General features: G+C 39.6%; 55 protein-coding genes and 2 tRNA genes (1 of these 57 cut by a window edge). 43 read left to right on the plus strand and 14 right to left on the minus strand.

The annotated features are described in order from the left end of the window. From BSHG_RS09065 to BSHG_RS09055, 3 genes are all read left to right on the plus strand, one after another. Positions 1–154 carry the final stretch of a hypothetical protein gene (locus BSHG_RS09065; protein WP_008659575.1) on the plus strand. The gene continues 185 nt to the left of window position 1, outside the view, so only the last 154 of its 339 coding nucleotides appear in the window; its start codon lies off the left edge, out of view; it ends in the stop codon at positions 152–154. A 204-nt stretch (positions 155–358) separates the two neighbouring features. Next, complete coding sequence (locus BSHG_RS09060) at positions 359–2,650, plus strand: TonB-dependent receptor (RefSeq protein ID WP_008768395.1); 2,292 nt, start codon at positions 359–361, stop codon at positions 2,648–2,650. A gap of 59 nt (positions 2,651–2,709) precedes the next feature. Next, positions 2,710–3,471: a creatininase family protein gene (locus BSHG_RS09055; protein ID WP_005786784.1), complete on the plus strand. Its 762-nt coding sequence runs from the start codon at positions 2,710–2,712 to the stop codon at positions 3,469–3,471. Between the two features lie 172 nt (positions 3,472–3,643). On the opposite strand, the gene BSHG_RS09050 is transcribed toward BSHG_RS09055, so the two are convergent. Beyond that, positions 3,644–4,225: a Crp/Fnr family transcriptional regulator gene (locus BSHG_RS09050; RefSeq protein WP_005786786.1), complete on the minus strand. Its 582-nt coding sequence runs from the start codon at positions 4,223–4,225 to the stop codon at positions 3,644–3,646. Positions 4,226–4,502: 277 nt separating this feature from the next. On the opposite strand from BSHG_RS09050, the gene BSHG_RS09045 reads away from it, so the two are divergent. From BSHG_RS09045 to BSHG_RS09035, 3 genes are all read left to right on the plus strand, one after another. Next, positions 4,503–4,589 (plus strand) — tRNA-Ser (locus BSHG_RS09045). Positions 4,590–4,667: 78 nt separating this feature from the next. Continuing rightward, positions 4,668–4,739: transfer RNA gene (locus tag BSHG_RS09040), tRNA-Glu, on the plus strand. A 58-nt stretch (positions 4,740–4,797) separates the two neighbouring features. Beyond that, on the plus strand, positions 4,798–6,159 hold the full coding sequence (locus BSHG_RS09035; protein WP_005786787.1) for an MATE family efflux transporter: 1,362 nt from the start codon (positions 4,798–4,800) through the stop codon (positions 6,157–6,159). Positions 6,160–6,206: 47 nt separating this feature from the next. Here BSHG_RS09035 and BSHG_RS23645 read toward each other — a convergent pair whose 3' ends face one another. After that, entirely contained in the window at positions 6,207–6,341 is a 135-nt protein-coding gene (locus tag BSHG_RS23645; protein WP_255021165.1) for a hypothetical protein, read from the minus strand. Between the two features lie 463 nt (positions 6,342–6,804). Here BSHG_RS23645 and BSHG_RS09030 point away from each other — a divergent pair, with 463 nt between their 5' ends. The 4 genes from BSHG_RS09030 to BSHG_RS09015 all read left to right on the plus strand — a co-directional run bounded on the left by BSHG_RS09030 (position 6,805) and on the right by BSHG_RS09015 (position 12,505). Then, positions 6,805–7,251, plus strand: a complete 447-nt coding sequence (locus BSHG_RS09030) for a hypothetical protein (protein ID WP_005786789.1) — start codon at positions 6,805–6,807, stop codon at positions 7,249–7,251. A gap of 111 nt (positions 7,252–7,362) precedes the next feature. Continuing rightward, positions 7,363–8,715 (plus strand): MATE family efflux transporter, encoded by a 1,353-nt coding sequence (locus tag BSHG_RS09025; RefSeq protein ID WP_005786791.1) that lies wholly within the window; start codon positions 7,363–7,365, stop codon positions 8,713–8,715. Between the two features lie 85 nt (positions 8,716–8,800). Then, complete coding sequence (locus BSHG_RS09020; protein WP_005786793.1) at positions 8,801–10,462, plus strand: putative transporter; 1,662 nt, start codon at positions 8,801–8,803, stop codon at positions 10,460–10,462. A gap of 48 nt (positions 10,463–10,510) precedes the next feature. Continuing rightward, positions 10,511–12,505, plus strand: a complete 1,995-nt coding sequence (locus BSHG_RS09015) for a fructose-1,6-bisphosphatase (RefSeq protein ID WP_005794862.1) — start codon at positions 10,511–10,513, stop codon at positions 12,503–12,505. A gap of 91 nt (positions 12,506–12,596) precedes the next feature. On the opposite strand, the gene BSHG_RS09010 is transcribed toward BSHG_RS09015, so the two are convergent. The 4 genes from BSHG_RS09010 to gmd all read right to left on the minus strand — a co-directional run bounded on the left by BSHG_RS09010 (position 12,597) and on the right by gmd (position 17,863). Beyond that, positions 12,597–13,754 carry an LA_2272 family surface repeat-containing protein gene (locus tag BSHG_RS09010; protein WP_008659586.1) on the minus strand — a complete coding sequence of 386 codons (1,158 nt, stop codon included), beginning with the start codon at positions 13,752–13,754 and terminating at the stop codon, positions 12,597–12,599. Between the two features lie 108 nt (positions 13,755–13,862). After that, positions 13,863–15,521 (minus strand): AMP-binding protein, encoded by a 1,659-nt coding sequence (locus tag BSHG_RS09005; RefSeq protein WP_008659587.1) that lies wholly within the window; start codon positions 15,519–15,521, stop codon positions 13,863–13,865. Positions 15,522–15,714: 193 nt separating this feature from the next. After that, complete coding sequence (locus tag BSHG_RS09000; protein ID WP_008659588.1) at positions 15,715–16,785, minus strand: GDP-L-fucose synthase family protein; 1,071 nt, start codon at positions 16,783–16,785, stop codon at positions 15,715–15,717. Positions 16,786–16,789: 4 nt separating this feature from the next. Further along, positions 16,790–17,863 carry a GDP-mannose 4,6-dehydratase gene (gene gmd, locus BSHG_RS08995; RefSeq protein ID WP_005786803.1) on the minus strand — a complete coding sequence of 358 codons (1,074 nt, stop codon included), beginning with the start codon at positions 17,861–17,863 and terminating at the stop codon, positions 16,790–16,792. Positions 17,864–18,076: 213 nt separating this feature from the next. Here gmd and BSHG_RS08990 point away from each other — a divergent pair, with 213 nt between their 5' ends. Next, complete coding sequence (locus BSHG_RS08990) at positions 18,077–19,348, plus strand: ATP-binding protein (RefSeq protein WP_008659589.1); 1,272 nt, start codon at positions 18,077–18,079, stop codon at positions 19,346–19,348. Between the two features lie 293 nt (positions 19,349–19,641). On the opposite strand, the gene BSHG_RS08985 is transcribed toward BSHG_RS08990, so the two are convergent. From BSHG_RS08985 to BSHG_RS08975, 3 genes are all read right to left on the minus strand, one after another. Continuing rightward, positions 19,642–20,445, minus strand: coding sequence for a DUF4373 domain-containing protein (locus BSHG_RS08985; RefSeq protein WP_005794855.1), 804 nt, complete (start codon positions 20,443–20,445; stop codon positions 19,642–19,644). A gap of 49 nt (positions 20,446–20,494) precedes the next feature. Next, positions 20,495–20,842 carry an SH3 beta-barrel fold-containing protein gene (locus BSHG_RS08980; RefSeq protein WP_005786809.1) on the minus strand — a complete coding sequence of 116 codons (348 nt, stop codon included), beginning with the start codon at positions 20,840–20,842 and terminating at the stop codon, positions 20,495–20,497. Positions 20,843–20,982: 140 nt separating this feature from the next. Further along, the gene (locus tag BSHG_RS08975; protein ID WP_005786811.1) at positions 20,983–21,321 is read right to left on the minus strand and encodes a hypothetical protein; all 339 of its coding nucleotides are present in this window, start codon (positions 21,319–21,321) and stop codon (positions 20,983–20,985) included. A 521-nt stretch (positions 21,322–21,842) separates the two neighbouring features. Between BSHG_RS08975 and upbY the strand changes: the two genes are divergently transcribed. The 18 genes from upbY to BSHG_RS08890 all read left to right on the plus strand — a co-directional run bounded on the left by upbY (position 21,843) and on the right by BSHG_RS08890 (position 39,787). Next, entirely contained in the window at positions 21,843–22,367 is a 525-nt protein-coding gene (upbY, locus tag BSHG_RS08970) for a capsular polysaccharide transcription antiterminator UpbY (RefSeq protein WP_005786813.1), read from the plus strand. A 3-nt stretch (positions 22,368–22,370) separates the two neighbouring features. Further along, a complete protein-coding gene (locus BSHG_RS08965) occupies positions 22,371–22,850 on the plus strand; it encodes a UpxZ family transcription anti-terminator antagonist (RefSeq protein WP_008659596.1) in 480 nt (159 codons plus the stop codon). 138 nt (positions 22,851–22,988) lie between these two features. Beyond that, positions 22,989–24,422 (plus strand): hypothetical protein, encoded by a 1,434-nt coding sequence (locus BSHG_RS08960; RefSeq protein ID WP_008659598.1) that lies wholly within the window; start codon positions 22,989–22,991, stop codon positions 24,420–24,422. Next, a complete protein-coding gene (locus BSHG_RS08955; protein WP_008659600.1) occupies positions 24,419–25,258 on the plus strand; it encodes an alpha-1,2-fucosyltransferase in 840 nt (279 codons plus the stop codon). Before BSHG_RS08960 ends, BSHG_RS08955 begins: the two co-directional genes overlap by 4 nt. A gap of 6 nt (positions 25,259–25,264) precedes the next feature. Next, positions 25,265–26,200 carry an NAD-dependent epimerase/dehydratase family protein gene (locus BSHG_RS08950; protein WP_008659601.1) on the plus strand — a complete coding sequence of 312 codons (936 nt, stop codon included), beginning with the start codon at positions 25,265–25,267 and terminating at the stop codon, positions 26,198–26,200. Further along, complete coding sequence (locus tag BSHG_RS08945; RefSeq protein WP_008659603.1) at positions 26,197–27,450, plus strand: HAD-IIIA family hydrolase; 1,254 nt, start codon at positions 26,197–26,199, stop codon at positions 27,448–27,450. Before BSHG_RS08950 ends, BSHG_RS08945 begins: the two co-directional genes overlap by 4 nt. A gap of 3 nt (positions 27,451–27,453) precedes the next feature. Continuing rightward, complete coding sequence (locus BSHG_RS08940) at positions 27,454–28,434, plus strand: GHMP kinase (RefSeq protein WP_008659606.1); 981 nt, start codon at positions 27,454–27,456, stop codon at positions 28,432–28,434. Position 28,435: 1 nt separating this feature from the next. After that, complete coding sequence (locus tag BSHG_RS08935) at positions 28,436–29,002, plus strand: SIS domain-containing protein (protein ID WP_008659608.1); 567 nt, start codon at positions 28,436–28,438, stop codon at positions 29,000–29,002. Between the two features lie 2 nt (positions 29,003–29,004). Beyond that, positions 29,005–29,904: a glycosyltransferase gene (locus BSHG_RS0220390; RefSeq protein WP_008659610.1), complete on the plus strand. Its 900-nt coding sequence runs from the start codon at positions 29,005–29,007 to the stop codon at positions 29,902–29,904. 296 nt (positions 29,905–30,200) lie between these two features. After that, on the plus strand, positions 30,201–30,947 hold the full coding sequence (locus BSHG_RS08930; protein ID WP_008659612.1) for a glycosyltransferase family 32 protein: 747 nt from the start codon (positions 30,201–30,203) through the stop codon (positions 30,945–30,947). A gap of 273 nt (positions 30,948–31,220) precedes the next feature. Next, positions 31,221–32,558, plus strand: a complete 1,338-nt coding sequence (locus BSHG_RS08925) for a hypothetical protein (protein ID WP_008659614.1) — start codon at positions 31,221–31,223, stop codon at positions 32,556–32,558. Beyond that, positions 32,558–33,568, plus strand: coding sequence for a glycosyltransferase (locus tag BSHG_RS08920; RefSeq protein WP_008659616.1), 1,011 nt, complete (start codon positions 32,558–32,560; stop codon positions 33,566–33,568). Before BSHG_RS08925 ends, BSHG_RS08920 begins: the two co-directional genes overlap by 1 nt. A gap of 3 nt (positions 33,569–33,571) precedes the next feature. Beyond that, the gene (locus BSHG_RS08915) at positions 33,572–34,594 is read left to right on the plus strand and encodes a polysaccharide biosynthesis protein (RefSeq protein WP_008659619.1); all 1,023 of its coding nucleotides are present in this window, start codon (positions 33,572–33,574) and stop codon (positions 34,592–34,594) included. Further along, entirely contained in the window at positions 34,582–35,712 is a 1,131-nt protein-coding gene (gene wecB, locus BSHG_RS08910; protein WP_008659621.1) for a non-hydrolyzing UDP-N-acetylglucosamine 2-epimerase, read from the plus strand. The genes BSHG_RS08915 and wecB overlap by 13 nt, the downstream gene beginning before the upstream one ends. A 19-nt stretch (positions 35,713–35,731) precedes the next feature. Further along, positions 35,732–36,595, plus strand: coding sequence for a dTDP-4-dehydrorhamnose reductase family protein (locus BSHG_RS08905; protein WP_008659623.1), 864 nt, complete (start codon positions 35,732–35,734; stop codon positions 36,593–36,595). Further along, a complete protein-coding gene (locus BSHG_RS08900; protein ID WP_008659626.1) occupies positions 36,592–37,803 on the plus strand; it encodes a glycosyltransferase family 4 protein in 1,212 nt (403 codons plus the stop codon). The genes BSHG_RS08905 and BSHG_RS08900 overlap by 4 nt, the downstream gene beginning before the upstream one ends. 22 nt (positions 37,804–37,825) lie before the next feature. Next, a complete protein-coding gene (locus BSHG_RS08895; protein ID WP_008659628.1) occupies positions 37,826–38,833 on the plus strand; it encodes an NAD-dependent epimerase/dehydratase family protein in 1,008 nt (335 codons plus the stop codon). A gap of 3 nt (positions 38,834–38,836) precedes the next feature. Next, on the plus strand, positions 38,837–39,787 hold the full coding sequence (locus BSHG_RS08890) for an MraY family glycosyltransferase (RefSeq protein WP_005786860.1): 951 nt from the start codon (positions 38,837–38,839) through the stop codon (positions 39,785–39,787). A gap of 159 nt (positions 39,788–39,946) precedes the next feature. On the opposite strand, the gene BSHG_RS08885 is transcribed toward BSHG_RS08890, so the two are convergent. Then, the gene (locus BSHG_RS08885) at positions 39,947–40,138 is read right to left on the minus strand and encodes a hypothetical protein (RefSeq protein WP_005786862.1); all 192 of its coding nucleotides are present in this window, start codon (positions 40,136–40,138) and stop codon (positions 39,947–39,949) included. After that, positions 40,122–40,364, minus strand: coding sequence for a helix-turn-helix domain-containing protein (locus tag BSHG_RS0220395; protein WP_011202614.1), 243 nt, complete (start codon positions 40,362–40,364; stop codon positions 40,122–40,124). The genes BSHG_RS08885 and BSHG_RS0220395 overlap by 17 nt, the downstream gene beginning before the upstream one ends. A gap of 410 nt (positions 40,365–40,774) precedes the next feature. On the opposite strand from BSHG_RS0220395, the gene BSHG_RS08880 reads away from it, so the two are divergent. Together BSHG_RS08880 and BSHG_RS23055 are read left to right on the plus strand one after the other, a co-directional pair. Then, a complete protein-coding gene (locus BSHG_RS08880) occupies positions 40,775–41,248 on the plus strand; it encodes an HU family DNA-binding protein (protein WP_005786864.1) in 474 nt (157 codons plus the stop codon). Between the two features lie 53 nt (positions 41,249–41,301). Next, positions 41,302–41,397 carry a smalltalk protein gene (locus tag BSHG_RS23055; RefSeq protein WP_005786866.1) on the plus strand — a complete coding sequence of 32 codons (96 nt, stop codon included), beginning with the start codon at positions 41,302–41,304 and terminating at the stop codon, positions 41,395–41,397. A 41-nt stretch (positions 41,398–41,438) separates the two neighbouring features. Here the strand turns inward: BSHG_RS23055 and BSHG_RS08875 are convergent, their stop codons facing one another. Then, positions 41,439–42,617 (minus strand): dicarboxylate/amino acid:cation symporter, encoded by a 1,179-nt coding sequence (locus BSHG_RS08875; RefSeq protein ID WP_005808836.1) that lies wholly within the window; start codon positions 42,615–42,617, stop codon positions 41,439–41,441. Between the two features lie 132 nt (positions 42,618–42,749). On the opposite strand from BSHG_RS08875, the gene gnd reads away from it, so the two are divergent. From gnd to BSHG_RS08830, 9 genes are all read left to right on the plus strand, one after another. Further along, the gene (gnd, locus tag BSHG_RS08870) at positions 42,750–44,225 is read left to right on the plus strand and encodes a decarboxylating NADP(+)-dependent phosphogluconate dehydrogenase (protein ID WP_005794816.1); all 1,476 of its coding nucleotides are present in this window, start codon (positions 42,750–42,752) and stop codon (positions 44,223–44,225) included. A 14-nt stretch (positions 44,226–44,239) separates the two neighbouring features. Then, the gene (zwf, locus tag BSHG_RS08865; protein ID WP_005800449.1) at positions 44,240–45,736 is read left to right on the plus strand and encodes a glucose-6-phosphate dehydrogenase; all 1,497 of its coding nucleotides are present in this window, start codon (positions 44,240–44,242) and stop codon (positions 45,734–45,736) included. After that, positions 45,733–46,449: a 6-phosphogluconolactonase gene (gene pgl, locus BSHG_RS08860; protein WP_005786873.1), complete on the plus strand. Its 717-nt coding sequence runs from the start codon at positions 45,733–45,735 to the stop codon at positions 46,447–46,449. The genes zwf and pgl overlap by 4 nt, the downstream gene beginning before the upstream one ends. 356 nt (positions 46,450–46,805) lie before the next feature. After that, complete coding sequence (locus tag BSHG_RS08855; protein ID WP_005786876.1) at positions 46,806–47,030, plus strand: DUF6965 family protein; 225 nt, start codon at positions 46,806–46,808, stop codon at positions 47,028–47,030. Between the two features lie 245 nt (positions 47,031–47,275). Further along, entirely contained in the window at positions 47,276–47,590 is a 315-nt protein-coding gene (locus BSHG_RS08850) for a hypothetical protein (protein ID WP_005786878.1), read from the plus strand. A gap of 282 nt (positions 47,591–47,872) precedes the next feature. Beyond that, a complete protein-coding gene (locus BSHG_RS08845; protein ID WP_008659644.1) occupies positions 47,873–49,939 on the plus strand; it encodes a sugar-binding protein in 2,067 nt (688 codons plus the stop codon). A gap of 160 nt (positions 49,940–50,099) precedes the next feature. Continuing rightward, the gene (locus BSHG_RS08840; protein ID WP_008659646.1) at positions 50,100–50,951 is read left to right on the plus strand and encodes an urea transporter; all 852 of its coding nucleotides are present in this window, start codon (positions 50,100–50,102) and stop codon (positions 50,949–50,951) included. A 371-nt stretch (positions 50,952–51,322) separates the two neighbouring features. Then, complete coding sequence (locus tag BSHG_RS08835) at positions 51,323–52,570, plus strand: hypothetical protein (protein ID WP_005786888.1); 1,248 nt, start codon at positions 51,323–51,325, stop codon at positions 52,568–52,570. Positions 52,571–52,682: 112 nt separating this feature from the next. Beyond that, positions 52,683–53,471 carry a hypothetical protein gene (locus BSHG_RS08830; protein ID WP_005786892.1) on the plus strand — a complete coding sequence of 263 codons (789 nt, stop codon included), beginning with the start codon at positions 52,683–52,685 and terminating at the stop codon, positions 53,469–53,471. A 113-nt stretch (positions 53,472–53,584) separates the two neighbouring features. Here the strand turns inward: BSHG_RS08830 and BSHG_RS08825 are convergent, their stop codons facing one another. Together BSHG_RS08825 and umuD are read right to left on the minus strand one after the other, a co-directional pair. After that, on the minus strand, positions 53,585–54,856 hold the full coding sequence (locus tag BSHG_RS08825) for a Y-family DNA polymerase (protein WP_008659649.1): 1,272 nt from the start codon (positions 54,854–54,856) through the stop codon (positions 53,585–53,587). 11 nt (positions 54,857–54,867) lie between these two features. After that, a complete protein-coding gene (gene umuD, locus BSHG_RS08820; protein WP_005800432.1) occupies positions 54,868–55,308 on the minus strand; it encodes a translesion error-prone DNA polymerase V autoproteolytic subunit in 441 nt (146 codons plus the stop codon). Positions 55,309–55,615: 307 nt separating this feature from the next. On the opposite strand from umuD, the gene BSHG_RS08815 reads away from it, so the two are divergent. The 3 genes from BSHG_RS08815 (at position 55,616) to BSHG_RS08805 (ending at position 57,374) form a co-directional block, all read left to right on the plus strand. Further along, the gene (locus tag BSHG_RS08815; protein ID WP_008659652.1) at positions 55,616–56,059 is read left to right on the plus strand and encodes a hypothetical protein; all 444 of its coding nucleotides are present in this window, start codon (positions 55,616–55,618) and stop codon (positions 56,057–56,059) included. Positions 56,060–56,076: 17 nt separating this feature from the next. Next, positions 56,077–56,763 (plus strand): hypothetical protein, encoded by a 687-nt coding sequence (locus BSHG_RS08810; protein WP_008659654.1) that lies wholly within the window; start codon positions 56,077–56,079, stop codon positions 56,761–56,763. A 68-nt stretch (positions 56,764–56,831) separates the two neighbouring features. Then, positions 56,832–57,374, plus strand: a complete 543-nt coding sequence (locus BSHG_RS08805; RefSeq protein WP_008659656.1) for a hypothetical protein — start codon at positions 56,832–56,834, stop codon at positions 57,372–57,374. The last annotated feature ends 297 nt before the right edge of the window (positions 57,375–57,671 follow it).

A 57,671-nucleotide genomic window follows, 5' to 3' on the forward strand; every position in this document is an offset into this window, starting at 1 on the left:
CGCATTCCATTCTTTGGAAGTCGATGTGCATTATGATTTTACACCCGAACGCCCGATTCTGTTCACCGTAGAGATACCGGAGAGTATACCGGTGACGGCCGGAACACATCTGCAGGTGATTTCTCTGCGGGCCCCTCCGGCAGAGTTAGCTTAAAAATGGGGATATGTCAAAATTCGCATTCACCACATAATCGGTGGTGGGCTATGCTCTCCTCTTTTCTTTTACTCATTTACATTTAAATATACAACTGCGAATCAGTATTTGGGAGTGAACGTAATGCTTCCAAAAGGTGGGTACTACGTGTAAGTGTGTTACATGTGTTACTGCTGATTCGTCTTTTATGGTTAACAAAAAAGAATGAAACATTATATAGTTATGCTTGTGCTTGCTTGTGTAAGCATGAGTTCGTATGCGGTCAATCCGATTAAAGAAGGTAATATGATTGCCGGACACGTTATTGTGAAGGGCACTGAAGAAAGTATCCCATTCGCAACAGTGATGATTCTGGGAACCAACCGCGGTGCGGTGTCCAATGAGGAAGGACAATTTGAATTCCGTAAACTGGCTGCCGGTAAATATACGCTCCGTGTACAGGTGATGGGGTATAAAACACAGGAAAAAACAATTACGGTCAGTGCAGAGGCTACGTCCGTGGTTCATTTCCAAATGGAAGAAGTAAGTTTTACGACAGATGAAGTGGTGGTTTCGGCCAACCGGAACGAGGTGAGCCGAAAGGCGGCGCCGGTGGTCGTAAACGTGATGAGCGCTAAACTGTTTGAGACGGTGAACTCTACCGATCTGGCTAAATCGTTGAACTTCCAGTCGGGTCTTCGGGTGGAGAACAATTGCCAGAATTGCGGTTTCCCACAGGTGCGTATCAATGGGTTGGAAGGTCCTTACTCGCAAATCCTGATTAACAGCCGTCCTATCATCAGCGCTCTCTCGGGAGTGTACGGACTGGAACAGATTCCGGTAAACATGATCGAACGTGTGGAAGTGGTACGCGGTGGTGGTTCGGCGCTGTTCGGTGCCAATGCCGTAGGAGGAACGATCAATATTATCACGAAAGACCCGATTAATAATTCTTTCCAGGTGGCAAGCACGATGTCTAATATGAATGGCAAGTCGTGGGAGCAATATATGGGAGGAAACGTTTCTTTGGTGGCAAAAGACAATTCGTACGGTATCGCCTTGTACGAGACCTATCGTAACCGGAATCCTTATGATGCCGACGGAGACGGTTTTTCGGAACTCGGTAAGCTAAATATGAATACATTCGGGATGCGTGCTTATTATCGTCCTAACTATTTTAGCCGTATCAATGTGGAGTATCACACGACAAACGAATTCCGGCGGGGAGGAAATAAGTTCAATTTGCAACCCCACGAGGCGGATATTACTGAACAAACGAAACATATCATCAATAGTGGAGGAGTGAGTTACGATCGTTACTGGGGCGAGAAGCATAAAATGTCCGTATACGGTTCTATCCAGCATACGGATCGCAACAGCTATTACGGAGCACAGAAAGACATGAATGCCTATGGTAAGACAAACGATCTGACTTGGGTAGTGGGAGGTATGTATGTGGGCAACATGGACCGCTGTCTTTTTGCTCCGGCTACGTTTACCGGCGGTGTAGAGTATCAGAGCAACTCACTACACGATGTGATGACGGGATATCACCGCGACATGCAGCAGGATGTGCGTATTGCCGGAGGTTTTGTACAGAACGAATGGCGGTTGAATCGCTGGACGATGCTTGTAGGGGCACGTCTGGACAAGCATAACCTGATCGATCATCCGATTTTTAGCCCGCGTGTGAATTTCTTATATAAACCGAGCGATAATTTGCAGGCACGTCTGACATACTCTACCGGATTCCGGGCACCACAAGCATACGATGAAGACTTGCATGTAACGGCTGTGGGGGGTGAAGGAGTACAGATCCGGTTGGCCGACGGACTTCGTGAAGAGCGCTCCAACAGTTTCAGCGGTTCGGTGGATTGGTCGTTCCCGATGGGGCACTGGCAGTCAAACATTCTTCTCGAAGGGTTTTATACGGATTTACATCATGTATTTGTGCTCGAAGATATCGGTGAGGACCAAAATGGAGATAAGATAAAAGAGCGCCGGAACGGCAGCGGGGCCAAAGTATATGGTGTTAATCTGGATGCAAAGGTAGCCCACGGACGCGAAGCGCAGTTGCAGTTGGGATTTACGGTGCAGCGCAGCAGATATAACCGGGCGGAAGTATGGACCAGTGAAGGAGAAGAAGAGCAGACTACGAAACGCATGCCCCGTACGCCGGACTACTACGGTTATTTCACTTTTACGTCGGCACCATTAAAGAATTTCGATTTCTCGCTTTCGGGTACTTATACCGGTAAGATGATTGTGCCGCACATGGCCGGATACATCGAGAAGTCACGTATGGAGCACACTCCGCAATTCATGGATCTCAACCTGAAACTGAATTATACTTTTGTGCTGAAAGATCATATCAAAATGCAGGTAAACGGAGGAGTACAGAATATATTTAATAGCTTCCAGAAGGATCTGGACAAGGGAGAATTCCGGGATGCAGGTTACTTCTACGGACCGACTCAGCCGAGGACTTATTTTGTGGGGATAAAGATTATGAACTAAGTTTCTGATTTTATTCATATCTTTGTGATATCACATTTGAATTCTAAAAACAGAAGACCATGAATAAAGAAGTAGATCTTTCAGTATCCTGCCTTGGTAAGGTGAAAGAGCTGAAATATGATGTTATTATTTTGCCGTGGGGAGCTACGGAACCCCATAATTTACATTTGCCGTATCTCACCGATTGCATTCTCCCCCATGATATTGCCGTGGAGGCAGCCGAACTGGCACTTAGCCGTTCGGGTGTCCGTTGCATGGTGATGCCGCCCGTACCTTTCGGAGCGCATAATCCCGGGCAGCGTGAATTGCCGTTCTGTATCCATACCCGATATGCCACCCAGCAGGCTATTCTGGAAGACATCGTATCGTCCCTTCATGTACAAGGATTTCGTAAGCTGTTGATTTTGAGTGGACACGGAGGGAATAATTTTAAAGGGATGATTCGTGACCTTGCTTTTGAATATCCCGACTTTCTGATTGCTGCCGCAAACTGGTTTGAGGTGGTGTCGCCCAAAGGCTATTTTGAAGCGGAGATTGACGACCATGCCGGAGAATCGGAAACTTCCGTGATGATGCACTATCATCCGGAACTGGTGAATCTGGCTGAGGCCGGTGATGGCGAATCGAAACCGTTTGCCATTGCTTCGCTGAACGAAAAAGTAGCTTGGGCACCTCGCCATTGGGATAAAGCAACAGTAGACAGTGGTGTAGGAAACCCGAAAAAAGCAACAGCGGAAAAAGGAGAGCGTTATGTGAAACCGATCGTAGAGAAACTCGCCGGACTTTTTGAAGAAATGGCACAGCATGATCTATATGAATGATGGAAAGTGTCTGATAAAAAACAGGCAGCGTCAAATAGTTGACGCTGCCTGTTTTTTTAATTGTTACCTAAAAACTAATCTTTATTCCTATAAAAAACAACCTATTTATTAACTGCTGCAAAAATACAGCATGTAGTTGAATTACGTTTTGATATAAATCAAAAAATGTTTTTTACAGTACTCCCGAACGAACACGACTGAGTGTTTCCGGGGTCATCAGCAGGTAGGATGCAATGTGTGATAACGGAGCTCGTTTGATGATCTCCGGATGATGGTGCAAGAGTAGGTTGTAGCGTTCGCGTGCTGTTTCGAAACGCCATGAATCGGCCTTTATTTGCGATACGATGAGTGAGTATTCCAGTACCTTACGATAGAAAGCATTGATTTCTTTGGATTGTTCCAGCAACTTTTGCAGGACGTCATAAGGGAGCATATATACTACCGCCGGTTCCAATGCTTCAGCCATCAGGTGGGTAGGTTCTTGTTTTAACAGGCTTTCGATGCACATCAGGATACATCCTTCGTATGAGAAGTGCTCGGTGACATCTTTTCCGTTTTTATAATAAAATTGCCGCAACATCCCTTTACCGACAAAAACCATGTGGCGGCTTATTTGTCCTTCGTTCAACAACATTTCACCCTTTTCCAGCTCTTTGCGTATCAAGACCTGTGCCAGTAGTTCTCGTCCCTCTCTGTTCATCTCCGGATATCTGGAGTTTACAACAATATCCACTGTCTCTTTCAGGTTTTCCATTATGTTATATATTGATAAGTTATTATAGATTGCGGGGCAAAAGTACTAAAATCGGTTGATATAAATCAATTTTTCAAAGTAAAAAGATTCGTTTTACTCCGATGTCCGGCCGGAGGAAGAAGTGTATGAAAAAAAAGTTCTCTCCTTTAACATTTGAAACTTAGCTGGTTAACTTATTTCGCATAAAATCCTTGAAAAAAATGTTGCAGAAAGATTTGCGTAGTTTAAAAGTTACCTCTATCTTTGCATCGCATTTGAGAGGAAATGCGGTTAAAAAGGAAGTTTGGGTGAGTGGCTGAAACCACCAGTTTGCTAAACTGACGTACGGGTAACCGTACCGGGGGTTCGAATCCCCCAGCTTCCGCACCAAATCTCAACTTTAAGATGACAAAGAAGAGCTGAGTTTATTGCTTAGCTCTTTTTTGAATCTAATTTTCAATCGGGTGGGTTCGTCTAACGGTTAGGACACATGCCTCTCACGCATGTAATACGAGTTCGATTCTCGTACCCACTACTATATGATAATCAGCCTTTTACGATAGCGTAAAAGGCTTTTTTATTGCATCTTGGTTATGAATGATAAATATGAAGAGAGGCTTGGTACGGACCGTATGTTGCCACTTGTGTTTAGGATGGCACTTCCTGCGGTAATTGCACAAATCGTAAATTTGCTCTATAATATTGTGGACCGCATCTATATCGGGCATATCCCGGGAATCGGTACTCAAGCACTTGCAGGTATCGGGGTGGCAGGTTCTCTGATTATTTTGATTTCAGCTTTTTCGGCTATTGTGGCCGGGGGAGGTGCGCCTCTTGCAGCCATAGCGTTAGGGCAGGGCAACCGTACCCATGCCGGAAAAATATTGGGTAATGGCTTCGTGTTATTGCTGTTTTTTACACTTCTGACGTCCGGCTTATCTTATCTGTTTATGGAACCGATTCTTTTGTTTACCGGTGCTTCGGAACAGACGCTCGGGTACGCAACGGCTTATCTTTCGATTTATCTTATCGGTACCCTTTTTGTCGAAGTCTCTGTCGGGTTGAATACTTTTATTAATACACAGGGACGTCCCGGCATCGCTATGCTGTCGATTGTTATTGGAGCGTTGCTTAATATCTTGCTCGATCCTCTGTTTATTTTTGTCTTTGATTGGGGAGTGAAAGGAGCTGCGCTTGCCACTATTATTTCACAGGCTTGCAGTGCTGGCTGGGTATTGTTCTTTCTGACATCCCGGCGTGCTTCTTTGCGGCTCGAGCCTCGTTATATGAGGCTGGACCGGAAGGTTGTTGGAGCTATATTGGCGTTGGGAGCCTCACCGTTTATTATGGCAAGTACCGAAAGCTTGGTAGGATTTGTGCTGAACGGTTCATTGAAGACATTCGGTGATATCTATGTGAGTGCATTGACAATCATGCAGAGTGCCATGCTTTTTGTCAGTGTTCCCCTTGCCGGTTTCGCATTGGGATTCGTACCCATCGTAAGTTATAATTATGGTCATGGAAACCGAGAAAGAGTGAAGGAATGCTTCAAAATAGTGATGACCTTTATGTTTCTGTTCAATCTCGTTTTGATCCTGCTGATGATTTTGTTTCCCTCTGTGATTGCTTCGGCCTTTACTTCTGACGAAAAGTTGATAGAAACCGTAGTACAGGTGATGCCTGTCTTTTTGGCGGGGATGACTATTTTCGGGTTGCAGCGTGCTTGTCAGAATATGTTTGTCGCATTGGGGCAGGCCAAGGTTTCTATCTTTATTGCATTACTTCGTAAGGTGATCCTGTTGATTCCCCTGGCCCTTATGCTTCCATACCTGATGGGAGTGATGGGGGTATATGCTGCCGAAGCAATATCGGATGCTGCGGCAGCCATTTGTTGTACGGTCATCTTTGCGGTTCAGTTCCCAAGGATCATGAATAAATTGACGGTCCGTTCCTGACGAAATCCTGTAATACAACAAGGGGAGGCGTCAAGAGTAGATTTACACTAAGTAAGCTTCCAGGCAATGGCTTCATAAGGCCGTAACCACAGCCTGTTACCATGCAATACGGCCGGATACTTTTTATCTTCATAATTATGTAAGATGACAGTCGCTTTTCCATCCATACCCGTTGTCGTCATTCGGAGAAGTATAAATGGGGATTTCTTTCTACAAGCACCTTTTAGCAGGAAGATGTTCTTAAATTCTTATGAAACAGTAGTGTACAGAAGGAGGGAGAGGGTGGTCAGGATAGTCTGAAGCTGATCCGGAGGAAAGGGCATAAAAAAAGGCTACTCTCACGAGCAACCAATCTTTGTTAACCTTAAATCTAATACTATGAAAAACACATTGCAAATATACGGATTTGGAGAATATCGGCAAATTATCCGGGTATAAATCGTAATTTTGTAACCTTATTTAGTAAATCTGTTTTTCTTGTTAACATTTGATATGTCCTTTTTAGAGCTTTCTGCCTTCTTTGTCCTGTTTCCCTCTTTTATTTAGGCGATTCCCTCTGCAGATGTAGGTTTTTTCTTTTCATGCAAATCATTTCTTTCCCTACTTTTGTTCACATCAAACTGATATAACTAAAAACTATACGATATGAAGACTTTAACTTTTAAATACTTAAAATTGTTTCTGCTGGCAGTGGCAATGATAAATCTTACTTCTTGTGAGATTGAGATAGATGACTTTTATGATGATGACAATATCGGTGGTTCGTACTATAATAAATCCCTTGATCTTTGCAGTCGTCCCTGGGCAGATACGTTTTATGATGCCGACGGGAACTATTGCTATCAGGAACTGAATTTTTATCTCGATCGTCATGGAGAAGATTATATCCGGGTGGAATATCCCAACGGACGTTATTCCGAATCGGTGTACTCCTTTACCTGGAATTGGGAGGACCGTTCGCAATACTCCCTTCGGATGGTATATGGTCCCGGTGATGTCTCTTATCTCGACGATGTCTGGATTCGGGGGAATGTGCTGAGCGGATACCTGGATGGACACGATAATTATGTTGACTTTACCGGAGTGAGATAACCTAAACTTTTATATAGATAATTGCAGGCGGATTGATATATTCTTGATATATGTCAATCCGTCTTTTCAGTGTTTTTAGATACCTTTGCAGCCCGAAACGGATAAGGTAAAATGACACACAGAATTCAACAGGAAAGCATAAAGAGACGTCTGGCAAAACTGGCTGCTCCTATTTTTATTGAGACATTACTGATTATGATGCTGGGAGCGGTGGACACCATTATGTTGAGCCGTCACTCTGACAATAGTGTAGCCGCTGTCGGAGTTGTCAACCAGATTATTATGCTGACCTTTTTGGTGTTTGAGGTGATCAACCTGGGAACATCCGTACTTTGCTCGCAGTACCTCGGCGCAAGGCTTGAAAAGAAGGTGGTGCAGGTAGTGGGGGTGTCGTTGCTTGTCAATTTGTTGGTTGGTGGAATAATCAGCCTTATTCTGTTTACAATGGCCCGCACCATTCTGCAATGGATGGGCTTGGGGCCGGAACTGATGGCCGACGGTATGGATTACATGCGTATCGTGGGTGCATTCGCTTTTTTCCAGGCTATTTCTCTCACTCTTTCCGCTTCATTGCGCAGTGCCAATAAAGCCATATATCCGATGTTGGTGACGGTAGTAGTCAATATTCTTAATATTATCGGTAATTATTCGCTGATTTTCGGTAAGTTCGGCTGTCCCGAACTCGGGGTGGAAGGGGCGGCTATTTCTACAGCCTTCAGCCGTGGAGTATCTATGGTGATTCTGTTTGTCATTCTGTTCCGCAAACACATTCATCGTTTCCCGTTGGCCTACTTCCGTCCGTTTCCTTTTATCGAATTGAAGAATTTGATGCGGGTCGGTCTGCCTTCTGCCGGAGAGCAGCTCTCGTACAGTTCATCGCAAGTGGTCATTACTTTTTTTATCAATATGCTTGGAGTCGAGGCGCTGGCTACCCGTACTTATTGTGTCAACATTATCATGTTCGTCTATTTATTCAGCATCTCCATGGCCCAGGGAGGAGCTATCTGTATCGGACATTTGATAGGGGAGAAGAAACCCCATGCAGCTTTTCTGCTCGGTAAGTACGTCATGAAGAAATCCGTAATGATTACGCTGATTCTTTCCGGTATTATTGCCGCTTCCGGGCATGCTATACTGAGTTGGCTGACTTCCAATCCGGAGATCATCCGTATGGGAGTGATTGTGTTGCTGATCGATGTGGTGCTCGAGATAGGGCGTCCCATTAATATTTTTGCGACGAATGCCCTCCGTGCGGCAGGTGATGTGAATTATCCTTTCTATGTAGGATTGGTTGTGATGTGGAGTGTGGCTGTCGGCATAGGTTATTTATTTGGAATTTATTGGGCTTGGGGCATTTGCGGCATGTGGGTTGCTTTTGCTCTCGATGAAAACATTCGCGGAATTATCTTTGTCCGTCGTTGGTATGGGATGAAGTGGGTGAATAAAAGCTTTGTGAGGTCATAAATAGTTGCTATCTTTGCCGACGCTAATGCATCCTTATGCGTTTAACGGATACATTGGCTTATGGATACATTGGTAAATTATTCACATGGAGTGGTTATATAGTCTCTTTATCGAACATTCTGCTTTGCAGGCAGTTGTCGTTCTTTCCCTGATTTCCGCCATTGGGCTCGGATTGGGCAAAATTCATGTTTGTGGCATTTCGCTTGGCGTTACCTTTGTCTTTTTTGCCGGCATTCTGGCCGGGCACTTCGGATTGTCCATTGATCCGCAGATGCTGAATTACGCCGAGAGTTTCGGGCTCATTATCTTTGTATATGCCTTGGGGTTGCAGGTTGGTCCCGGCTTTTTCAGCTCATTTCGCAAGGGAGGGGTTACGTTGAATATGCTTGCCATCGCAGTAGTGATTCTGGGTACGTTTCTTGCGGTTGTTTGCAGCTATACCACCGGGGTTTCGTTACCCAATATGGTAGGCATTCTGTGTGGTGCCACCACTAACACTCCGGCTTTGGGAGCAGCCCAGCAGACGCTGAAACAGATGGGGCTTGAAAGCAGTACACCAGCTTTGGGATGTGCCGTGGCCTATCCTCTCGGAGTGATCGGGGTGATTCTGGCAGTTCTGTTGATCCGTAAATTGCTGGTACGCCGGGAAGATCTTGAAGTACAGGAGAAAGACGATGCCAACAAAACCTATATTGCCGCTTTTCAGGTACACAACCCTGCTATTTTTAATAAAAGCATTAAGGATATCGCTCATATGAGTTATCCAAAATTCGTCATTTCCCGTTTGTGGAGAGACGGCAATGTCAGTATTCCCACTTCCGAAAAGATTATAAAAGAAGGCGACCGCTTATTGGTTGTTACATCCGAAAAAGACGCATTGGCCCTTACCGTACTGTTCGGTGAACAGGAGAATACGGATTGGAACAAGGAAGATATCGATTGGAATGCTATCGACAGCCAATTGATTTCGCAACGCATCGTCGTCACCCGTCCCGAATTGAACGGGAAGAAGTTGGGAGCTCTCCGTCTGCGCAATCATTACGGAATCAATATCAGCCGTGTCTATCGTTCCGGGGTGCAATTGTTGGCTACTCCCGAACTTACCTTGCAGTTGGGTGACCGTCTGACAGTGGTCGGCGAAGCGGCTGCCATCCAGAATGTGGAGAAGGTACTTGGAAATGCCATCAAAAGCTTGAAAGAACCCAATCTTGTGGCTGTATTTGTCGGTATCATCCTGGGATTGGCCTTGGGAGCCGTACCTTTCTCAATTCCCGGTATCAGTACTCCTGTCCGGCTCGGACTTGCAGGCGGTCCCATTATTGTAGGCATCCTGATCGGGACCTTTGGACCCCGTTTGCACATGATCACCTATACCACTCGCAGTGCCAATCTGATGCTCCGTGCCTTGGGGCTGTCCCTTTATCTTGCCTGCCTTGGGTTGGATGCAGGTGCCCATTTCTTCGATACGGTATTCCGTCCCGAAGGACTTTTATGGATCGGCCTGGGCTTTGGACTGACCCTCGTGCCTACGGTGCTTGTGGGGTTCTTTGCTTTTAAGATTATGAAGATCGATTTTGGCAGCGTTTCCGGTATGTTGTGTGGCAGTATGGCCAATCCGATGGCATTGAATTACGCCAATGATACCATCCCCGGAGATAATCCGTCGGTAGCTTATGCTACGGTCTATCCGTTGAGTATGTTCCTTCGCGTCATTATAGCCCAGGTGCTGCTCATGTTTCTTCTATAGCCATTCGGGCGAAATTTATAAATTGTAAATCGTAAAATCGTAAATCATATGACTGCTCAAAGTAATATAACCCCCGAAAGTATCGTTGCCGATCTGCGTTATCTGCAACTGCTTTCACGTAGTTTCCCTACCATTGCCGCTGCCAGTACAGAGATTATCAATCTTGAAGCCATCCTGAATCTTCCGAAAGGGACCGAACATTTTCTGACCGATATACATGGCGAGTATGAAGCTTTTCAGCATGTATTGAAAAATGCTTCGGGAGCGGTGAAGCGGAAAGTGAACGAAATATTCGGCCATACTCTCCGTGAGATCGAGAAGAAAGAACTCTGTACGCTTATTTATTATCCGGAAGAGAAACTCCAATTGATTAAGGCAACCGAAACCGATATTGACGATTGGTACCTGATCACTCTCAATCAGCTGGTAAAGGTCTGCCAGAACGTATCATCCAAATATACCCGTTCGAAGGTTCGCAAATCATTGCCGGCCGAGTTCTCCTATATCATCCAGGAGCTACTTCACGAATCGACCATCGAGCCCAATAAACATGCTTATATCAATGTGATTATCAGTACCATTATTTCCACTCGCCGCGCTGACGACTTTATCATTGCCATGTGTAATCTGATACAGCGTCTTACGATCGATTCACTCCATATCGTGGGCGATATCTACGATCGTGGTCCGGGTGCCCATATCATAATGGATACTTTGTGTGATTATCACAATTTCGATATCCAATGGGGAAATCACGATATCCTCTGGATGGGTGCAGCATCGGGTAATGAAGCTTGTATGGCCAACGTGATCCGTCTCTCGATGCGTTACGGCAATCTGGGGACATTGGAAGATGGGTATGGCATCAATCTTTTGCCTCTTGCCACTTTTGCGATGGATACTTATGCGGATGATCCCTGTACCATCTTTGCACCTAAGACCAACTTTGCCGATTCTACTTATAACGAGAAGACCTTGAGGCTGATAACCCAGATGCATAAAGCTATTACCATCATTCAGTTTAAGCTGGAGGCAAACATTATTAATCGTCGTCCGGAGTTCGGAATGGGTGGTCGCAAGTTGCTTGAGAAAATCGACTTTGAACGGGGAGTATTTGTCTATGAAGGCAAAGAATATCCGTTGCGCGATACCAACTTCCCTACGGTAGATCCTGCAGATCCTTATCGTCTGACTGATGAAGAGCAGGAATTGATAGAAAAGATACATTACTCGTTTATGAACAGCGAGAAACTCAAAAAACACATGCGTTGCCTCTTTACCTATGGAGGTATGTATCTGGTGTGCAATTCCAATTTGCTTTATCATGCCTCTGTGCCTCTCAACGAGGATGGAAGTTTCAAGCACGTGAATATCTGCGGTAAAGAGTATTGGGGGAAGAACTTGCTGGACAAGATAGACCAATTGATTCGTACGGCTTATTTTGATGAAGATGATGAAGAAGAGAAACGCTTTGCCATGGATTACATCTGGTATCTGTGGTGCGGACCGGATGCCCCTTCGTTCGACAAAGACAAGATGGCTACGTTCGAACGTTATTTCATTGCGGATAAGAGCCTGCATAAAGAGACGAAAGGATATTATTATGCTTTGCGTAACAAAGAAGAAATCTGTGACCGGATTCTTGAAGAATTCGGAGTGACAGGGCAGCATACTCATATCATCAACGGTCATGTGCCGGTAAAGACCATTAAAGGCGAGCAGCCGATGAAAGCCGGTGGAAAATTGTTGGTCATCGACGGTGGTTTTTCGAAAGCTTATCAGCCGGAGACCGGTATTGCCGGATATACGCTGGTATATCATTCACATGGTTTGCAGTTGGTGCAGCATGACCCTTTCCAGTCTACACAGAAAGCCATCGAAGAGGGACAGGACATTAAGTCGACTACCTTCGTCATCGAGTTCAATTCACAACGAATGATGGTGAAAGATACCGATAAGGGAAAAGAGCTCGTAACGCAAATTCTGGATTTAAAGAAGTTGTTGGTAGCATACCGGATCGGTTTGATAAAGGAGAAGGTCTGATCAGGTTCACCACAGAATAACACAGCGTCTCACAGAGGAATAATTTTAATATAAACTCTGTGAGACGCTGTGTCGTTTGGCTGTGAATCAATTAGAACAGAACCACTCCTGCTTCCGCAATCACGCCTTTGTCGTAGGTCCTGGCTTTGTTATAGTAACGGCTGCCACCGTATCCGCCTGTGACGAACAAACCGAATTTATTTGTAAACCGATACTCCAGGTTGAGGCGTGCCTGCAAGGCATAAAGACGTGCCGGAATGCCTTCCACCTTTTTATTCCGGAAAGTTTCGATGTGCTGATAGCCTAAATCACCGCTTACAAACAAGTTTCTGTAGAGTGGAAGTTCAAGGCCTGCCCGATAGAATAATGCCGCAGAAAATTTATCGTCAAAATCAAGATAGTGTGTGCCTCCACCGAGGATAGTGTAGAAGAGTTTATTCTTGAAACGTGCACCTACATTGATTTTGGTACTGTTTCCTCCGAATACCATTAACTGTACCTTGGTCTGCGGGTTGGCATTGACCAGTCCCAGCTGAAGTCCTTTCATATCCTCCTTATGATAGTTGAACAGTCCGATCTGCAAACCTTTTGCCTTAGAGGCAAAATTGAACAGTCCCAATTGCACTCCGTTCATTTGTCCCCCGGTTACATTGGCAAGTCCGGAAAGTTGCAGTCCGTTCATTTCTTCTCCTACCACGTTGAGCAATCCCGACATCATAGGTCCGTCATATTCCTCACCGGTTACGTTGGCAAGGCCTGCCAATTGTACACCTGCGGCTTTATCTCCTGTGATATTCATGATACCACTCATCATCAGTCCGCGCATATTGTCTCCGGCAATGTTGCTTAAACCCGTAATCAGTACACCCTTTGCTTTGTTTCCGGTGATGTTGACAAGTCCCGAAACAGACAATCCTGCCAGATTGTTGCCGTTTACGTTACTGATACCTCCAATCTGCACTCCATGCATGCTTCCTCCCGCAAGGTTGGCCAATCCGGAAATCTGCACACCGTTCATATTGTTCTGTACCATACTTCCGAAGGCATTGAAGCCTACACCGTGCAACTTATGCATTGCCGAGAAAAGCCCCAGGTTGACATATGTAGTCTGTGTACTGTCAAGTGGTTGCGTACATGCTTTTTTCCATAAAGAAAGATTGATTCCCCCACTTTTGTTTCCGCCTTTATTCTGTGCAGGCAGACAGACTGCAGCCGAAAGAAGAGCTGCTACAAGAATTATTTTCTTCATAAGCTAAATTTTTAGAACGCAAATTACGCAGATTTGCACGGATTATCCTATTAAAATCTATGCAAATCTGCGTAATCGATGTTTTTTTAAGAAAGATAGAGACTGCTTTTATCCTTTTGCCTCTTGATATAAGAAGCGTTTGATACTCTTCTTCGGAGTCTTTTCAAACTCTTCCGGATAGATTTTCATTTTCGAAATCTGGCTGTAGGCAGGAAGCATTTCGTTCAAGGTAATCCGGTTTTCTTCCATCACCCGTTCCATGTCTTCATTTTTCAGACCATGCGCAAAGGCTTCGTCAAAATCCGGATAAACCAGTCCCACCAGTTTGTCATTCTGCTGTACGATAATACTTTCGGCCACGTACGGCAGATTGTTCAGCTTATCTTCTATTTCTTCCGGATAGATATTTTGTCCGCTGGCACTCAATAACATATTCTTGCTGCGTCCCTTAATTGTGATGTTGCCTTCAGCATCTTCTAGGGCAAGGTCACCGGTATGTAACCATCCGTCTTTATCGATCACCTGGGCGGTAGCCTCTTCATTCTTATAGTAGCCTAACATTACGTTCGGACCTTTGCAGACAATTTCGCCTACTACGTTTTCCGGATCGGGTGAAAGGACTTTCACTTCCATGTTGAGTGCTGCTTTTCCACATGATCCCGGTTTGAAGCGTTTCCAGTCTTCATAACAAATGATAGGACCGCACTCGGTCATACCATAGCCCACTGTATAAGGGAAGTCGATCATTCTCAGGAATTGTTCCACCTCCTGGTTGAAGGCGGCTCCACCTACAATGACAGCTTCAAAGTTGCCGCCAAAGCCTTTTATCATCTCTTCGCGTACCGTTGCTTTAATCTTATCATTGATAATCGGCACTTTAAGCAGCAGCTTCATGGTAGGAGTCTCCAACTTCGGAAGTACGCTCTTCTTGATGATCTTTTCAATAATCAGCGGAACAGCCACGATCAGATTGGGTTTCACATCGGCAAACGCCTGGAAGATAATCTTCGGGCTCGGCATGCGGGTGAGGAAGTAAATCTGGCAACCTACCGCAAATTCATACAGGAACTCGAAAGCCAGTCCGTACATGTGTGCCATCGGCAGCATGGATACGATCTTATCACCTGCTTTCAGTGGAAGGACCTCGAAAGCGAAAGCCGTATTCGACCATAGGCTGCGATAGGGGAGCATTACACCTTTTGAATAGCTGGTGGTTCCCGAGGTATAGTTGATAACAGCCAATTCTTCAGGCTGATCCTTATGATATTCGATATGTTCCTTACGGAAATTTTTGGGGAATTTCTTGCCGAACATTTCGTTGAGGTGTTCACGTGCGTGAGTCAGTCGTTCACTACGTGATACCAGTAACGTAAAATCGTTCATCATCAGGATACCTTCAAGCAACGGCATGGCAGACTCATTGAGGTTTTCCCAGACCACGTCTCCTACAAACAGGAGTTTGGCCTCCGAGTGATTGACGATGTTGTGTACGTTATCAGCTTTGAATTCGTGTAAGATGGGGACGATAACCGCTCCATAAGTGAGAGTCGCGAGGAAAGTAACTCCCCAATGGGAACTATTTCTTCCGCAAACGGCTATTTTGTCTCCTTTGCGGATTCCGCTTTCTTCAAAGATGATGTGGAGCTTTTCTATTTTGCGGGCTACGTCTTTATACTGTAGGGTGGCACCTTTATAATCTGTCAGGGCGTCCAGATCCCAATTATTCTTAATACTATTTTCAATGTAAGCTATAAAACTTTGTTCCATTGTTTTTTGCACATTTGATGATAAATTGTGCAAATATAGCTATTTAATTGAGATTTGAAAGCTTGGAAGCTATTTAAATTTTTCTTTTGCAGGTTTCACTGTATTCACTACAGGGTACACGGAGGACATAGAAGTTCTGTTTTCTTTTCTATTTTATCACTCTGTATCCTCCTATGCCCTCTGTGGTGAATGATTATCCCAGATACCACTCGTACATTCTCTGTACCCCCTCTTCAATATCGATCTTATGATGCCATCCGAGGTTGTGCAATTTCGACGGATCGGTAAGTTTTCGCATGGTTCCGTCCGGTTTACTGCTGTCAAAAGTCAGTTTACCCTGATAGCCGACTGTATTTACAATCAGTCCGGCTAGTTCGCGGATTGTAATTTCTTTGCCGGTACCTATATTGATGTGGCAGTTGCGGATGTCTTTTGCACCGGCTTTGTAGGTATCCTTGAAGTCCACATGTTCCATTACGAAGACACTGGCATCTGCCATTTCTTCACTCCAAAGAAATTCCCTTAGAGGCATTCCTGTTCCCCAAAGTGTCACCTCCGTTTCAGTAATGCCGTATTTCCGGAGAATCCGGAGGATTTCTTCGTTGGAGTTGGCACCACTGATGCCTTCTACCGGACGCAGGTTCATATCTTTACGCACGGCCTCCCAATCTCCTTTTTTCAAGCAGTGTGCCAAGTGAATTTTACGGATCATGGCAGGCAGCACATGACTGCGTTCCAAGTCAAAGTTATCGTTCGGCCCATACAGGTTGGTCGGCATCACGGCGATGTAGTTCGTTCCATATTGCAGGTTGAAGCTTTCGCACATTTTCAGTCCGGCTATTTTGGCTATGGCATAAGGTTCATTGGTATATTCCAGTGGAGAAGTGAGCAAGACGTCCTCTTTCATCGGCTGTTCGGCATCCCGCGGATAGATGCAGGTACTGCCCAGAAAGAGTAGTTTTTTCACCTGATGGCGGAAACTTTCTCCGATCACGTTCTGCTGTATCTGTAAGTTCTTATAGATAAAGTCCGCACGGTAGATACTATTGGCCATGATCCCTCCGACAAAAGCGGCAGCCAAAAACACGTACTCCGGCATTTCCTCATCAAAAAACTGCTTTACGGCCGCACCGTCCAATAAGTCCAGTTCCTTATGTGTGCGTCCCACCAGATTCGTATACCCCTTTTCCTGCAGGTTTTTCCATATAGCCGAACCCACCAGTCCGTGGTGTCCGGCTACATAAATTTTTGCGTTTTTATCCATTCTGTCAATCATGTTTAGTCGCAATCATTCTTTTCACTTTGGCCATATCGTGGCGTACCATGATTTTTACCAGTTCCGGGAATGGTGTTTTGCATGGATTCCATCCCAATACGGTTCTGGCTTTGGTCGGGTTACCGAGCAATTGTTCCACTTCGGCAGGGCGGAAGTATTTCGGGTCGACCTCTACCAGTACTTTGCCGGTGGCTGTGTCGATTCCTTTCTCATTAACGCCTTCGCCTTCCCAACGCAGGTTGATGCCTATTTCGGCAAATGCCAGTGTACAGAATTCGCGGACGGTATGCATTTCGCCGGTAGCGATTACGAAATCTTCGGGTACGTCATGTTGCAGGATCAGCCACATACATTCTACATAATCTTTGGCATAGCCCCAGTCACGCTTGGCATCCAGGTTACCCAAATATAATTTATCCTGTTCGCCTTGTGCGATGCGTGCTGCTGCCAGCGTGATCTTACGGGTTACGAAAGTCTCGCCACGGCGTTCACTCTCGTGATTGAATAAGATACCGTTTACGGCAAACATTCCGTAACTTTCACGATAGTTCTTGGTGATCCAGAAACCGTATTGCTTGGCTACTCCATACGGAGAACGCGGATAGAACGGAGTCGTTTCGCTTTGCGGCACTTCCTGTACTTTTCCGTAGAGTTCGGAAGTGGAAGCCTGGTAGATGCGTGTCTGTTTTTCCAGTCCCAGGATGCGGACAGCTTCAAGCATACGCAATGTACCGAGTGCATCCGCCTCGGCGGTATATTCCGGTACGTCGAACGATACTTTTACGTGGCTTTGTGCCGCCAGGTTGTATATTTCGTCGGGTTGTACTTGCTGGATGATGCGGATCAGTGAACTTGAGTCGGTCATATCTCCGTAGTGCAGGTTGACTGTACGTTTCTGTTTCATATCGCGCACCCATTCATCAAAGTACAAGTGTTCGATCCGGCCTGTATTGAAAGAAGATGAACGGCGCAGGATGCCGTGTACTTCGTAACCTTTCTGAAGAAGAAACTCGGCGAGGAATGAACCATCCTGTCCGGTAATACCTGAAATAAGAGCTTTTTTCATGTCTATTGTTTTGAGTTTATAATCTTTTTGACGATGCAATATTCGGTATTTTCATAAGAACGGGCAATCTATCTGCTGAATTATTTTCTTTTTTCAACGGAAAAAACTTATCTTTGCTGTAATTTATTAAAATAGAAATGAATATTATGCTTTTTAATATTAAAATATCTATTCTATTTTATATAATGAATTTTATTTTAAATAAATTCGTATATGAATGATATATTTGATGAATTGGTATCATCCAACTATTGGAATGGAAAACTTCCGAAAGTGGAATTTGCCCGTAAAAGTTACACAAACCGTATATTCGGGTATGTAGGTAACCGCCTTGTAAAGGTCCTGACCGGACAGAGAGGGGTAGGTAAAGGATGCCTGTTGCGGCAGATCATCTATCAGTTGATTGCCGATGGTGTTTCATCACGGAACATTCTATATATAAGTAAGAAGTTCACAGATTCGGGCGTACTTTCCGGATATCGTGATCTGGACGACTTGCTTTTTATCTATCGTGAGAAAATCCATCCGGTAGGTAAAGTCTATATTTTTATTGAAGAAATACAAAAAGTGGAGGGCTGGGAACATTTTGTCCATTCCCATTCACAGGACTTTGTAGATACTTGCGAGCTGTTTATCAGTGGTTCCAACCAGGATATGCTTTCGGGTGAAGCCGAGAAGCTTTTGGCCAGACATTACGTCAGTTTTGAGATATTTCCCTTTAGCTTTTCCGAGCACAGGATATTGGAGAGGGTAGAGGCTACCGGCAAAAATTACGCGGAATATATGGATAAGGGGGCACTACCCATTCTTTTCAATCTTCCGGATGCGGAGGCCGGATGGAAAGCCATTTCCGCTCTCCGCGATACGATTCTGTTTCGTGATATCATCCGTCGATATCGGATTAAGGATGCTCGCCTGCTCGAAGATGTGTTCGTCTATTTGTGCACCCATCTCGCTGAGTTGATTACCATCGGTCAGTTGGTCAGTCACTTTGCTGCCCAGAACCGGAAGACGAGTTATGATACGGTCGCCAATTATATCTGTTATCTGGAAGACACCTCTCTGATTCATCGCGTGGAACGTTATCAGATCCGCAGCAAAGAGATTCTTCTGGGTAGCTGCAAATACTATATTAACGATTGGGCATTCATGCGCCATCTGTATCCTTTTTTTGCCGGTTCCCGAAAATCCTGCTTTGAGAACCAAGTTTATTTGGAACTGCGGCGTGCCGGATATACCGTTTTTGTAGGTGTGCTTCGAGGAGGCAAACTGGTCGATTTTGTTGGCAGGAAAAAAGATCGCATTGTGTATTTGCAATGTGCACCTCTACTCAATGATGATTTTCAAGTGGAGCAAATGTACAACACGCTGGAGATGATACAAGACAATTATGAAAAGTGGGTCGTTTCTATGGACGATACCACATTGCCCTCCAAAGAAGGGATTCGTCACATACAAGTCTGGCAACTGCCTGAAATACTATAGTCTGACAATCTTTTTTGATTGCTTTGATGTCCGGATGATGCCGTTTACGAAGTTAACATCTTGTTGTTTACGAAGTTAATATCATAATTTTACGAAGTTAAAATCGTATCTTCGGGAAGTTAACTTCCTGAAGTCACGATTTTAACTTCGTATTAGTGCTTTTTGAATCGCTTTTCAACCCCTTGAGAATCAGTGCTCGTTTCCGGAGGAAAACAGCTGCGTTCTTTAATTGATTGCAAGCAAACAGCATTTTCCAGAATATAAAATGTACTGTTTGTCAGAAAAGTTCTTTTTTAGGTTCCGCTTCTTTTCTTTGCCCGGTTCAACGCTGCGATCATGTATTTTCCTTTTGCTCCGATGTTACTCCAGTTCGTGCTGCAAATCAGTTTCCATACAGGGGTTCCTTTTCTCCCGTAATCCGACAGTCGCAGGATTGCTTCGATCTCTTTTTCGTCTGTTATTCCGAATCGTTCCAGGTTTCCCATTAATCCCACGTAGTTGTGTGTCATTGTATTAAATGCGTATCCGGGCATACTGACCGGCGTAGCATTGACTTCCTCTTCCTTCCCCCTTGGGGGAGCTGAGGGGGGAAATTCTCTACTTTGCTTTACTTTACTTTGTTCGGTATTGCATGCATTTTTTGCATCAGAGCCTGCATCCTGCTCTACATTTTGCGTGCAGACAGTCTTTTCTTCATTACATGTCTCTTTCGGTTTTATCAGTAGATAAGGCATGGCTGTCCAGTTCCTCTTTCTTCGCTTGGTTGCCTCTATCCATACTTTTTGTATTGCTTCAGAGGTCAGTACTTTATGTTCCGCATAGCTTCCCCTGTCTATCATTCCTTTCTCGATCATTATCTCGATAATCCCCTGCACCTCTTCTGCGTCTGCCTCTTTTCCCGTCTTGTTGGCGAAAATAAGGCATTGTTCCTCACCCCACGGAATATAATATCCTTCTTTATATATCTTGCATAGGAGTTTCAGTACAATCGCGAGTCCTTTCATGCCATATTTTGCTTCTATTACCTCCATTGCGTTCTCTTCCATAAAATTCACAGCTATCGGAAAGTAATTTATTCCATCGTATGTTGTTGCCATAATTGTTAAGTTGTTATGTTGCTGATTAATTGGTCACTGAAAGATTCTCCTATACGATCGCTCTCCATTCCATGAAATTCTCTATTTTGAAGGTCATCCACCTTTGTTGCTCCACATCCCGGTAGACCACTGTGTTTTTTATTTCCATCGGATCATACTGCTTTCCGAAATCTTTTTCGTATCCCACCAATGTTCCTTTCACCAGTTTGAATGTTCCGTCCTGTTTCATATAAGCTACGGCTGCATGTCCATATTGCATATATTCTATGAGGGCTTCCAGTCGTTCTGCCATCCATTCGGAACACTGTTCAGTGTAGTCCTTTTCGAGCATGATTTGTCTTTTCCATTTTCCTTTCATCATTTCGTTTTTCGATACTGCTTTCCTGTTCTTTTTCATAATTGATTTTTTTAAGTTTATTAATGAGTTATTGTCGGGCTTTTATTTTTACCCATGGCAAAGTACGGTAATAAGTTTTGAATAGACTAATCCTGTAAAAGTACTTTAGAAAGGGGCTTTTACAGGATTTTAACAATCGGTTATTCGCTTTCATCTCGCTTTTTCCGGAATGCTCTGGCATATTTTTTCAGCTCTGATAGAAAAGAACGTTTATTGGGCTCTGTAGCAATGCCTTTGCGCTGATATTCAAAGGTGAGATATTCTTTTATTGTTTCTTGTAGTTCTTCAATGGGTCTGTTTTCCATGCTGTTGATTCCGCCTTTGATAAAGCTTTCGGTAAGTGCCTCCATTAGCTTTCCTTTGCCTTTTGTGATGCGTAGTGGTTCTCTAACCTTTTGATTGAGGCTGAATTGCAAGTCGGCTTTACCCGCAAAGATTACTTTTCCATTTACTTCGATGGTTACTAAGTTATCATTCAATGAGATAACTACTTTTTTTCTTCCATAATGTTAGTTATTAAATGAATTTATGAAAGGACAAAGTTTGTATAAAAAAATATAAATATAAAAGAATACCGGAGTTTTTTTAGCTTAAAGGGAGAATCTTGAACTGTAAGGATCTTGTTATTAGTTATTTATCTTAAGATATAGGTGTTGTTTCAAAAAACGTTCGTTTGATTTAACAAAGGTAAGGAGTCTGTTTTAATGTACAAAATATTTAGTGGATAAAATTTTATCAAAGATTTTATATTGTTGATTTTCAAACACATATAGAGCAAAAAAAGTTCTCTGCTCAGCAACTTTACAATATTCATTTTTTCATCGAAAAAAACTCAAAAAATGCTGTTTCAAAAGACGAACGTTTTTTGAAACACATTCGTTCGTTCTCAACTTCTAAAAATGTTTCGTAAAATTTGACGGTTTGAAAGAGAAAAGATGTCTCGTTCAAACCGCGAAGCGCACCCGAAACAAAGGAAAATTTCCCCAAGTATAAATCGTAAATGTCTGAACAACAGAAGTATTGGTTTGCCGCCCGTACACGAGATAAACAAGAGTTTGCTATTCGTGACTCTCTTGAAAAATTGAAGACTGAACTTGATCTCAATTACTATCTTCCCACTCAGTTTGTCATCCGGCAGTTGAAATATCGTCGAAAACGGGTGGAAGTCCCTGTTATTAAGAATCTTATCTTCATCCAAGCTACCAAGCAAGATGCTTGTGATATTTCTAATAAATACAATATCCAGCTTTTTTATATGAAAGACCTGCTTACCAGGGCTATGCTGATAGTTCCTGATAAACAGATGCAGGACTTCATATTTGTCATGGATTTAGATCCGAATGGCGTCAGTTTCGATAATGACCATTTATCTGTCGGTAGCAGGGTTCAGGTAGTTAAAGGTGATTTCTGTGGTGTCGAGGGCGAACTTGCCAGCGAGGCCAACAAAACTTATGTTGTTATTCGTATTGCCGGTGTATTGAGCGCCAGCGTCAAAGTTCCCAAAAGTTATTTACGTGTCATTTAAGTTATGAATACACTCACTTCTCAAATTGAACAATTACAGAGTCTCGCGCACGAGTTACTCTATTTAGGTGTGGATGGTGCTCCTATTTATACCGATCATTTCCGTCAGTTGAACAAAGAAGTTTTAGAACAATCCGATGCGTTGTATCCTCAGCGTGGTGCTACTCCCGAAGAGGAAGCAAACATCTGTCTGGCATTATTGATGGGTTACAATGCAACCATCTATAATCAGGGTGACAAGGAGGAGAAAAAGCAAGTTGTTCTCAATCGTTGTTGGGACGTGCTTGACCAACTTCCTGCTACTTTATTGAAATGCCAGTTGTTGACTTATTGTTATGGTGAGGTGTTTGAAGAGGAGTTGGCGAAAGAGGCGCATTTAATTATTAGTGGCTGGGACCATAGCAGGCTTTCAAATGATGAAAAAGAGGTATTTGAGAGTTTGAAGATTTTAGAAGAGAATCCATATCCATATTTCGAACTTTAATAAATTATTTATATATCTAAAAATGACGGTTGTTTTTATTTGTTAAATTTGAAACTTTAGAAATTGAGTAAAAAGCGGGAAAATAGGAAAGTCATAAAATGGAATTTAATCTTTTATAGTTTGAATTTTATTTATACTATGATGGTCGGAATAATATTGGTACCTATATATCTAGTTTATATTCCCAAAGATTTATATGGATATTGGTTGGCTACAGGGAATATCTTAACAATAATAAGTTTGCTTGATCCTGGGATAGGAGGTGTTGTTACTCAGAAAGTTTCATATTATTATGGTAAGATGGATTGTCGTTCTGTTGGTTGTTATAGTTTTAATGGAGTTCTATTGAGTGTAATAATCGCTTTATTAGTTTTTATTGTAGGTATATTATTAAGTGAAAAAATAAGTTTGTTTTTGAATGTTCCATATGAATATCAGGAGGAGTTGATAAATGCATTTAATTATACATTAACAGGTACTTCTTTAATGATAATCTATTATTCTATTGGTGCAATTGCTTATGGAATGTTAAGTAGTAAATGTATCGGATTTATCAATTTGTTTGCAAATATATCAGGCTTAATTCTTACTGTTGTTTTTTTTAGATTAGAATATGGTCTTTTGTCTATAGGTTATGCTTCTTTGATAAGATCAATAATTTATATATTAGGAAGTATTTTATATATAACTTATCGTTTCGTTAATGAGAAAATTGGTTTTTCATTTGATCTTTTGTTAATGAAGGACTTTTTTAAGTTGTCATTTTATAATTTCTTTGGAAGTTTGGGGCAGAATCTATTGTCAAATATGAATTCTTTTATTTGTACGAAGTATATTTCCCCAATAGCCTCAGCTAATTTGAGGTTTTCTCAAACTGTACCAGATATGGGAAAAACTGTTGCTTTAAGAATTGTGTCTTCATTTGCTCCTTCTATCAGTAATTTGTATGGCGCTAATCAAAAGAAACAGCTTAAAACAATGATCTTTTTACTAACTCAAATATTGGTTTGGTTGTTGGGATTAGTTTTTGTTGGTTTTCTTTTTTTGAATGAATCATTTATATTGATATGGATTGGCGCTAATAATTATTGTGGAGGAATTTCTAATTTTCTTATAATCGTTTTGTTGATGTTATCTACTGTTAATAAAACAATCTCTCTAATTATATTTAATTTGGGTGATATTAAGATCAATAATTTAGTGCTGTTTTTTCAGGCTGTATTGTATTTTGCATTGATTATTCCAATAGCTTTATATTTTAAGATAAATGGTATTTTATTATTGTCAATTGGAATCGAATTCTTAGCATTTTACTTTTATTATGGGAGAAAAATTATAAATATTTTTGATTGTAAAGATGATGTGAAAAAGATATATCAAAATATCTTTCAAACAATACTTGTATGTGCTTTTGTGTATATTGTGTTGTTAGTGATTGATTATTTTCCAACTAATTGGATAAGCTTTTTGATGATAGTCCTCTTTATTTCATTATTTTATACATTATGTCTATGTTTAATATCAGTGGCTTTTAGACAAGCATGCTTTAAATTTATTTTGCGTTTTAGATGAAAAAAGTTATTTTTTCGGGAGGTCTTGGAAATCAAATGTTTCAATATGCATTTTATCTGTTTTTAAAAAAGAAAGGAATAAAGGCTGTTATTGATAATAGCCTTTATAGTGAATTTAAAATGCATAATGGATTTGAACTGATTAAAGTTTTTGATATCAAAGAATCTATTTATAGAACTTATTTTTTGAAAGTACATTTGATTTTTATAAAGTTATTGATGAAGATACCTCCTGTAAGGAAATTAAGTTGTAAAGATGATGTTATACCAATCGGTGATCATGAATTTGATCCTCCTTATGCACGTTTTTATTTGGGCTATTGGCAGTCTAAAAAGATTGTAAATTATGTGATCGAGGAATTACGCGCACAATTCATATTTCGAAATATTCCTCAAATGACTATTGAAAAAGGAGATTTTTTGAGTTCAATAAATTCGGTTTCTATTCATATTCGTAGAGGAGATTATATGGGCATACCAGCGTATCAAGGGATATGTAATGAAATTTATTATGAAAGAGCTATTTCTTTTATGAAAGAACATTTTCTTAACCCTAGATTTTATGTTTTTTCAAATGATAGTATATGGGCAAAGCTATTTTTGGAGAAGTTCGATATTGATATGGAAATTATCGTTACTCCTCCTATATATAGCTATTGGGATATGTATTTGATGTCTAGATGTAGAAATCATATAATAGCTAATAGTACCTTTAGCTGGTGGGCAGCTGTTTTGAATATAAATAAAGATAAAATAGTTATTTCTCCAACAATATTCAAAAAAGATGAATGTATTGATATAATTTTTGATGATTGGGTGAAAATTTCAAATATTTAATTTAATATGAAGATATTGGTTACAGGAGGAGCTGGCTTCATAGGCTCCCATTTATGTGATTTATTAGTTTGCAATGACAATCAAGTAGTGGCTTTAGATAATTTGTCACGTGGTAGAAAAGAAAATATTATGCATCTTGTAGATGATGGCCATTTTTCTTTTATTCAAGAAGATCTATTAAATAGATCTAGTTTACGCCAAATTTTTATCCAAGAGGACTTTGATATGGTTTATCATTTGGCTGCTAATTCTGATATCCAAAAGGGAAGTCAAGATCCTACTGTTGATTATGACCTTACTTTTAATACTACTTTTAACGTTCTGCAATGTATGAAGGAGTTTAAGGTGAAAAAATTCTTTTTTGCTTCAACTTCTGCTATTTATGGAGAAACAAGTGATTGGCTAAAGGAAAATTATGGACCTTTATTACCTGTGTCAAATTATGGTGCTGCCAAATTAGCTAGTGAGGCTTTTATATCCGCTTTTAGTTCTATGTATAATATTCAGACATGGATTGCTAGATTTCCTAATGTGGTGGGTGAACGTTTTACACATGGGGTGATTTATGACTTTATTCATAAATTACAAAAAAATCCTAATGTACTTACTGTTTTGGGCGATGGTGAGCAAATTAAACCTTATCTCTATGTCAAAGATCTTATTGGTGGTATTTTATTTATCTGTAAAAATTCTCATGAAGAAATTAATATTTTTAATTTGGGGTCTACAACAAGAACTAAGGTAAAGGAAATTGCCCAGATGGTCATCGATGAAATGGGGCTTAGTGCAAGTATAGAGTATACAGGAGGAACTCGCGGTTGGATAGGAGATGTACCTGAATTTAGATATGATTTAACGAAGATAAATACTCTTGGATGGAGTGCGACTTATAACTCTAATGATTCGGTTCGAATAGCCATTCAAAAAGCTTTAGGAAAATGAAAGTTGTAATAATTGCGGGTGGTAAAGGAACTAGGATTGCTTCACTTAATAGTGAAATTCCTAAAGCTATGATTCCTATAAATGGTAAACCTGTTTTAGAATATCAGATTGAATTAGCTAAACGATATGGACATACTGATATTTTTCTGGTAATAGGGTATTTGGGAGATAAAATCCGTTCCTATTTTGGAAATGGAGAATCTTTTGGAGTGCAGATTAAATATTTTGAGGAGCATTCTCCTTTGGGTACTGCTGGTGCTTTGGCGGAATTGAGGAATGTCTTGACAGAGGATTTTTTTCTATTTTATGGAGATACTGTAATGGATGTTGCATTAGATAAGATGTATGCTTTTCATACAATACAGCAGGCTGATGCGACTTTATTCCTGCATCCTAATGATCATCCTTATGATTCTGATTTGGTTGAAATAGATAAGAAAGGAGTGATTATAGGTTTTCATTCCAAACCGCATCCTAAGAATTTTTTATATCGTAATCTTGTCAATGCAGCCTTGTACATTCTATCTCCTCGTTTACTACTCCATATTCCTCAGGGAATTAAGTCTGATTTTGGGAAAGATATATTTCCAAAAGTACTTACAGAAAATTTAAGATTGATTGGATATGTTTCTTCTGAGTATATAAAAGATATGGGTACTCCTGAGCGATATAAGAAAGTATGTAATGATGTATTGACAGGTAAAGTAGCTAGATTAAATAAAAAATATGCTCAAGCTGCTGTTTTTCTGGATCGAGATGGAGTCCTTGTAAAAGAAGTAGACTTACTCTGTAAGCCTGAGCAATTAGAGTTGTTAGAGGGAGCTGCTGATGCTATTCGTTATATTAATGAAAGTGGATATCTTGCTGTAGTTGTCACAAATCAGCCTGTTATAGCTAGGAATTTGTGTTCAATAGAAGAATTGGAATTTATTCATAAAAAAATGGAGACACTATTAGGATTTGAACACTCCTATTTGGATGCTATTTATTATTGTCCGCATCATCCAGATAAAGGCTTTCCTGAAGAACGTAAAGAATATAAAATAAAATGTACTTGTCGTAAACCTAATCCAGGTATGTTGTTACAAGCTGCACAAGATCTAAATATTAACCTTAAGAAATCCTATATGATTGGAGATCGTGACAGTGATATTATAGCTGGGCAAAATGCGGGAGTGAGTGCCTCTATATTGATTGAACGTAATAAACCTTTTGCCCTTCTCAATGCTCTTCGCAATTTTATTAAATAATTTATGATTATATCTCGTACCCCTTTTCGAATCTCATTTGCAGGTGGTGGATCAGATCTTTCATCTTTTTATAGTCAGCAAATGGGCGCTGTGCTTAGTACATCAATAAATAAATATGTGTATATAGCCATTCATCCTTTTTTTGATTCCCGGAAAATTCAGTTGAAATATTCAAAGACAGAGTTGGTATCATCATTTGACGAAATTCAGCATCCTATTTTTAAAGAAGTATTAAAGATGAGTGATTTAACAGGAATAGATCTGAATTCTATAGCGGATATTCCTGCTGGGACTGGATTAGGATCTAGTAGTGCATTTACAGTTGGCTTGTTGAATGCGATCTATGCTTATAAATATAAGGCAGTAGGAAATGAAATGCTTGCAAAGCTGGCTTGTGAAGTGGAGATTGAGCGATTGAAAAGTCCTATTGGTAAGCAGGATCAGTATGCTGCGGCTTGTGGTGGTTTAAATCTGATTTCATTTTATCCGGATGAAACTGTTAATGTAGAGAAAATAATAATGGATCCTCATAAAAAGCAGGAATTAGAAGATAATCTTATTATGATTTATACGGGAGGGACACGTTCTGCAAATTCAATACTAAAAGAACAAAATAGAGAAATTTTAGAGAAGGATAAATTTAATAATCAAAAGGCTATGGTAAAGTTAGCTTTTGATCTTAAGAGATCTCTTGAAGATAATAATATCGATGATTTTGGGCAGTATCTTCATGAAGGATGGTTACTTAAGAAAACTTTAACCGGCTCTATCTCTAACTCTTTTGTAGATGATATTTATGATTTAGGTCTAAAGTCAGGAGCTTTAGGTGGGAAATTACTAGGAGCTGGCGGTGGTGGTTTTATTCTATTTTACTGTCCAAAAGGTATACAGGAAAATTTCCGAAAAAAAATGTCTCAATTTACAGAAATTGATTTTAGGTTTGATAATTATGGATCAAAAATTATATATGTAGGAGATAGATAATATGGATTACAAAAATGATATAATAGTTTATTTCAACAAGCTAAAAAAAACTATTGATAATATTTCTCTTGAAGAGTTAAATGCGTTGATGAATATTTTGGTCGAAGCCAAGGATGCAGGACGAACTGTATTTATCATGGGAAATGGAGGGTCATCTGCTACAGCCTCTCATTATGTTTGTGATTTTAATAAAGGAGTTTCTTTTGAACATAATAAGAAGTTCAAATTTGTATGTTTGAATGATAATATACCTTCTCTTATGGCCTATGCAAATGATTTATCTTTTGAAGATATTTTTATTGAACAATTGAAAAATTTTTTTCAGCCTAATGATGTTGTTATAGGAATTTCGGGTTCTGGAAATTCTAAAAATGTTTTGAGAGCTATTGAATATGCAAATATCAATAGAGGGATTACAGTTGGACTGACTGGGTATGATGGAGGAATATTGAAAAAAATAGTCCAATATAGTGTACATGTCCCCGTTAATGATATGCAAATAACAGAAGATATTCATATGGTGCTAGACCATTGTATGATGAAAATATTAAGTAATAATAAGTGTTAGCAATGAATATAGCTCCATTAGTTTCTGTTATAATGCCATCTTATAACAGTAAAAAGTATATAAAGAAAGCTATTGACAGTGTATTAGAACAGACTTATTCTAATTTCGAGCTAATTATTGTAGATGGTAATTCTACTGATGGCACTTTAGATATTTTGGATGAATACAAAAAGCAAGATAGAAGAATAAAGGTTATTCAAGATGAGGGTCGTGGGATTGGAGCGGCTTTACAATTAGGCTGTCAAATTGCTTCTGGTAAGTTCATTGCTAGAATGGATTCTGATGATATTGCTATTAATACACGTTTTGAGAAGCAATTAAAGATATTCCATTCTATACCTAACCTTATTTTAGTTGCGAGCCCTGTGATTTATATAAATGAGGATGATTCTATAGTTGGTTATAGTTTTCCCTATACAAATAAGAGAATTATACAAGAGAAGGTTTATTTAATAGCTCACCCTACTGTAATGATGAAGAAAGATGCGTATGTAAAAGCTGGCGGATATCAACCTTTACTTAGAGCTGAAGACTATTTTCTTTGGAATAGAATGAGGCTAATGGGGGAGTTTTATATATTTAAAGAACCACTTATTAAATATAGATTATTGCAAGATTCTTTGTCACACACATTAGATGATAACTTTAATAAAAAATTGGGGAGGAAATTAGAGTCATATTTTATAAAACCTATTATTTCAGAAATTGATATAATTGAAATAAATGATTTTATAAGTACAAATTTACCTAAAAATAGAATCATCTCTCACATGTCATCTAAAAGGAAAATTCGGTTGTTTTCTTTCCTGAAAATTATATTTAAATTTCTACCGTTGAATATTTTTGTTGTAAAATTTGTTATTTCCATAAAAAATGTGTTTGGCTTTTTATATGTTAAATAAAAAACACTTGATGTTTATCAATTAACTACGTTCTACTAAAAACGATTTCTATATTAGTATTAGGATGTATCGTATGATTTGAACTTTTGGAAGAAATAGCTTGATGAGCAATTAATATTCCTAGGAAGGTGTCTTATATCTTTTGGAGAGTGCATTCATGGAAAGAAATGGAAGGCAAGAGGCTTGATTATAGAATAGTGCTAGTGTTGTATTGGGACTAAGAGGCATTTATTATATGAATCATTATAGAGTTGGATTTTTTATTTTGAAAAAGCTTATTTTAAAATAGTAAACTAATGATACCTAAAATTATACATTATTGTTGGCTGAGTAAGGAGAAACAATCTCCATTTATTCAAGGTTGTATTCGTTCTTGGCGAAAGATTATGCCAGATTATCAAATCATTTGTTGGGATGTAAATAGATTTGATCTTAATTTGTCACCTTTTGCTAAAGAGGCGTATGAAAAAAGAAAATGGGCTTTTGCTGCTGATTATATTAGATTATTTGCATTATATAATTATGGCGGGTTTTATTTAGATTCTGATGTGAGAGTTTTCAAACGTTTTGATGCATTTCTAAATCATGGATTTGTATCTTCAATTGATATTCAGCAAGGGTTGGAAGGTCATTTAGATTTTGGTATTCAGGCTGCAATAATGGGAGCCGAGGTACATAATCCTTTTGTTAAAGATTGTTTGTCGTATTATGAAAATCGTCACTTTATTAAAGAAGATGGATCTTTATCTATAAAACCTATTGCTCCTGATATTATTGCAATGTATGCTGATAAATATGGCCTTAAAAGGATAAACCAATTCCAGCTTTTAGAACCAAATATCGCAATTTATCCAGCGTCTGTTTTTGCAGGACATCCTATTTATTGGACTAAACAATCGGTCGCAATGCACTTCTGTAATAATAGTTGGATTCCTAAATCTAGAATTCATAAATTAACCTCATATTTATATAATAATTACAGGTTGCCAATGTTATTAAAGAAAATATATTTTAGATTGAGAAGATTTTATATAAATGTGTGACAAATTAATTTGATGTTATAAAATGTTACTTGTGTGTCGTGTAATTTAAAATTTATATATAAAAGAATTCTAAGAAGTTGTGAGGAAATTATGCTGTCAAAAATGTATCCATAGGGATTATACTAGCATTATAAACAAGAGAATTAAGATTTCGACTGCAGTATATAGCTAGCTTTTAATGAGAATTAATAAATCATTGTATCCTAAAAAATGATGTGTTGAGTATTGATAATATGTATTAAGGAATAGGACAGATATTCTATTGTTTTATTTATGGAAGATTTTTTGAGTGCTGTAGTTTTGATAGCATCTTCTACCGTTCTTATTTTTATGAACGTTTTTTTTTGGAATGTATGTAGTAAATTAGTGTTGAAAACATCTTCTAATACCTTTTTTGCTGATTTATTGTTTTCACTTTTTTGTTTACGTATTATATTATATTATGTATTGCCTACTATAACTCATTTACTTTTAAATTGGAAGAATCAAAATATAGATAGAGTTCTACCTTCAGAGATTTCAACTGTATACATGGTAGAGGTGTTTTCACATTTTATTTATTATATTACATTTTATATTCTTTGTAAAAGGAATAAGAAGGATTTATCTTTGATTATACGAGTTGATAAGACTCTAAAAAAAATTATGTTGGGGATTTTATTATTGTATGTTTGCTTTTTATTAAATAATACTCAAATAATTTCTTTGTCTTTTTGTGACTCGTTATGGATGTTTGAACCATTGATTTCTGTTATTGGATCTGTTGCTTGTTTTTTTATTGTGGCTATTGGAAGCCGTTATTGGGGTAATACACTTTTTGTTATAGCTTGTTTGGTTACGTTGGTATATTTGCTTATTGGATTTGCGAGTGGCATCAGAGGTAAATTGTTTTGGCCAGTGTTTTGGGTACTTTTTTGTGCTTATAGTTTGAATCGTTCTAATTTAAAGAGAATGTTATTGATTTCTGTGATTTTACTGGGAGCGCTAGGACTTTTTCAAGGTGGAATGACATTTATCCGAAGTAATAAGAGCCTCGATATAATAGAAATCATACAGTCAATAAATAATTCAAAAAATGATGGGGAAAGAAGCTTATTAGATGAAATTGATTTTAGATTTGGTGCACTAACTCATTATAGTACAGGTTTCTATCGGATGGTTGATCGTGGCTATATGGCAGGTTGGAATCCTATATTGAATTCTTTATATTCACCAATTCCAAGAAGTTTAATGGAAGATAAACCAGTTCCATGTAGTGTAGATGGTGATTTGTATTCTATGGGAATGTATAAAACTCAAGCTGAAATAACGCATATAGATACTAATATGGTTGAATTCTCAACTGCAGCCCATGCATATTGGGAACTTCATATTTTTGGACTTATTTTATTCAGTATTATTCCTGCTATATATGTTTTTTTATCAATAAAATTATTTCGTCAGTTTGCTTTATTAGCCCCGTGCTTTTTAATGGTAGTTTTTAAACCATGGGGATATAATGATCCTAAAATCTGGGTTTCGGAAATTTTTTTGCAATTATCTCAAGTGATAATTCCTACTTTGTTTATTCTTTTGTTTTATTCTTCTATAAGAAAAAGAACTTGTAAATAATGTTGTTAATTGATGCTGTTTACATTAATAATAGCGGTGGATTAGAATTGCTATTTACTTTAATCTCAAAACTTGAAAGTTTGGACATTGATGTTCATTATTTATTAGATAGTCGTTGTGAAAAAACATTGTATAGTAAGATAGTTAGAGGAAGATATTCATTTTCTGATCCATCTATGATACAACGGTTTGCTTTTTATCTTCATCATAGAAACACCTTTAGTAAGATATTGTGTTTTGGAAATGTTCCACCACCAATAAAAGTAAATGCAATAGTTTATACTTATTTTCATAATATTAATTTATTGAATATTCCTTTTAAACATTTATCTAAAAAAGAAGGTGTTATAACTAAGTTAAAGCAAATAATTATTCGATTATGTAGTGTGAATACTGATTATTGGTTGGTTCAAACAATAAATATGCAAAAAAATATGCAATGTATGTTTGATAAACCATTGACAAAGATATTCCTCTATCCTTTTTGGCAAAGTTACGGCACTTCTATTAATGAAGCATTCTGTCGAAGAGATTATGTATATGTAGCCAATTATACTCCTACTAAGCAGCATTTTTTACTGATAAAAGTATGGGAGAAGTTACATGAATTAGGCTTCAATTTAACTTTGCACTTAACTTTATCAAATTATCCAATTGATTTAGAACAAGAACTAGAAAAGGCTCTAAAAAATGGAGTGAAGATTATTAATCATGGATCATTGGAAAAAAGTAATATTCAAAAGTTATATAATTGTTCTAAAGCTACAATATATCCGTCATTAAATGAGAGTTTTGGACTTGGAATCATAGAGGCTTTAACTGCAGGATGTGATGTGATTGGTCCAGATTTACCTTACATACATTCTGTTTGTATACCTTCTGTTGTTTTTAGTTCATTTGAAGTAGATAATGTCGTTAATGCTATTATTGATTATGAACGTGGATGTGGACAAAAATCTCAATTGACAATAACTAATAATTTATCAGGTTTAGTAGATTTATTAATTTAAACTATGTCCCTTTTTAAAGACAAGACCCTTTTAATTACCGGTGGAACAGGTTCTTTCGGTAATGCTGTATTGAAAAGATTTTTGGATTCCGATATCAAAGAGATCCGTATCTTTTCCCGTGATGAAAAGAAGCAAGACGATATGCGCCATCACCTTCAAAATAAGAAGGTGAAATTCTACATTGGTGATGTACGTGATAAACGTTCTGTGGATGGAGTGATGAATGGGGTGGACTATATTTTCCATGCTGCTGCACTGAAACAGGTTCCCTCTTGTGAGTTTTTCCCTGTTCAAGCTGTTCGGACAAATGTATTAGGTACTGAGAATGTGCTTGATTCAGCCATCGAGCATGGAGTCAAGAATGTAGTTGTGCTCTCGACGGATAAGGCTTGTTATCCTATCAATGCCATGGGGATCAGTAAGGCCATGATGGAAAAGGTCGCTATTGCTAAAGGACGTCAAATGGGAGAGGGTGGTCAAACTACCATCTGCTGTACCCGTTATGGCAATGTGATGGCAAGCCGCGGATCAGTGATCCCTTTGTGGGTGGAGCAAATGAAGGCCGGCAAGGATATCACAATAACCGATCCGAACATGACCCGTTTTATGATGACACTGGATGATGCAGTTGATCTGGTGATTTATGCTTTTCAGCATGGGCATAATGGCGACTTGTTTGTCCAAAAAGCACCTGCAGCTACTCTTGATACCTTAGCCCGTTCTTTAAAGGAACTTTACAAAATAGATACCCCCGTACGTGTTATCGGTACACGCCATGGTGAGAAACTTTATGAATCATTAGTGACTCGTGAGGAAATGGCCAAGGCGGAAGATATGGGTAATTATTATCGGATACCTTGTGATGCCCGTGATCTTAATTATGATAAATATTTTGTGGAAGGCCAAGAGAAGGTCTCTAAATTCGAGGACTACCATTCACATAATACCCATCGTTTGGATGTGGACGGTATGAAACAGTTGTTATTGAAACTTGATATGATAAAGGAGGATGTATGCTTAAAGTAATGACGATTGTCGGAACTCGTCCTGAGATCATAAAGTTGAGTCGTGTGATGGCTGAGTTGGACAAATACACTGAACATATTATGGTCCATACCGGTCAGAATTTCGATTATGAACTGAATGAAATCTTTTTTCAGGAACTTCGCATCCGTAAGCCGGACTATTTTCTGGATGCTGCCGGAAAGAATGCCGCAGAGACGATAGCCAATGTAATCCGTAAATCGGATGAATTGATGGACCAAGTGAAACCGGATGCTTTATTGTTGTATGGTGATACTAATAGCTGTATTTCCGTGATTTCCGCAAAACGGCGTAAGATTCCTATTTTTCATATGGAGGCTGGTAACCGCTGTTTTGACCAGCGTGTTCCTGAAGAGATCAATCGTAAGATTGTGGATCATTTGAGTGATATCAATATGCCTCTTTCAGAGCATGCACGTAAATACTTGCTGGCTGAAGGGTTACGTCCGGAGACCGTGATCAAAACAGGATCGCCAATGACAGAGGTTTTGATCTATCATAAGGCGGAAATAGAAGAGAATGATGTTTTAGAAAAAGAGGGGTTGAAAAAAGGTGATTACTTTATTGTAAGTACGCATCGTGAGGAAAATGTGGATTCCGAGAAGAACTTTTCCGACCTGCTTTCTTCTCTGAACGCCATTGTAGACAAATATCATAAAAAGGTGATTGTTTCCACCCACCCCCGTACCCGCAAAAAGTTGGAATCTATTGGCTTTATTAATTCCAATCCGATGATTGAGTTTATGAAACCTTTTGGCTTCATGGAGTATATCAAACTTCAACAGAATGCTTTTTGTGTTATTTCTGACAGTGGTACGATCACGGAGGAATCTTCTATTCTTCATTTTCCGGCTATAACTATCCGTCAGGCACACGAGCGACCTGAAGGTATGGATGAAGGGACGCTGATCATGACCGGATTGAATAGTGACCGTATTCTGGAGTCTATCGAAATTGTAACTTCCCAGTATGCAGAAGGTGCAGACGTAATTCACTCTATTCCTGATTATGCTTCGGATAATGTATCTAAAAAAGTAGTCCGTATCATTCTTTCCTATACAGATTATATCAACCGTACGGTTTGGCATAAAGAAATCTAGTTCCTGTTTTTTATTTTTTATGGTTAAAAAGAAGATTCTGTTGTTCGGCGCCACAGGTATGGCCGGGCATATGGCTTATTATTATCTGCAATGTACGGGGAAATACGATCTTGTGAATGTAGTTTATCGTACCCAATTGACTGATGATAGTATTGTTGTGGATGTGACGGATGGGGATGCTGTCAGTCAGCTCGTTCGTGAAGTCCGTCCTGATTTTATCCTGAATTGTATTGGCGTATTGATAAGAGGTTCCAGAGAACATCCGGACAATGCTATTCTGATAAATGCATGGTTCCCTCATTTGCTCAAGAAACTGTCGGATGAAGTGGGAGCAAAGTTGATTCATATCAGTACGGATTGTGTTTTCTCCGGTAAAAAAGGTAACTATTCAGAAACTGATATCCGGGATGCTGACGATGTTTATGGTCGTAGCAAAGCACTCGGTGAGATAATCAATGACAAAGATCTGACAATCCGTACTTCTATCATAGGTCCTGAATTGAAGGAGAATGGCGAAGGCTTGTTTCATTGGTTTATGCATCAGCATGGTTGTGTGAATGGTTTCCAGACTGCTATTTGGGGAGGTGTGACCACTCTGGAATTGGCGAAAGCCATTGATGTGGCCATCGATCAGGGAGTAACCGGTTTAATACAACTGAGTAATGGCCTTGGTATAAGTAAATATGATTTGTTACATCTGTTTTCCCGTATATGGCACAAACGAGATGTTGAGATCCTGCCATTTGATGGAAATGGAATTGATAAGTCGATCGCAAAGTCCGCAAGATTTAGTTATGTTGTACCCGGATATGAAGAGATGCTTCGGGAACAATATGATTGGATGCAGAATAAACAGGAGCTATACCGAACTCTATATTTATGAAAATATTATTGGTTTCCCAATACTTCTGGCCAGAGACATTTCGTGTTAATGATTTGGCGCAAGAGCTTGTATTACGGGGTAACGAAGTGACAGTCTTAACAGGAAAACCTAATTATCCTCAAGGGGCTATTTATAAGGGATATAGCTTTTGGGGCTATAAAAAAGAATATTATAAAGGTATTGAACTGATTCGTGTTCCGTTAATACCTCGTGGTAAAGGTTCAGGGTTGCGTTTGGCATTGAATTATTTGTCTTTTGTATTGTTTTCTTGTTTATATATACTTTTTCATAAGCGAAAGTTTGATGTTTCTTTAACATTTGCAATTTCTCCTATTACTCAGGTGTATGCAGCTCTACTTCACAAAAAGCTGTTTGGTAGCCGTGCTTATCTTTGGGTTCAGGATTTGTGGCCTGAAAGTGTGTCCGCTGCGGGTAAGATGAATTCTGGTTTAGTATATCGGATGTTAACTAAGATGGTACAAAGTATCTATCAAAAAGTCGATGGGATTTGTATACAGTCGGAAGCCTTTAGTCAGTCCATACTGCAAAAAGGAGATTATAAGCATAAAATTAGTTATATTCCTAACTGGGCTGAAGATTTGTTCACTGATGATTCTTTGATTAATAAGGAACATTTTAAGTCGTTGATCCCTGATGGATTTGTTGTAATGTTTGCTGGTAATATAGGAGAGGCCCAAGATTTTGATTCAATATTGAAAGCTGCTATTCGGACCAAAGAGTATAAAGATATTAAGTGGGTAATTGTTGGCGATGGACGAAAAAAAGAGTTTGTAGAGCAGCAAGTTAAAGAGTTGAATTTATGTGATACTGTTTTTTTATTAGGACGCTATCCTTTGGAAGACATGCCGGATCTATTTATTCATGCAGATGTAATGCTTGTCTCTTTAAAAGACCAGAATATTTTCTCTTTAACTATTCCATCAAAGATACAATCTTATATGGCTTTTGGGAAACCTATTATTTCTATGATAAATGGTATTGGTAATGAAATAATAAAGGAGGCAAACTGCGGCTTTACAGCTAATGCCGGAGATTTTGAATCGTTGGCAAACAATGTGAAAAGATTATCTCGAATGGATAAAAATATGCTGTATGAAAAAGGGAGAGCCGGGAAGGAATATTATCAATTATTTTTTGCAAAGAAAAAGATAATTGATAATTTAATAGAAGTTTTTCAATCTGAGTGATTTATTTTAATAATGGAATTAAATGAATATTCTTATTACAGGGGCTTATGGATTTGTAGGCACTAATCTGATTAATAATTTAAAAATTAAACACAACCTTTACGGACTTGATATTGTGTGTTCGACAAGAGAAGGTGTACTGAAAACATTTTGTTGGAAAGATATTGATCCAGAGTCATTCCCATTACAAATTCTCTCCCAATTTGATGCAATCATTCATCTTGCCGGAAAGGCTCATGATACGAAAAACCAATCAGCTGCTCAGTCTTATTTTGATATTAATACCGGTCTGACTCAAAAGATATTTGATTTCTTTTTGGAGTCTTCTGCGAAGAAATTCATATTTTTTAGTTCAGTAAAAGCTGCGGCTGATAGTGTAGTGGGAGATATGCTTACTGAGGATGTTATTCCGGCTCCTGTTGGTCCTTATGGGGAAAGTAAAATAAGAGCTGAAGAGTATATAAAGGAACATTTTGCATTTCCCACTGTCTCCTCCTGCGAGTGTTCTCCTTTTCGGGAGATGACTTCGGTTACAGAAAAACAGGTTTATATATTAAGACCTTGTATGATTCATGGTCCGGGGAATAAAGGAAATCTGAATCTATTGTATAATGTGGTGAAGAAAGGAATTCCCTGGCCATTGGGTGACTTCGAAAATCGTCGTTCGTTTACTTCAATTGATAACCTATGCTATGTGATTGAGGGATTATTGACTAAAGAGGTACCTACGGGCATTTATCACATGGGGGATGATGAAGCTTTATCAACAAATGAGTTGATTGCCATCATGTGTGAGGCAATGGGAAAACAGCCCCATATCTGGAAGATGAATAAGGGCTTTATGGAAGGATGTGCCGGACTGGGAACTTTACTCCATTTGCCACTGAATACGGAAAGGCTTCGTAAACTGACAGAGAATTATGTGGTAAGTAATGCTAAGATCAAAGCTGCTCTCGGGATTGATAAAATGCCTGTGACAGCTAAAGAGGGGTTGATTAAAACCATTCGTTCATTTGAAGAAACTAAATAAGTTATGTACTATTTAATAATCCTGGTTCTGCTATTTCTGGCAGAACTTTTTTATTTCCGTATTGCTGATAAATGCAATATCATCGATAAACCGAACGAGCGGAGTTCGCACACCCGGATCACTTTGAGAGGGGGAGGAATCATTTTCTTCTTTGGCGCATTAGCTTACTTTCTGACGAATCAGTTTGAGTATCCTTGGTTTATGCTGGCTCTGACATTGATTACTTTTATCAGTTTTGTAGACGACATTCGTTCTACTTCTCAGGGGTTACGTTTGGTGTTTCATTTTACGGCGATGGCTTTGATGTTCTATCAATGGGGGTTGTTCAGTTTGCCTTGGTGGACCATTGTGGTTGCTTTGATTGTTTGCACAGGGATTATCAATGCCTATAATTTTATGGATGGTATTAATGGCATTACAGGTGGATACTCGTTGGTGGTGCTGACGGCATTAGCATTTATAAATGGGGTATATGTTCCATTTGTAGAGCCGACTTTGATTTATACCATGCTTTGTGCTGTGTTGGTCTTTAACTTCTTCAATTTCCGGAAACAGGCAAAGTGTTTTGCGGGGGATGTAGGTTCGGTTAGCATTGCTTTCGTGATCCTCTTTCTGATCGGTATGCTGATAATCCGTACGGAAAATTTCAGCTGGATTGTCTTGTTGGCAGTCTATGGGGTGGATAGTGTGCTGACAATAATTCATCGGTTGATGTTGCATGAGAATATTGGTTTGCCACATCGGAAACATTTGTACCAGATTATGGCAAATGAGCTGAAAATTCCTCACATGGTGGTTTCGTTGGTGTATATGTTGGTGCAGGCAGTAGTTATAGTCGGGTATTTTCTATTTCCGGGGAATGAATATGGGTATTTGTCGGGTACCATTATTGCGCTGAGTTTGGTCTATATTCTATTTATGAAGCGTTTCTTTTGCTTGCATCAAGCGAAGTGATATTGTCAATATTATGCTTCCTACCATAGATCTAATATAGTCTAAAAAATAAAAGAAGTTACAGTCGAAAAATAATAGAGTTACAAAACAAATGGTAACTAGTAATTACAATGATTCATATTCAATATAGCATTGATATTCCCATTTTTTATATTTAGCTTATAACATCCCAATACGGTCATTGATTTCCTCTTTTATTTGATGCCCCCAATAGGCATCAACTCCTGCTATGTGCGCATATCGCTGGTAGTTGCTGACAACACTGATTACCTTGTCTACGTATTTCTCCTTATAGGCTACCAATGTACCCACTTTCCGATTCCATAAAAACACGTCAAGATTTTGTATCATTATTGTTTCTCCTTACTCTTTTGGGAATGAATTTATTTAGTTGTTTCAGTGCCATTAGTGGCATGGGCAACTCAGGCAGTAAATCATTTATACGTTGCTCCATGCCGATTATCCGCAACAATGATATGAAATTATTCAGGGTCATGTTCTGATTGACACCTTGTTCAAAATGGCTTATAGTAGCAAGACTCACACCGGATTTCTCCGCCATTTCCTTTTGGCTCATCCGTGCCAAGCCTATACTCCTTTATGCGTTTCGCTAAAAGTAGCATTATTTCTTGGTTGGTAATATAGTCTTCTTTACTTATATATGGTGGAATATTACTATTTAATTGCAAAATTTAAAAATAATATCTATATATTACTACTATTGTGAGACTTTCTGTACTGGAACTATGCATTTGTCGGATGAACTAAAACTTAACTGATATTGGGTACATGTGTATGCACCTGTTTTGAACGAAGAGCTTAGAATTATGATACAGATAATAAGCGTGTTATAAGTTTTTCTGAGAAAACTGCTTTCCGGACCGTTTTTTTCTTTGCCGATAATTTGTAAATCTTCATCTTTGCAGTGTTGATCAACAAAACATGAATGAAACGTAGTAGTAACATTAGTAAAGAAGGAGAAAAATTATGCCTTTATTTTATAGAGCGAGACAATCGCAGTTGAAAACTAAAGAGGGAAAGAAACAGTGGCACCTGACTCTGGTGAAAGTTGGAAAAATGGTAACTTCACAACAGTTGGCCGAAGTAATAGCTGAAAAATCATCGTTGACACCGGGTGATGTTCATAATGTGATTCGTAACTTGATGACTGCCATGCGTAAAGAATTGTTGAATAGCCGTTCGGTACGTTTGGAGGGATTAGGCACTTTCACGATGAAAGCTTGTACACAAGGGCATGGAGTGGATCAAGAGGAAGAGGTGAGTCCGAATCAGGTGGCGGCTCTTCGTTGTCTGTTTACTCCGGAATATACTCGTCCCGCAGCTATCGGCACTACCCGTGCTTTGCTTCAGGGAGTGGAATTCCAGAAAGTCAGTGCGATAGGGGGAGCAATTAATGGCGGATCGGGTAGTGGAGATATTGTGGATGATCCGACAGCCTGATAAAATTTATTGCTGATATAATAATTATTGACAACGGAAGGAGGATAAAGAGTATGAAGAAAACGGGATGGAATATTATATTGAAGTTGATTATTGCTGTGGCAAGTGCTGTAGCCGGTGTAATAGGCGGGCAGGCTATGACATTATAAAACGGAATTAATAACCAAACAGGGTGAACTCCCGATAGCCATTAGAGGCTTTCGGGAGTTTTTCTTTTCCCCATGATCTTGTCTATAATCAGAGCGATAGCTCCATCACCGGTTACGTTACAAGCTGTACCGAAACTGTCCATGGCAATGTAGAGGGCGATCATCAATGCCTGGGCCGATTCATCGAAACCGAGCATGGACTGGAGGATGCCTAAAGAAGCCATAATAGCGCCTCCAGGAACGCCGGGAGCGGCAATCATCGTGATGCCGAGCATGAAAATGAAACCTGCAAACAGGGAAAAATCGAAAGGCATGCCCTGCATCATCATTAAGGCTAAAGCACAGGCCACAATCTTCAGGGTGCTTCCGGATAAATGAATGGTGGCGCAAAGCGGGATGACAAATCCGGCTATATCGGCTGATACACCGTTCTTCTTGGTCTGTTCGAGTGTGACAGGGATGGTGGCAGCTGATGACTGAGTGCCTAAAGCGGTGAAATAAGCCGGCAGCATCCGTCCCAACAAGCGGAATGGGTTTTTACGGACAAACAATGCCGCAATGCAATATTGAAAAACCAGCAAAAAAATATGTAGTATAAAAATGACACCGATAATTTTAATAAACACCATAAGGATGGAGAATACTTGTCCGGAGTGTGTCATATTGAGGAAAATACCAAAGATGTAAATGGGCAGCAACGGGAGGATGACTGCGCTTATCATACGTACGATGATCTCTTGAAAGTCTCGTGCTACGTTTTTCAGGGCGTCACTATGCAGGCTTGCCAATCCCAGGCCGAGGGTAAAGGCAAGGACCAGTGCCGTCATGACATTCATCAAGGGTGGAATGGCAACAGAGAAATAGGGTAGGATTCCTTGCGCCTCACTCACTTCGTCGAGAGGTGCTCCCGGAGTAATGAGCGAAGGGAAAATGGCGGCTCCGGTGAAGTAGGACAGAAATCCGGAGAAAAGAGTGGCACCATATGCAATGAGTGCCGTGACAAGTAGCATTCGTCCGGCTCCTTTACCAATATCGGCTATGGCAATGGTAACCAGTCCGAGAATGATAAGAGGTATGGAGAAATTGAGGAATTCTCCAAAGATGGAGTTGAAGGTCACGAACAGCCGTACCAAAGGTGTCGGCAGGAAATTTCCGATAGCGATACCAAGTATAATAGCTATGATGATACGTGGCAAAAGTCCTATGTGTATTTTCTTCATTACGAGGTTTTAGCAGTTTGTTACAAAAGTAATACTTTTTTCTGAAACTATCCGAACAAATATTTTCGATATGTGTTATAGATAATAAGAAAAAGAACAAAAAATCAACCAATTTAGATACATATTACAATTATGGCAACTCAGAATAAAACAGATATAGGCCTGATTGGTTTAGCTGTGATGGGAGAAAATTTAGCTCTGAACATGGAAAGCAGAGGTTGGAACGTATCGGTGTATAATCGTACGGTACCGGGTGTGGAAGAAGGCGTGGTGGAACGTTTCATCAACGGAAGGGCTAAAGGCAAGCACATAGAGGGCTTCACGGATATAGAGGCTTTTGTAGAATCGATCGCTTTGCCTCGTAAGATAATGATGATGGTACGTGCCGGTAGTCCGGTGGATGAGCTGATGGAGCAACTTTTCCCGTATCTTTCTCCGGGTGATATATTGATTGACGGTGGTAACTCGAATTATGAAGATACGAACCGAAGAGTGAAACTGGCAGAGTCGAAAGGTTTTCTGTTCGTCGGTGCCGGTGTTTCGGGCGGAGAAGAGGGAGCTTTGAACGGAGCTTCTATCATGCCGGGCGGTTCGGAGAAAGCATGGGAAGAGGTGAAACCGATTTTGCAGAGCATTGCGGCCCAAGCGCCGGATGGTACTCCGTGCTGCCAGTGGGTGGGACCTGCCGGATCGGGACATTTTGTGAAAATGATACACAACGGGATAGAGTATGGTGATATGCAGTTGATTGCTGAAGCTTATTGGGTGATGAAGGAGCTGCTGGATATGACTAACGAGGAGATGGCATCTGTGTTCACCCGTTGGAATGAAGGTAAACTACGGAGTTATCTGATAGAAATTACAGGTAATATACTCCGCCATAAAGATAAGACAGGGGCCTATCTGATTGATAAGATCCTGGATGCCGCCGGACAGAAAGGGACAGGCAAATGGTCGGTGATTAATGCCATGGAATTAGGTATGCCACTGGGATTGATTGCTACGGCCGTTTTTGAACGCAGTTTGTCGGCCCGGAAGGAACTGCGTGAAGCTGCTGCCCGGCAATATCAATGCAGGCACTCGATGGCTGTATATAATAAACAAGATACGGAAAAAGAGATTTTCTCGGCATTGTATGCTTCGAAACTGGTTTCGTATGCTCAAGGGTTTGCGGTGTTGCAACGTGCTTCCGATACATTTGGATGGAACCTCGATCTGGCTTCGATTGCACGGATGTGGAGAGGCGGTTGTATTATTCGCAGTGTTTTCCTGAATGATATTGCTGCGGCATTTGAGGCAAAAGAAAAGCCTAAACATCTGCTGCTGGCCCCTTATTTTGAAGAAGAGATCAAAGGTCTGTTGTCCGGCTGGAAGAACCTGGTGGCACAAGCCATGCGTGAGGAACTGCCGGTTCCGGCTTTCTCTTCGGCTTTGAATTATTTCTATTCGTTAGTGTCGGCTGATCTTCCGGCCAATCTGGTACAGGCACAGCGCGATTATTTCGGTGCTCATACATTTGAGCGGAAAGATGAGTTACGAGGAGTCTTTTTCCATGAAAACTGGACAGGACACGGAGGAGATACAAAGTCGGGTACGTATAATGTATAAGCAAAAAAAGAAATATGAGTAAATTTGTAATGACTATCTTTGGTGCTTCGGGTGACTTGACGAAGCGTAAGTTGATGCCGGCATTGTATTCGTTGTATGTAGCCAAGCGTCTTCCGGAAGAATTTGAAATTCTCGGGGTGGGACGTACGGTTTATGAAGATGCGGACTATCGGACTTACATTTATAATGAGATGGAGAAATTTGTGAAGTCGGAAGAGCAGAATAAGGAGAAGATGGACGCTTTCGTTGGACATCTTCACTATCTGGCAATAGACCCGGCATTGGAAAGCGGATACGGACAGCTTCGCCTACGCATTGAAGAACTGAGCGGAGATAGCCGGCCGGATGACCTGCTGTTTTACCTCGCTACGCCTCCATCATTGTATGGTGTGATTCCGTTGCACCTGAAGTCGGTGCATCTGAATAAAGGCCGTGCACGAATTATCGTTGAAAAGCCATTCGGGTATGATCTGGAATCGGCTGAGAAACTGAATAAAATTTATGCTTCTGTATTCGACGAACATCAGATTTACCGAATCGATCATTTCTTAGGTAAAGAAACGGCTCAGAACCTGTTAGCTTTTCGTTTTGCCAATGGTATTTTTGAGCCTTTATGGAACCGTAATTATATAGATTATGTGGAAGTGACCGCCGTGGAGAATCTCGGAATCGAGCAACGCGGCGGTTTTTATGATACTACGGGTGCACTGAGGGATATGGTACAGAATCATCTGATCCAGCTCGTGGCATTGACTGCTATGGAACCTCCCGCTGTGTTTAATGCGGATAATTTCCGTAATGAAGTGGTGAAGGTATACGAGTCTCTGACTCCTTTGACCGAAACGGATTTGAGTGAACATATTGTCCGGGGGCAATATACGGCAGGGGGAAATAAAAGGGGGTATCGGGAAGAGAAGAATATTTCACCCGACTCACGTACCGAGACTTATATTGCAATGAAACTGGGTATCAGTAACTGGCGGTGGAGTGGAGTACCTTTTTATATCAGGACCGGAAAACAGATGCCGACAAAAGTGACTGAGATAGTGGTGCATTTCCGTGAAACTCCTCATCAGATGTTCCATTGCGCGGGTGGTAATTGTCCGAGAGCCAATAAGCTGATATTGCGTTTGCAGCCCAATGAAGGTATTGTGTTGAAATTTGGCATGAAAGTGCCGGGACCCGGATTTGAGGTCAAACAGGTAACGATGGATTTCAGTTATGATCAGTTGGGGGGCGTCCCCGGCGGAGATGCCTATGCCCGTCTGATAGAAGACTGTATCCTGGGCGACCAGACCCTCTTTACACGGAGTGATGCAGTAGAAGCATCCTGGCATTTCTTCGATCCGATTCTGCGTTATTGGAATGAACATCCCGAGGCGCCGTTGTATGGTTATCCTGCTGGAACTTGGGGACCTTTGGAGAGTGAGGCTATGATGCATGAGCATGGTGCCGAATGGACCAATCCATGCAAGAACTTAACAAACACAGATCAATATTGCGAGCTATGAAACCCTACATTTTTCCTTCGTCCATAGAGACGGCACGTGCACTGATATTACATTTGGTGAAACTGATGTTAGATGAACCGGACAGGACCTTTTGTATCGCGTTTAGTGGTGGAAGCACTCCGGCACTGATGTTTGACTTATGGGCGAATGAATATACGGATATCACTCCTTGGGAACGACTGAAAGTGTTTTGGGTAGATGAACGTTGTGTGCCTCCCGAAAATTCGGACAGTAATTATGGCATGATGCGGTCGTTGTTGCTGAGTATTGTACCTATTCCGTACGAGAATGTGTTTCGAATACAGGGGGAGAAGAATCCGAAGAAGGAGGCTGCCCGCTATTCGAAGCTGGTGATGAAAGAAGTGCCGGTGGAGAATGAGTTCCCGGTATTTGACGTAGTGCTGCTGGGAGCAGGTAATGACGGACATACGTCGTCTATCTTTCCCGGACAGGAGGAATTGCTTTCAACTGATCATATATATGAGGCGAATTTTAATCCGAATAACGGTCAAAAGAGAATAGCTTTGACAGGACTTCCGATTTTGAATGCCCGAAGGATCATCTTCCTGATAACAGGAAGGGTGAAAAGTCCGGTTGTAGAAGATATCTTTTATTCGGGAGATACCGGACCGGCCGCCTATATAGCGCATCATGCCGATAACGTGGAACTATTTATGGATAATGCAGCTGCTGAAAAAGTCATTCGCGGATAAGAAATAAAAAAAACGTCCGACCTTCACAGGCCGGACGTTTTTCGTTCTATTTGAATACGTTATTTACATACAACAATTAAACAGTATGATAATTAAAATAACAACTCAACAAAATGGAATCCGGGAGAATCACTTCGGCCGGATTGGCTTATCTCACTTAAATGTGACTTACGTAATAATTATGACTAATTAATGTATTGGCAAAGATAGCTGGTTCTGTGTTGCGGGGCAATCACTCGATTTAGGTATTGTGAAGAAGGCAATCACTATAAGTAGGGATTGAACCGGGAGGAAATGAGGAGGGTGCTTTGTTTTATGGCCTTTAAGTTGTAAATTTGCGGAAAAACAAGAGTAAGATGGAATATAAGTTTGACGAACAGAGTGTGAAAGAATTAATGGAATGGGCACAGACTGCACAGTTGCCTCAGGAACTGGAACTGAGTAAAGCGGAGCGTATTTTTGATGTAAAACTTTGTATAGAATCTGATTTATCGTGTATCAGGGCCCATTATCCCGATGCTTTCTACAATCCGGCTATAACTCGTCTTTATCGTATCAGGGAGAAGCTGGAGGAGAAATGAGGTACGGGGATGCCTAAGTAACTTCGCAAAAGTACGTAACCCACTTGATTTCTGTGGAAAAATTCTACAGAAAATGTGGAATATTTCTTCGTATTCCACTATTTCAATAAAGGCTGTTATAATATAATTCTTTGAAAATGAGGATTTGATCCGGATCTACACAAGTCTGGCATGTGCATTGCATAACAATATTCAGATGTTTAGTTATAGTTAGTAGATCTAGAACAATTAAGTTTTCAAGAATTATGAAAAAGGTATTAGTAGCATTGGTAATAGTAATGGGATTGGGATTTTCAGTAGCAAAAGCAGATGAACCTCTAAAGAAAAAGTCCCCGAAAGTGGAACAAAGAGATTCGCGGGAAGACTTTACACCTATTGAGGTTAATAATCTTCCTGAAGCGGTGATTGATGAGTTATCCTGCGAAGGAGCACTGATTAAAGAAGCTTTTATTGCTTATAGTCGTTCGGAGGGTAAACTCTACAAAGTGATTATATTGTCGAGTGATTTTCATGAACAGGCTGTATTCTTGAATGAAAGAGGGAATATACTGAATAGATAGTTTCCCAATCTTTGAAGAAAGCACACAACTTAATTTATGTCAGGCCCCGACTCGAAAGAGCCGGGGCGTTTTAGTTTCATCAGTACAAAAAGCCAGGGAGATGTGTTCGAGGGACATTTCTTTATAATTTTCCGGCTTTTGAGAAATCTTTTGGCTATGAAATAAAAGCATTGTGTTCTATGTTTTATGATTCGCTTCATTGCAATTATAATTATAGGTTGAATTCTTTATAGGTTTCAGAATAATTCATATCTTTGAAACTGTAACTAAAATTAATCAATAATGAAGCAAATACAACCTGTTTTTTTAGCTATGAAGTTTTCTTTTCTTATTTTCTTCTTTTTTAGTTTGCCTGTCGGTGCACAAAGTATTTTTCAGAAATACGGGCGTTTCCTGACTGAACCTCGTTCATATGTGTGTTATCGTACGGATGGTAAACTGAAAATAGATGGCAAACTGGATGAAGCTTCGTGGCAGAAGGCAAAACCGACAGCTCCGTTTGTAGATATCAGCGGGGAGGGGTTTCCTACACCTAAATATGAAACTACGGCCAAGATGCTGTGGGACGATGAATATCTTTATATAGGGGCGATGTTGCAGGAGGATGATATCAAGGCACGTCTTACACAGCGGGATACTATTATTTATTATGATAATGATTTTGAGGTTTTCATAGATCCTGACTGGGACGGGCACAACTATTTTGAAATAGAAACCAACGCGCGTGGGGTCATATTCGACCTAATGCTGGACAGGCCTTATCGGTCTGGTGGAAACTTTATGGTACAATGGGATTGTCCGGGATTAAAGTTGGCCATTCATCGCGAAGGTACGCTGAATAAGTCGAAAGACAAAGATAAATATTGGAGTGTGGAGATGGCTATTCCACATAAAGCATTGACTATGAATTTCAATAATCCATTGAAAGCTGGTAATTGCTGGCGAATTAATTTTTCACGTGTACAATGGCTGAAGGCAGGAGGACCTGAAGAAAATTGGGTTTGGACACCTACCGGAAAAGTTGATATGCATATGCCGGATCGTTGGGGATATTTGTTTTTTGCTGACGAGAAAGTAGGAACACCCGAACATACTTTTGCATTACCGTATAATGCTTCTGTGTATAAACTGCTTTGGGCTATGTTCTATGTACAACAGGAAAGGTATGCGAAAGAGAAAAATTATCTGCGTACGGAACAGGATTTCTTCCTGACAGATGCCGAATTGAAGGGTCTCCCGCAAGGTGCGCAAATCTCGGTTGAAGCCACTCGGAATACATATCAAATAGCCATTACTGTTCCGGGTGAAGGCAGACGTTACATCATTAATAATGAGGGACGGTTTTGGACAGAAAAGGTTGCTCCGCGTCAAGTGAAGAACTGGGTGTGGACACGTATAAATAAGAGTAAAAGTGAAGCGGATTACCGCCAATGGTTTGCCCTGCTTAAAGAGTGCGGCATCAGCGGGGTGATGTTTGAAGGATATGATGAAAACCTATACCGCATGTGTAAGGAAGCCGGTCTTGAAGCTCATTTCTGGAAGTGGACAATGAATCGTGCCGAATTGCTCAACGTACATCCCGATTGGTTTGCGGTGAATCGTAAGGGGGAGTCTACGCATGATAAGCCTGCTTATGTGGATTATTACCGTTTTCTTTGTCCCAACCATGAAGGAGTGGCCCAATATTTGGCAGATGATTATGTGAAGATAGCTCATTTACCCTATGTAGATGGAGTACATTTGGACTATGTTCGTTTCCCGGATGTAGTTCTACCTGTCAGCTTGTGGAAAAATTATGGAATAGAACAGACAAGTGAACATCCTGAATATGATTATTGCTATTGTGATGTTTGCCGTACTAAATTTAAAGAACAAACAGGGCGTGATCCGTTGGAGTTAAAGTACCCGATGGAAGATCAGTCATGGATCAATTTCCGCTTGGATGCGATCAGTCGTGTTGTCGACCAAATTACAAAAGCGGTGAAAGCCGATGGGAAAGCAATTTCTGCTGCTGTATTCCCCGGTCCTTCTATGGCCAAGAAAATGGTGCGTCAGGATTGGGGTAACTGGTCGCTGGATGCTTATTTCCCGATGATCTATAATGGTTTTTATTACGAAGGACCGGAATGGATCGGGCGTTCGGTTCAAGAGAGTGTTAAAACCGTTGACGGACGTGCGAAAGTGTATGCCGGACTGATGTTTCCCGATATAAAGAACGATTTTGAGAAAGCATTGGATGAAGCATTTGATAACGGTGCATCCGGTGTTTCATTCTTTGACGGACCATCAGACGAATATCTGCATCAGTTTAAAGCCTATCTGGACAAGAAAGGATTAAAGACGGAATAAAAGATTCGAATGTACTTTGTATTTATGAACAGAGGCGGCCCCGATAAGGCTGCCTCTATTTGTAAGATATTGATTCTTAAAATGTTATTTCCGTGATAAATATCCCTGTTTTGTTTTTCGGCTGACATTATATACATTTGCAGCATAAAAACAATTACATATGTATAAAAACATTTTAATATTAGGTCGTGGAATTGGGCAAGTGATGTTTCAGAATAATGCTCTCTCCGGTGGGTTGATGTTATTAGGAATTGCTTTTAATTCATGGCAACTCGCAGTTTTATCTGTACTCGGTACAGTCGTTAGCACTTTGACAGCTTCATTATCCGGATATGATAAGGAGGATATTCGTAACGGATTGTATGGTTTTAATGGGACATTGGTTGGTATTGCAATTGGAGTCTTTATGGAAACCAATGTTACATCTATATTATTGCTTATCTCAGGCTCTGCTTTCTCCACATGGGTTGCGCGTTGTTTTCGTTATCAGAACAGAGTATCGGGACTGACAGCACCCTTTATTTTTGTTGTATGGCTTCTGCTTGTTGGGTGTCATTATCTATACCCTTCTTTACTGTTATCTTCATCGTTGGAAAAGCCTGAACTAACAATGGATATTTTCCGTTCATTCTGCTTAAATATCGGTCAGGTGATGTTTCAGGGAAATATACTTTCGGGATTATTTTTTCTTTTAGGGATCCTGATTAATTCTCGTATGAATGCTCTGTATACACTGACCGGTGCAATACTTCCTTTATTTATGATTTTATATCCACATACTGATCTTGCTGCATGGAATTTGGGATTATTAGGATATAACGGAGTACTTTGTGCCATAGCCTTGGGAGATAAGACAGGCATAGGAGTAGTCAAAGCGATATTTTCTATCATACTGTCTATCGTTCTGCAGTTAACGGGTATGCATATGGGCATAGTGACTTTAACGGCACCATTTGTCTTTTCCGTATGGATTACCGGGGGCCTGTTCAGTGTTTTCAGAAGTAAATCCTGAGAAGCTAAATAGGATATAATAGCGGTATCGATGTTTCTAGTACCGTTGTAAAACGGATATGGCGGCTTATCAGGCCGCCTTTCTTTTTATAATATTCTTTAGATTACAAGGTTTCCATCCAATTATATATTAGATTTCATTTTTATCAGTAGTAAGATAATGCTGATTTACAACCACTTCATGATTGTATCTTATTTTAAAACTACTGATAAAATTATTTATTTTTTTACCTTTTTATTTAACCTCTTTTGGGTTAGTATGCCCCTTGCTTCAAATGTTTTTATAGTATAAAGGAATTAAAAGTGTAAGAATGTTCGGATTTTAAAAAAACAGACCTTTAATTATATATTTATCTTTAAAAACAATTGAGTATGAAAATGATTTTAAATTTTTCTGAATGTATTATTAGTTTTTTCTCGTTATGTTTATTGTGTGTTGTCTTCTCTTGCGATGAAATGGATATTGACCAAGGTCCTCCAACTTCCGTTACGCGTAATCTGATGACATCAGATGGTCCCGGTTTTAAGATCGATACAGTTACGTACGATAAAATTCCGGCTGAATATGCCCGGAAAATATTGTCTCTTGAAGAACCTACTTCAGTTGTAACTGATAAGAGCAAGCGCTCTTTCAGAGTGAATGAACTTTTTCAAATTAGAAAAGCAAATGATCAATTGCTTTCAATTACCAGCTATTCCGCCAAGACGGTTTATGATCTCACACTTGAAGTCTATGTAGAAGGTGGTTCCCAGTATGTTCCTATTGCTTATCTGGACTCCATACCGGGATTCTCACAATTTGAGTTTAAGCCATCGTTGATCAATGGAAATTTCATATATAAAAAGGATAACGGTGTGGATACTCTGTCCCTTTCGAGCCTGAACGAAAAGAGAATGAAATTTCGTTTACTTAGCGATGATAAGCATTTTGAAATGCTTTCTAAAATAGATGCGGAGTGGAATATTTCTTTTTCAAATTATGATTGGAAACCGGGGTATGAAAGTGGTTCATGGCGAGAGTTGAGTGCCATCTATGCACGTGAGTGGGTGGTCATTATTACAAATTATGCCTATATGATGACTACTCCCGAGTATGCTTTTATCATGAGAAATTTTAGTAAGATATTTGGTGGAGAACTTTATGATAATAACCGTGTTAAGTTCACACCGGAAAAGTATTTATCAGAAGAAAAACGTTTCAAACAACCGCATAACTTTGTTTGTGGACGATCTAAACCCTCTGTTGGCGGTTTGGGCGGAGGAAACGTGTGGGGAGTAACTCACTGGAATTATTATGGTCATTATGCTTCTTTTAGCGGTTGGGAATCAATTACACATGAATTTATGCACTGTATGGGATATGGTCATTCTAGTAACATGACTTATGCTTCCGGTGGAGTGGGATGGACTGAGTTCATGTGGCAACTACATACTTATTTGAGAGGGAATGATTGGCTGCCATATACGGATCGGAATCTGTTAGGTTTTCATAAGCCGGAAAACGCGAAATATCGTGATGGTGGAATTGACCCTGATAAACTGAATGATAATAAGATTCTGCAGTTTTATAATAAAAGTAAAGTTACCCAATATTTTTTAGCTAATCCGTTGTCTAAATAAGTAATAACCATGAATAATGATTAAAGGTCTGTTTCTGATTATAATTCATCTTCTTTACTATTATTACTTTTTTATTGTTGGTGTTTTTTTAAGGTAAAACATACGGGTGGCTATGATTAAAAAAAGTGATAAGAAAAATGTGAAAAAATGTATAAGAACGAATTTTAATTTTTATCTTTGTCCAAATTTGTATGCGATGCTTGTCCCAACCATGACCACCGAAGAGGTGTGTAAAGAAATAAAGAATGACTATCCGGCTTTTTATGAAAAAATGTTGGATAATAAGGCTAGTAACTACCGAAAGTTTATTAAAGCTGTCCTATTTCCGGTTATACATCAGTTTTCATGGAAATCGTCATCGGGTAATATGTGGAATGTGATAATGTTGGCTCGTTATCGTAATGAGAGAAAATGTCCCGGTATTGTCCCTTACCTTAAATATGAAAATTGGGGTATGGGAATTATTTATCCTAAAAATATATATAGTAATCTGTCTATAATTGACTTTAAACCTCATTTTTGGAAAAGGTATCGGGAGCGTCAGCTAATACCCAACGGCTTAGAAGGGATTTCTTTTGATGAACAAATAAAATATTTCTTTTTAAATAGCGGTCTCTTTACTTTTGATTTCAGAGAAGGCTCTAATAAAGGACATGAGGGTTTTGTCGGGTATACTAAGACCGGAATTTTCTTTGGTGTCGTAATAAAAGAGTTGGATTATCTCTGTGTCAAAACTTATGTGTCTGCTAATATGCTTTTTGATAATCAGATAGAAAGCTTGGATAGCGCTGATGAGTTAAGAGAGAAGATATTGTCGCATCCGGACTATTTTCAGAAAAGAGGGAAACTCTTTCATATCATGAATGACTCTTCTTTTTGGATGGATGAGACGATACGTTAAGCAGCCTTTTTCTTTCACAATATTTCTCTCAAATTATATGCGGAACAGTACAATTTTCCAGGTAGGTTATGTATCGGATTCTATCTAAAGTGCTTGTTCCGTCTTACGAAAGTTCAGCTATATTGTTTTCGTTGACATGCAGTTGGGTAAGTACAATTAATGCTTATAATCTGATTGATGTCAGTGGTATAATGCCCTGATAGCTGTTTTTGTTTAAGCTTCCAATTCCTCCCTGTACCTTGAATCGCTAATTTGACGAGTCGGCTGTGTTTACCGTTTATCTTATCTATTGTTTGTTGAAGACGTTCACGTTTCTCGCGATCTACTGAATCAAACAGTCCCAATTGGGTGCTATCGGTTATTTCGGTGATAATAACTCCGGTTTTCTTATATTGATAGCCTTGCATGAAAATCGTTTTTAGCCCGGCCAGTGCATAATGTACAATTTCTAATGTGTCATTGGTTGGTATCGGAAGATGTATAACTGTATTCCTCCAATATTGTGGCGAATCTTTACGGAAGTTATTCGTATGGATGAATGCCATTAGTGACATTGCATAGCTTTTCTGTTGTCGGAGTTTCTTTGCGCATGTAGAAGCGTGAGTGGCGATTGCTTCCGACATTGTATCGATGTCCTCCACCATCTTGCCGAATGACCGACTTGTACATATCTGCTTTTTGGCCGGTGGTGTGGTTTCCATATCAATACAGGAAATGCCTTGAAGTTCTTTCCAGGTCCTTTCTCCGACTACAGTCATGTTCTTACGCACCCAAGATTCGGGCAACTCGGTAAAGTCATAGGCTGTTTTGACTCCCTGCTTTTCTAACTTGGCAACTTGCCGGTGACCGATCCCCCAGATGTCTCCAATTTCAGTAAGCTGCAGGGCCTTGATGCGTTTTTCTTCCGTATCGATGATACATAAACGATTGTAAGCAGGATATTTCTTTGCAAATTTATTGGCGACCTTTGCGAGTGTTTTGGTTGGGGCGATACCCAAACTAACAGGTATGCCGGTTCCGCGGATTACTTTGTTTATGATGTCTGTTCCGAGTGACTGAATATCCCGAATTCCTTCCAGGTTAAGAAATGCTTCGTCTATACTGTATACTTCCATTTCCGGCACTTGTTCTGCCAGTATGGACATCACTCGTCCGGACATGTCGCCGTATAGCGTATAGTTCGATGAAAAGACAGATATGCCATATTTCTGAATATCATCTTTGATCTGATAAGCCGGAACTCCCATTTTAATCCCCAATGCTTTCGCTTCGTTACTTCTGGCAATAACACATCCGTCGTTATTACTTAAAACAACGATCGGTTTACCGTTCAAAGCCGGATTGAACACTCTCTCGCAACTTGCGTAGAAGTTATTGCAGTCCATTAGTCCAAACATTATCTTTTTCTCCTGTTCTTTTTGATGGTATAGGTCACTATTCCCCAGACGATAAATTCATTCTCCTTTGTTACTTTAATCAAGGAGTATTTCGGATTCGCCGGTATTAACCAGACGGCATTAGGTTCAATTCGTACCCGCTTTACAGTAAAATCTCCATCAATAAAACACACGGCAAGGTCGTCATCCTGTAATTCCAGTGATTTGTCGATGACCAGAATGTCTCCTTCTTCTATGCCTTCATCCCGCATCGAATCGCCTACTACACGTCCAAAGAATGTACTGGCCGGATGTTTGATTAGCTCTTTGTTTAGATCTATGGCTTGCTCCATATAGTCTTGTGCCGGTGACGGGAAACCGGCCCGTATACCTTCATCGGCGTATGGGATCGGCAAACTGCTGGATACGTCAATCTTATGTATTTCAAGTTTTCTTTTCATCATTCTATTTCATTTGAGTTGTACCTTAACAAAGCATTGCGGCATTTGATTCGTTCGGTTAGATTTTTTAGGTGTTTTCTTCATAAATTGTTTTTAGGCTTGGTAAATTTGATTCGTTAAATTTTTAGGGTAAGATATTTAAGAGAAATTTTTCCGTTTCTGAAAGGTCAATCAACCTATCTAAAATTTATAATTGTTGTCGGCTCTCTGTCTCTATATCTTTGTATCGTAAGCTTACAGAGATAGTTAATTTATAGGCGGATTCCGAAAAGCCTGAAAGAGAGTAGGAGATAAAACAGTGTTTGTAATGTCGTCATACAGTCAATCAAGACCGGATCATTTGTTTAACGATATACCGAGTGCACTTACCAAAGGAGGAATACCCGATTGTTTTATAATTGCTTTTAGAGGAGAACAATATGTTAGAGAACTATCGGGTTTGAGAGATAAATTTGTGACAGCTCCTATGGGAAATAGAAAAAAGTTAGATGTAAATTCTAATAATTATGCAACGTCTCTAACTGCTTTCAGAGATTATTTGAATAATTTAGGTAATAAAACTTTGGTATACAATCGAGAGGAAGCATTAGCAATTGTAATTGATTTGTTTAAAAATTCTATAGATACTGATGTACCTGCGAAATTGGAAAATGAAAATGAAAATCAAATACGGCGTGCAATAGAGAAGTGGCAAAAATATATTATTCAAGTGGTAGATACTATTGCTCAAGTTGCAACAAAATTTGACTAAATAATAGAAATAAAAGAATGAGCGTAAGAGTAATTAATAAAGATTTTAAATATCAGGAAAGGCAAAGCGATCATGATAATTATTGTGCAGGATTCGCTTTGGCCGCTATTCTGAGTGATTTAAACGGAGATGGAACTATATGTAAAGGAGAGGGAATTTATCGCTCTTTACAAAAATATCCAGTAACAGGGGAGTGGAGTTCTATTCTCCATCGCCTTACAGGATGTATTGAAGGGGTGGATGGGGTCATGACTTTACCAGGAGCTGTTGTAGTGGGAACAGTAGAATTGACAAAAAGAAATGTTTGCGTATTTATTGATGATGAGAAGCTGATTGAGGCGATAGATCAATTGATTCATTTCCTTTTAGATATTGGTCTTGGAAGGGATTTAGATCAGCAGTTGGAAAGTGTAAAACTACATATCCCTGAATTGATAGCTGAGCAAAAAAGTATTGTTGGTGCACAATGTATAAAACCGTGGAAATCGATAGAGGAAGTTCTTCAGGAAAGTCGTTATGCGATAATGTTAGTAAATGGTGTGCATTGGATTGCTGTTAAAAAGACTGAAAATGGCTATAATGTATATGATCCCGCATGTGGAGTAAGAAGTGCACAGTTGAATACTCAATACATAACACTTATTTCGGACAGATACGGTGATAGACAATATACGATTTCGGGTATTATAATAGCCGTATCGTAGAATCAATTGCGGAATAATGACGGGTTTCGAAAAGTCATAATAGAGTAGGAAGAAATATTAAAAACAGTATGGAAATATATTTTTTAGATAGTAAATCGGTATATAATAAAAAGGAGATCTCTGATAAAGAGATCCCTAATAATGTAATTAAAGTTGGTGGATTGGGGGATTATTTTAAGTATCATACCATACTCGAGGTTCCAAATAAACGGTTTATGCTGAAAGATTTGGTTGGTCTTACTAAATTGTATAATACTGAATTTGCAATATATACATGTGAGGATAAACTGTATGTAAAGAAAGGGAATAAACCCGATTTACAGCATGGGAAAGCCGGGTCAGTTACTATAAAGAAGAGTGAGCAAATGTTGATTCATGTACATCCTACATATCACTCTGTACGTGATCATTTAAATGTTGACTTGCAGGTAAATTCTGGACAGGTTGAGGCTATTATTGATTATGATTATAATATTATCGTTTATCAGAATAACGAGGTATTTAATAAAAAAGATGCAGAGGGGATTTATCAAACCTTGGATATTCATGATGTACATTGGCCAAGTTTTCTAGAAAAGAACGCTGGCTATAATATAGAAGTATACATTTGATGCTTTTAAGCTATGATCTAGATTAAAGAATAGTCCTTTTCATTTGCTGCCAAAGGAGGAGATTTTTGCACAAAGAGGAGTTGTTTCAAATATTGTATAAATAGAAAACAACTCAATCCTTTTCGTATTTTTTTATTGTAAACGTGTAAGGCTCCGAGTTGAAAGATTCGGAGCTTTTTGCATTCTGTTTGTATTGGGGTATGTCTATTTAAGTTTTGATTATTTACACTAAAAGATTATGATTACGAAAAAAGTGAGATAGTGAATAAATGGAGAGATTTTAAACTTGATTAATAC

The sequence above is a fragment of the Bacteroides sp. 3_2_5 genome (genome assembly GCF_000159855.2).
Taxonomy (GTDB): Bacteria; Bacteroidota; Bacteroidia; order Bacteroidales; family Bacteroidaceae; genus Bacteroides; species Bacteroides fragilis.

Excerpts from the sequence above, each read along its gene's own strand:
- BSHG_RS08925 (WP_008659614.1), top strand. The coding sequence starts at position 31,221 with ATGGAAGATTTTTTGAGTGCTGTAGTTTTGATAGCATCTTCTACCGTT.
- BSHG_RS08850 (WP_005786878.1), top strand. The coding sequence starts at position 47,276 with ATGAAAAAGGTATTAGTAGCATTGGTAATAGTAATGGGATTGGGATTT.
- BSHG_RS08930 (WP_008659612.1), top strand. The coding sequence starts at position 30,201 with ATGATACCTAAAATTATACATTATTGTTGGCTGAGTAAGGAGAAACAA.
- umuD (WP_005800432.1), bottom strand. The coding sequence starts at position 55,308 with ATGAAAAGAAAACTTGAAATACATAAGATTGACGTATCCAGCAGTTTG.
- BSHG_RS09030 (WP_005786789.1), top strand. The coding sequence starts at position 6,805 with ATGAAGACTTTAACTTTTAAATACTTAAAATTGTTTCTGCTGGCAGTG.
- BSHG_RS0220390 (WP_008659610.1), top strand. The coding sequence starts at position 29,005 with ATGAATATAGCTCCATTAGTTTCTGTTATAATGCCATCTTATAACAGT.
- BSHG_RS08915 (WP_008659619.1), top strand. The coding sequence starts at position 33,572 with ATGTCCCTTTTTAAAGACAAGACCCTTTTAATTACCGGTGGAACAGGT.
- BSHG_RS08875 (WP_005808836.1), bottom strand. The coding sequence starts at position 42,617 with ATGAAGAAAATACACATAGGACTTTTGCCACGTATCATCATAGCTATT.
- BSHG_RS08840 (WP_008659646.1), top strand. The coding sequence starts at position 50,100 with ATGTATAAAAACATTTTAATATTAGGTCGTGGAATTGGGCAAGTGATG.
- BSHG_RS08950 (WP_008659601.1), top strand. The coding sequence starts at position 25,265 with ATGAAGATATTGGTTACAGGAGGAGCTGGCTTCATAGGCTCCCATTTA.
- BSHG_RS09025 (WP_005786791.1), top strand. The coding sequence starts at position 7,363 with ATGACACACAGAATTCAACAGGAAAGCATAAAGAGACGTCTGGCAAAA.
- BSHG_RS08965 (WP_008659596.1), top strand. The coding sequence starts at position 22,371 with ATGAATACACTCACTTCTCAAATTGAACAATTACAGAGTCTCGCGCAC.
- BSHG_RS08990 (WP_008659589.1), top strand. The coding sequence starts at position 18,077 with ATGAATGATATATTTGATGAATTGGTATCATCCAACTATTGGAATGGA.
- BSHG_RS23645 (WP_255021165.1), bottom strand. The coding sequence starts at position 6,341 with ATGACGACAACGGGTATGGATGGAAAAGCGACTGTCATCTTACATAAT.
- BSHG_RS08905 (WP_008659623.1), top strand. The coding sequence starts at position 35,732 with ATGGTTAAAAAGAAGATTCTGTTGTTCGGCGCCACAGGTATGGCCGGG.
- gnd (WP_005794816.1), top strand. The coding sequence starts at position 42,750 with ATGGCAACTCAGAATAAAACAGATATAGGCCTGATTGGTTTAGCTGTG.
- zwf (WP_005800449.1), top strand. The coding sequence starts at position 44,240 with ATGAGTAAATTTGTAATGACTATCTTTGGTGCTTCGGGTGACTTGACG.
- BSHG_RS0220395 (WP_011202614.1), bottom strand. The coding sequence starts at position 40,364 with ATGAGCCAAAAGGAAATGGCGGAGAAATCCGGTGTGAGTCTTGCTACT.
- BSHG_RS08805 (WP_008659656.1), top strand. The coding sequence starts at position 56,832 with ATGGAAATATATTTTTTAGATAGTAAATCGGTATATAATAAAAAGGAG.
- BSHG_RS08885 (WP_005786862.1), bottom strand. The coding sequence starts at position 40,138 with ATGATACAAAATCTTGACGTGTTTTTATGGAATCGGAAAGTGGGTACA.
- BSHG_RS08935 (WP_008659608.1), top strand. The coding sequence starts at position 28,436 with ATGGATTACAAAAATGATATAATAGTTTATTTCAACAAGCTAAAAAAA.
- BSHG_RS23055 (WP_005786866.1), top strand. The coding sequence starts at position 41,302 with ATGAAGAAAACGGGATGGAATATTATATTGAAGTTGATTATTGCTGTG.
- BSHG_RS08900 (WP_008659626.1), top strand. The coding sequence starts at position 36,592 with ATGAAAATATTATTGGTTTCCCAATACTTCTGGCCAGAGACATTTCGT.
- BSHG_RS08920 (WP_008659616.1), top strand. The coding sequence starts at position 32,558 with ATGTTGTTAATTGATGCTGTTTACATTAATAATAGCGGTGGATTAGAA.
- pgl (WP_005786873.1), top strand. The coding sequence starts at position 45,733 with ATGAAACCCTACATTTTTCCTTCGTCCATAGAGACGGCACGTGCACTG.
- BSHG_RS09055 (WP_005786784.1), top strand. The coding sequence starts at position 2,710 with ATGAATAAAGAAGTAGATCTTTCAGTATCCTGCCTTGGTAAGGTGAAA.
- BSHG_RS08985 (WP_005794855.1), bottom strand. The coding sequence starts at position 20,445 with ATGGCAACAACATACGATGGAATAAATTACTTTCCGATAGCTGTGAAT.
- BSHG_RS09010 (WP_008659586.1), bottom strand. The coding sequence starts at position 13,754 with ATGAAGAAAATAATTCTTGTAGCAGCTCTTCTTTCGGCTGCAGTCTGT.
- BSHG_RS08880 (WP_005786864.1), top strand. The coding sequence starts at position 40,775 with ATGCCTTTATTTTATAGAGCGAGACAATCGCAGTTGAAAACTAAAGAG.
- BSHG_RS09050 (WP_005786786.1), bottom strand. The coding sequence starts at position 4,225 with ATGGAAAACCTGAAAGAGACAGTGGATATTGTTGTAAACTCCAGATAT.
- BSHG_RS08980 (WP_005786809.1), bottom strand. The coding sequence starts at position 20,842 with ATGAAAAAGAACAGGAAAGCAGTATCGAAAAACGAAATGATGAAAGGA.
- BSHG_RS08825 (WP_008659649.1), bottom strand. The coding sequence starts at position 54,856 with ATGGACTGCAATAACTTCTACGCAAGTTGCGAGAGAGTGTTCAATCCG.
- BSHG_RS08940 (WP_008659606.1), top strand. The coding sequence starts at position 27,454 with ATGATTATATCTCGTACCCCTTTTCGAATCTCATTTGCAGGTGGTGGA.
- upbY (WP_005786813.1), top strand. The coding sequence starts at position 21,843 with ATGTCTGAACAACAGAAGTATTGGTTTGCCGCCCGTACACGAGATAAA.
- BSHG_RS09005 (WP_008659587.1), bottom strand. The coding sequence starts at position 15,521 with ATGGAACAAAGTTTTATAGCTTACATTGAAAATAGTATTAAGAATAAT.
- BSHG_RS08890 (WP_005786860.1), top strand. The coding sequence starts at position 38,837 with ATGTACTATTTAATAATCCTGGTTCTGCTATTTCTGGCAGAACTTTTT.
- BSHG_RS09015 (WP_005794862.1), top strand. The coding sequence starts at position 10,511 with ATGACTGCTCAAAGTAATATAACCCCCGAAAGTATCGTTGCCGATCTG.
- BSHG_RS09035 (WP_005786787.1), top strand. The coding sequence starts at position 4,798 with ATGAATGATAAATATGAAGAGAGGCTTGGTACGGACCGTATGTTGCCA.
- BSHG_RS09060 (WP_008768395.1), top strand. The coding sequence starts at position 359 with ATGAAACATTATATAGTTATGCTTGTGCTTGCTTGTGTAAGCATGAGT.
- BSHG_RS08960 (WP_008659598.1), top strand. The coding sequence starts at position 22,989 with ATGATGGTCGGAATAATATTGGTACCTATATATCTAGTTTATATTCCC.
- BSHG_RS08810 (WP_008659654.1), top strand. The coding sequence starts at position 56,077 with ATGAGCGTAAGAGTAATTAATAAAGATTTTAAATATCAGGAAAGGCAA.
- gmd (WP_005786803.1), bottom strand. The coding sequence starts at position 17,863 with ATGAAAAAAGCTCTTATTTCAGGTATTACCGGACAGGATGGTTCATTC.
- BSHG_RS08815 (WP_008659652.1), top strand. The coding sequence starts at position 55,616 with ATGTCGTCATACAGTCAATCAAGACCGGATCATTTGTTTAACGATATA.
- BSHG_RS08845 (WP_008659644.1), top strand. The coding sequence starts at position 47,873 with ATGAAGCAAATACAACCTGTTTTTTTAGCTATGAAGTTTTCTTTTCTT.
- BSHG_RS08955 (WP_008659600.1), top strand. The coding sequence starts at position 24,419 with ATGAAAAAAGTTATTTTTTCGGGAGGTCTTGGAAATCAAATGTTTCAA.
- BSHG_RS08895 (WP_008659628.1), top strand. The coding sequence starts at position 37,826 with ATGAATATTCTTATTACAGGGGCTTATGGATTTGTAGGCACTAATCTG.
- BSHG_RS09020 (WP_005786793.1), top strand. The coding sequence starts at position 8,801 with ATGGAGTGGTTATATAGTCTCTTTATCGAACATTCTGCTTTGCAGGCA.
- BSHG_RS08855 (WP_005786876.1), top strand. The coding sequence starts at position 46,806 with ATGGAATATAAGTTTGACGAACAGAGTGTGAAAGAATTAATGGAATGG.
- BSHG_RS08830 (WP_005786892.1), top strand. The coding sequence starts at position 52,683 with ATGATTAAAAAAAGTGATAAGAAAAATGTGAAAAAATGTATAAGAACG.
- BSHG_RS08945 (WP_008659603.1), top strand. The coding sequence starts at position 26,197 with ATGAAAGTTGTAATAATTGCGGGTGGTAAAGGAACTAGGATTGCTTCA.
- BSHG_RS09000 (WP_008659588.1), bottom strand. The coding sequence starts at position 16,785 with ATGGATAAAAACGCAAAAATTTATGTAGCCGGACACCACGGACTGGTG.
- BSHG_RS08835 (WP_005786888.1), top strand. The coding sequence starts at position 51,323 with ATGAAAATGATTTTAAATTTTTCTGAATGTATTATTAGTTTTTTCTCG.
- wecB (WP_008659621.1), top strand. The coding sequence starts at position 34,582 with ATGCTTAAAGTAATGACGATTGTCGGAACTCGTCCTGAGATCATAAAG.